This is a genomic window from Mycobacterium sp. URHB0044 (assembly GCF_000620625.1).
Taxonomy (GTDB): Bacteria; Actinomycetota; Actinomycetes; order Mycobacteriales; family Mycobacteriaceae; genus Mycobacterium.
The window spans coordinates 450,336-507,202 of record NZ_JIAW01000002.1 but is presented as its reverse complement, the minus strand read 5'-3'; the positions used below and the strand labels follow the sequence as shown (position 1 = coordinate 507,202).

Genomic DNA, 56,867 nt, shown 5'->3' with positions numbered 1-56,867 from the left:
GGCTGGTGTCCGCACTCGTCGAGATCGGCGAGATCAGCAGAGCCAAGCACCTGTGCGAGCGGCTGCTGTCGTTCGCCAGCCCGCTGCATCTGTACGCCGAGGAGATCGAGCCGCGCACCGGCCGGCACCTCGGCAACTTCCCGCAGGCGTTCACCCACCTGGCGCTCATCAACGCCGTGGTGCACGTCATCCGTGCCGAGGAGGAGGCCGACAGCACCGGCGTGTTCCAGCCGGCCAACGCCCCGACGTAGCCCCTATCTCCTGGCGAGCAGCCACGCCTGCCCGTCGCCCTCGCCCGCGGCAATCGGATCGAGTGCGGCGAACGCCGCGGGAAGCTCACCAGCGACGGCCCGGAACGGCCCTGGCACACCGCCGACTTCGCTGAGCGCGCTGATGGCCAGCAGCCCGCCGGGTGCCAGCCGGTCGATGATCGCGCGGTCCAGCCGCCGGTCGCGGAACCTGTGGCAGAGCACCACGTCCACCACAGGGCCGGGCGGCAACCCGTCGTCGAGGTCCATGGTGTCGAAGCGGCACCGCTGCGCTACCCCTGCGTCGTGTGCCAGGGTGCGGGCCCGTTCGATCGCCACCCCGGATACGTCGACGCCGTGGACGTCGAGACCCCGCAGTGCCAACCAGACGGCTGCCGAACCCGATCCACACGCGATGTCCAGCGCCGTTCCCTCGTGCGGGAACTCCGTTTCGTATGGGGCGAAGACGGCGGGCAGTTCGGGCGCGAGCGCTGGTTCGCGGCTCGCGTACGCGTCATCCCAGCGGATCCGATCCTGCTCGCTCACGTGGGTCACCCTACGAGATCGTGCCCCATTAGTTGCCCTGCCCGCCCCGGCCGAGCGCCGCCAGGTTGGACACCGGATCCTTGCCGTTGATGAGCCAGTCACCGAGGATCCGCGCCTTGTAGACGCGGGGGTTGTGCGACGCCAGGGTGCGGGCGTTGCGCCAATGCCGATCCAGCCCGCGCTGTTCGGACACCCCGGAGGCGCCCAACGCGTCGAAAACGGTTGTCGTGGCGTGTAATGCGGCCGCGATGATGACCAGCTGTGCCTGGGTTACCGCCACCTCGGCGGCGATCAGGCGCCGTTTGGCGTTCTCCTCGTCGCCGGCCACCCGGCCCGCGACGATCCGGTCCAGTGCCGCACCGGCCTGTGACAGCGCCGCTTCCGCACCGAACGCGTCCGCGGAGACCTCCCCGATGACCGCCAGTAGCTGCGCGTCGTCCGACGGCACCGCGGTCAGTCCCTGCGGGTAGTTGCGCTTGCGGCCGACCAAGGCGGCAGAACCGTCGCGCAGCGCGGCACGCGTGATTCCGGTGAGCACCGACAGCATCGCGGTCTGGTAGAAGTGACCTTGGTAGGCAAAGCGATCCGCCGCCGGGAACACGTCACCGCGCCGTGCGCGGGCCCGCTCGTAGCGGGCCGTGCCGCTCCCGGTGGTGCGCTGACCGAAGCCGTCCCAGTCGTCCACCAGCGTGACGCCCGGATCGTCGGCCCGCACCAGCGCGGTCAGCAACTCACCGTCGTCGGCGCGGCCCAGCACGTCGAGCCAATCGGCGTACAGGCTGCCGGTGGCGTAGAACTTCGTGCCGGTCACCCGGAACTGGTCGCCGTCGGCCGTCACGGTGCTGACGAGGTTGGCCAGCGTGACGTTGTTGGCTTCGGTCCATCCGCCACCGACGAACTCCCCGCCGAGGAACCGGTCGATCCAGACGCCGTTGGTGTCGGACACCGGCGCGTTGAGCCGGTCCTCGACGAACGCCAGGTGGTTGCGCCAGATGTGCGAGACGTTGGCGTCCGCCTCGCCCAGATCGGCTAGCAGCAGGAACGTTTGTTGCAGCGAGGCGCCGAAACCTCCGCGCTGCACCGGGATTCGCAGGGTGCCGAAACCGGCCTCGTTGAGCAGTCGCACCTGTTCGTGCGGGAAGGTCCGGGCCCGCTCCCGTTCCAGGTTGGCCTCGGCGATCTTGTCGAAGGCGGGCCGGAACTGAGCCCTCAGGTCGTCGAGGTCGGCGGTGGAATTCGTCAGATACGTCGTCATTGCCCGGTCCCATTCGAGTCGATGCGGTACGCGAACTGATGCTCGACGGCGACGTAACCCAGCCGTTCGTAGAGCAGATGCGCGTTGCTGCGATTGTGGATGTCGGTGCCAAGTGATGCCACGGTGAACCCGCGCCGTAGTGCGGTCAACCAGATCTTCTTCAGCAGGAACTCGCCGATTCCCCGCTTGCGTTGGTCACGCCGTACGCCGATGTAGTCGGTGTGGGCGCTGCGTTCCTCCCCGGGCGACACCCCCGCGGTGTAGGTGGAGCCGAGCACGTAGCCCACCACCTGGTCGTCTTCGGTAACCACGGCGATGCTGAAATCCGGTGTGAACGCGCGACTCTCGATGTGATGCTGCCACGCCTCCGGAGTCTTGGACATGTTGCCGAAGTGCTCGAGGAAGGTGTCGAACTGCAGCTGACGTACCTGCTCCAGGAGTCCTCGGCTGACGACCTCGGGCCACGCCAGCAGGGTGAGGCCGTCGATCGCCTCTGCGTCGAGGGCATCGGCATCCTCGCCGTCCAGTGGCTTGCGGGTGCGGATGAACTGCCCCTCCTGACGCGCACCATGCCGGATCAGCACGTCGATCGCGGGCTGCTGAGCGGTTCCAATGAACGTCCGCAGGAAGGCATCCGGGAGAGATGCCGCTTCCCGGCGGAATCGGGCGACCGTGTCTGCGACGACGTCCTCGACCAGGTGTGCCGGTGCGGTTGGATCGAAGACGAAGTCCGCCAAGATCTCTGGTTGCAGGCCGTGGGGTTCGTACAGCACCGCGTATCCACGGACGCGTCCATCGCGTAGGACGGTCACCCCGCCGGGATAGGCCCCGTCGAGATGTTCGGCGACATCACGGGAATCGGCGGCGAACTTGCGCCCCGCCAGACCGCCGGTGGTCGCCAGGAAGTCGGCGATCAGCGGGTGGTCATGGGTCGTGGCGGACTCGACAGACCAGCTGCCGGTGACGCGCTCCGGTGCCAGTGTCATGGTGCGACCGGCTCCTTCTCGGGCCGTGCCTCCGGGTCGTCCTCGCCAGCCGGCGCCCGGTGATCCAGCTCGTCGAGGATGCCCTCGTCGACCAGCCGTTGCTGCTCGGCCTCCGACAACGTCTGGATGGTGCCGATGCGCCTGGCGATCTCGGGTTTGGTTCGCTTGAGGTACCAGTACCAGGCCAGACCGGCCAACAGGATGCCACCGAAGATCAACGGCAGGATGTTGAACGGGAATTCGGGCACCGGGTAGAAGTTGCTGAAGATCACGTAGCCGAGCACCAGTGTGGCGGCCGTCGAGACGATCAGGCGCAGCGGGGTCAGTGCCTTGATCTTGTACAGCCAGATCGGGGTGGCGATGACCACCAGCAGATAGCTCGTCAGGAACCCCCAGTTGGCGACGTACCCGCCGTACACCTCGAAGACCACGCGGCCCGCCGAGCTGAGCGTCGCGACGACCGAGAAGAGGAACGCCAGCACGCCGATGAACGCGATGCCGACCCACGGGGTCTTGTACTTGGGGTGCACCTTGGTCAGCACCGCCGGGAGTGCGCCCTCGTGGGCGAAGGTGAACAGCGACCGCGCCGCCGCGGTGGTGACGGCGGTGACGAACACGATGAACGCGACCGCCACGGCACCACTGACGACGTAGTTGACCCAGGACACGCCGGTCGATTCGGCGAGCTGCGGCAGGATGGCCTTGTCACCGTCGATGGTGCCGAAGAACAGGATCTGTGGATAGGTGGCGACGAAGTAGAGGACGCCGAGCAGCAGCACGACCCGCAGCAGTGATCGCGCGATGTTGCGGTGTGCGTCTTTGGCTTCCGCGCCCAGTGACGCGACGCTTTCGAAGCCGGCGTAGGCGCCGACGGCGGAGACTGCGGCGATGTAGGTCGCGCTGGTGCCGAGGTGGGCCGGGCTCCACTGCTCCCAATCGACCCGCAAGCCGTAGCCGATGTAGGCCGCGACGATGATCACCAGGATCGATGCGACGGCGATGAGTTCGAAGACGAGTTCGTACTTGGCGGCCAGCGAGACACCACGGAACGGCAGGTAGGTCGCGACGCCGACGATGACTATCACCAGCAACAGCCGGAACCACGTTGCCTGCGAGCCCAATCCGATCGCCTCTAGGAACGAGTCGAGGTAGACCACCCCGCCCAGCGTGCCGGTGGTGGCGAACCCGATGTAGCCCACGAGCAGGCTGAAACCCGCGGCGTAGGCGAAGCCCGGGCCGAGCCCGTTTCCGGTGTAGGTGCCCAGCGAGCCCGACGACACGGTGCGCTTGGCTTGGAAGCTGATGGTCGCCGCGATCAGGACGGTGATGGCCAGGCCGACCAGGACCGCCCACGCCGCGCCCTTGCCGGCGGCCAGGAAGAGGGAGAACGGCACGGATGCCACCGCGACGCTGGGGGCGGCCGCCGCGAGTCCCTGCGCGAACACGCCCCAGAATCCCAACGCGTCGCGTTCCAGCCCATGCCCCTCAGCCGAGGATAGGGCGCGACCGCCCAGTTCCACGCGAGTCGGTGCCGACATGATGCCGCCTTTCTACGCTGTGCGCCGCTGAATCAGTTGGGGCACAGGTGTTTACGATATGTTGATGTGGCTGCCACACTGCCGGAAGAACGCTGTCGGCGTCAGCTATCGAATCGACACGATTCTTTTGCCGGCCGGAAGGCCGCGCCAGGATGGTCGTCCGGCAGCAGCGCGGACTCGGTGCCGAACAGTCGCTGCCGCAGACTGCCCGGGTTACCGGCTTCGCGGGCGCGCCCGCGGCGGCGAAGCTCGGGGATCAGGAATTCGGCGACGTCGGCGAAGCTTCCCGGCGTGATGTGGTAGGTGATATTGAACCCGTCGACACCGCTTCGTTCGGCGTAGGCCTCCAACTCGTCGGCGACGGTGCGCGCAGACCCGACGAACAGCTGCCCACCGAAACCGCCTAGGCCGCCGACGTAGTCGCGCAAGGTGATCCGGTGCCGCGCATCGGAGTCGGTCACGGCGGCCAGGATGGACCGGCTGGCGTCGGTGTCGAACTGCTCGATCGGGCGATCTACCCCGTACTCCGACCAGTCGACGCCGGACAGCGCCGACAACAACACCAGTCCGGCGTCCAGGTCGTGGTACTTCGCCAAGTCGTCGGCCTTGGCCCGGGCGGCGGAATCCGTACTGTCGGTGACCACTTCGACCGACGTGAGGAACTTGATCGATCCGGGCTTGCGGCCGTGTGCCACGGCACGCCGCCGGATGTCGTCGATGTTCGCGCGTAGGACGTCGGGCCGCGGATCGCTCGCAAACACCAGTTCGGCGTTACGGGAGGCGAATTCGCGTCCGGCGGGCGAAGTTCCGGCCTGGAACAGCACTGGCGTGCGCTGGGGAGAGGGCTCCACCAGGTGTGCCCCTGGCACGGTGAAGTAGGTGCCCTGATGGTCGATGGCGTGCACCTTCGACGCGTCGGTGTAGATGCCGCTCTGCCGGTCGCGGACCACGGCGCCAGGCTCCCAGGACCCTTCCCACAGCTTGTAGGTCACCTCGAGGAACTCCTGCGCCATGGCGTACCGCTCGTCGTGCGGGATCTGCCGGTCGCGCCCGATGATGTTGCGCGCCGCGCTGTCCAGCAGCGAGGTGACGATGTTCCAGCCGATCCGCCCTCCGGTGAGGTGGTCGAGTGTGCTGAACTTCCGTGCCAGCAGATAGGGGCTCTCGTAGGTGGTCGACACCGTGATGCCGAAGCCGAGATGTTCGGTGGCCGCCGCCATTGCCGACACCGCCAGCAGAGGGTCGGTGACCGGGGTCTGCACTCCCCTGGTCAGTGCCGCCGCAGCGCCACCACCGTGCACGTCGAGTTGTCCGACCGCGTCGGCAATGAAGAGGGCATCGAAACCGCCGGTGTCGAGCAGTTTGGCCAGTTCCACCCAGTAGCGGATGTCGGTGTAGGAGGACGTCTCGTCATCCGGATGCCGCCACAGCCCGAAGTTGCCGTGGGACGGCGTCGACATGGTGAACGCTGCGAGGACGAACGGCTCACTCATCGCGAAGGCACTTCAAGTCCGAGATGCGAGCGCAACGTGGTGCCCGTGTACTCGTGCCGAAACAGTCCACGCTTGCGAAGCAACGGCACGACCTGCTCGACGAAGTCCTCGAATTGTCCTGGAAGTCCGGGGCCTTGCAGGACGAATCCGTCGGCTGCCCGTGCTTCGAACCACGTCTCGATCTGGTCGGCGATCTGCTCGGGGGTACCGACCACGCTCGCTCCCCATCCGTTGACGGTGCGGTACAGGAACTCCCGCACCGTCGGCGCACCGTCGAAGGCCAGGGCGCGGTAGCCGGCCAGCGCGGTCTGATGCGTCTCGGTGGTCGACGGGAAGGCCGACTCGGGCACCGGCCCGTCCAGATCTGCCCCCGTGACGTCGACGTCGACCTCCAACAGCCAGCCTGCCTGGTATTCCGGGCTGAAGTATTCGTACGCGGTGCGCTCGATACGCCGGACCTCGTCCTCGGTGGATCCGACGATGAAGCGCAGCGATGGGGTGATCAGCGGAGGAACGCTGCGCCCAAGGCGCCGGGCCTCGTCGTGGATACGACGGTAGAACTCCTGCGCCTTTGCGAGGGTGCCCTGGCCCGTGAAGATGACCTCGGCGTGGCGTGCGGCGAAGGCACTCCCGGTCGCCGAGGATCCAGCCTGGAAGATGACGGGCCTGCCCTGCGCCGATCGGGCCGCGCCAAGCGGCCCCTCGACGTCGAAGTAGCGACCGTGGTGGTTGGGCACGCGAATTCGGCTGACGTCGTTGAAGATTCCAGCAGCTCGGTCTTCGACGATCGTGTCGTCACCCCAGGAGTCCCACAACTTCCGTACGACCTCGATGGCCTCCTCCGCCACGCGATAGCGCTCGTCGTGATCGACCACGCCCCTGGCACTGAAGTTGTCGGCCGCGGCGCGCGCGAAACTGGTGACCAGATTCCAGCCCGCCCGGCCACCGCTGAGATGGTCCAATGAAAGCAACTGGCGCGCAAGGTGGTACGGATGCTGCAGCGTCGCAGAACCGGTGACCACCAGACCGATGCGCTCGGTCACCAAGGAGAGTGCGGACGCGGTGGTGAGCGGTTCGAAGTCCTCGGTGGTCTTGTACGCCCACGTGGCGCGCGGACCATAGTTCAGCCCGTCGGCGAAGAACACGCCGTCGAAGGTGCCCGCCTCGGCAATGCGCACGTTGTCGACCAGTCGACGCCGGATGCCCGTCGTGCTGTTGTCGATGTCGGGATGGCGCCACGGGCCAGCAGATCTGGTATTCCCAAAGGCAAGCAGATGGACTTCTCGCGACACGAACTGAAAGCTATTACCTGATAGCCGATTACGTACGCATTAAGTGCGCCGTAAACAAAACTCCCCGGCCATGGCTATCGTACGTCGGCGGGCACCCAGTCGAAGGGCACGGCCTGTGCGCGGTAGATCATCCTGGTGAGCGTGGCGCGGTCCACTCCCTCGACGGTCGGCACCTTCACCTCGGGCTCTCCGGCGACGGCGTAATCCTCGTAGGGCGTGAGATATTCCCACGCCACTTGTCCCGACGGAGTGACTTGGAAGATGCGGCCCTGCATGCCTTCGGTGACGAGTGTGTTCCCGTTCGGCAGGCGTTGAGCGTTGCTGACGAAGGAACTGAAGAAGGTCCACGGTGGTCGGCCGGAATCCTCTGCCGTGTACTGCCACACGATCCGCTCAGTCGACGGATCAATCTCCAACACGCGCGATCCCGCGTAGATGCCGAGCGGCGCGGGCGGAAAGCCTGCACCGCCCTGATTGTCGAATACCAGAAGATTGCCGGCGCCTGGGAGCCCATCGGCGATGAAGTGCGGATTGTGCTGGCCGGAAATCTGATCGAGCGCGCGTGGCAAGGCATGGCCGTTGATCCGCTGATGTTCGGCGCCAGGCTCGGCGTCGAAGTACGGGCCGAGTCGCCACACGATTCGGCCCGTCGCCTTGTCGATCAGAGCGATGACGTTGGCCTTGCGTGCACTGATCAGGATGTTGTCCGGCTGAAAGACCGTCGCCGGGTCGGCGCGGTGCCACCGATTGGGACCAAGTGTCTTGGCGCTGTTGATCTCCAGGTACCCCCAGATGTCGTCTGGCCGGCGTGCGACGGAATCGCGCAGATAGTCGAAGCCATCAGCCGAGAATCCGAATTCGGCGAGGTGGTCACCGGCCATCCATTCCCACACGATCGCCCCATCCGGAGCGACTTCGTAGATTCCCTGGTCGCCGACGACGTGGGGACCGAGATCCGGCACGCTGCGCGGGATCGCGACCAGGACGAGTCGGTTGCCGTTGGGCAGCAGCTCCCAGTCGTGGTTCTGCCGCGCCGCACCGCCCGGTGCCTCGGTCCCCCACTCCCACAGCTTTTCTCCCGTCCACGACAGCTGGCCGATGGTGCGGTTGCCGTAGATGCCGCCGGGCGAGTCTTCCACGTGGGTGAGCTGAACCCCGACGTCGCCGATGCGGCCGCCGTTCAGCGCTGGGTCGATGATCCGGGCGGGGACGCCAGGAAACGGCCACTCGTTGCGGACGACACCGTCGAGATCGATCAGCCGTGTGACGCCGTCGGCGGCGGCGTAGAGCACGTAACTCTCATAGACCTGAGCGGGGTCGTGGTACGTCACGCCGCTGAACTGAATGAACGCCATGTGATAGCCGTACCGGCACAGACTAGAAGGCCGGTGACACGTCGCCACCCGGCCACTTCTTCTCGATGAACTCCCGGGTCTGGTCGCTGTGCAGGAACCCGTTGAGCTTCACGATGGCTGGGTTGTCGTGGTTGTCCGTCCTGGTCACCAAGAAGTTGGCGTACTGGTTACCCTCGAGCGGTTCGACGATCAAGGCGTCCTTGAGGGTGTAGCCCGCGTCGAGGAAGTAATTGCCGTTCAAGATTGCCAGGTCGACGTCGGGAACCGCGCGCGCCTGCAGATCGGGTGCGGCCTCGATGAACTGCAGGTTCTTCGGGTTGCCGACCGTCTTGACGTTCACCGGACCGCTCGTCGGCAGGGTGACGAGGTTCTTCGAGGCCAACAGAGCCAACGCCCGGCTCTGGTTCGAGCCGTCATCGGTGATGCTGATCCGCGCTCCGTCGGGCAGCTGATCCAGCGACTTGTGGCGCGCCGAGAATGCCGCGTACGGCTCGATGTGCACGCCAGGGAATGCGGAGAGCTGGTAACCGAAATCCTTTACCTGCTCCTCGAGATACGGCTCGTGTTGGAAGTAGTTGGCGTCAATGTCCCCCTCCGACAGCCAGCGGTTGCCGAGGGAGTAGTCGTCGAAGACCTTGATGTCGAAGTCCAGTCCGGCGTCCTTCGCCTGGCCGTTCTTGATGAATTCGAGTATCTCGGCGTGCGGCACCTGGGTGGCCGCGACGGTGAGGTGGTGCTTGTCGTCGGAACCGCGCAGCCAGAAGAAGCCGGCCACCGCAATCACGATCACGACGACGACGGCGACCCCCGCGTAGATGGGGGCTTTGCGCCTCGGTGGGCCGTCGGGTGTCTCGGTCATTGATCTTCGTCCATTCTTTGTCTGAGGGGTGCATGAAGGTGAGCGGTAGGCGATTTCGGCTCAGGCCGACAGCCGCTGGAGTCGTTGTCGTCCACGGCCACCTCCTCCGCGGTTGGCTCGGTGGTCTGTTTTGCGGGTGAAGTAGTCGCCGACGAACTGGAAGATCTGCGCGAGCGCGATCAGAAGTAGCACCGTCGACCACAGCACCGGCCCGTCGTAGGAGCGGGCGCCGTATCGAATCGCCAGATCGCCCAGTCCTCCCCCGCCGATCACTCCGGCCAGCGCGGAGAAGCCCAGCAGCGCGATGATGGTGATGGTCAAGCCTGCGATGATTCCGCTGATCGCCTCGGGCAGAAGTGTTTTGGTGATGATTTGCCACCGCGTGGCGCCAACGACGCGGGCTGCGTCGATCTTGCCCGCTTCCACCTCCCGTAGTGCGGCCTCGACCAATCGGGCGACGAATGGGATGGTGCCGATGGTCAGCGGGACCATGGCCGCAACGGTGCCCAGGCTCGACCCCACCAGCAGGCGGCCCAACGGCCACAATGCGATCACCAGGACCAGAAATGGCAACGAACGGGTGACGTTGACGATCACGCCGAGCGTGCTGTTGAGCCATCTGATCGGAGACAGTCCGCTAGGCGCGGTGACGTAGAGAACGACACCGAGCGGGATGCCGAAGACGACGACGAAGGCGAAGGGGATGAACACCAGTTGCAGCGTTTGATTGACCGCGACCGGCAGGGCGTCGGTGCTGAGGAGAAGCGAATCATCGAGCCACGCCTTGACACCGTTCAGGACGCTCACGAGGTGCTCCCCCCGGTCTGGATGACGGCTCGAACGCCGTTGTTGGCAAACCACTTCGAATAGTCGTCGGCTCGGTCCCGCGCCAAATGGTCGAGGCCGGTGATCGCCAGCTGAAACTGCTGGATCGACTGCGGGCCGAGACGAATCACTCCGCCGTCGAGAACGCGTATGTCGGCGTTGAGGTCACGCGACAGTGCACTGATGAACGCCGACGAGGACTCCGTGGGGGCATGCGCGTCGACGATCAGCGCGCGGCCTTCGGATCGCGGCGGCTGGCTCAGCGGTGGCAGCAGACCCGACCGTGGGTGGTCGGCCACTTCGGTCAATGTGCCCTCGGCTACGACGCGCCCTCCGTCGAGCACCGCAACGCGATCGGCGATCTGGCGGACTATCGCGAGATCATGCGTGATGAGCAGGATCGTCACGCCGAGCTCTGACCGCAGGCTAGTGAGCAGTCCGAGAATTTCCTGCGTGGTGGTGGGGTCCAGCGCGCTCGTCGGCTCGTCGGCAAGAATCACACTGGGCTTGGGTGCTAGTGCTCTTGCGATGCCGATGCGTTGGGCTTGACCTCCGGACAGCTGCGCAGGGTAGTCATCCCCGCGTCCCTTTAGACCGACGAGTTCCAGCAGTTCATTGGTCCGGTGCCATCGCCTCTTACGGTCCCACCCCGCGATCTCGAGTGGATATTCGATGTTGGCGCGGGCGGTCCGGTTGTCGAGCAGGTTCGCGGATTGGAACACGTTGCCCAGCCGCCGTCGCGCACTGCGCAATTCCCGTTCGGAGAGCAGGGTCAAGTCCTGCCCGTCGAGCAGCACCCGGCCGCTGGTGGGGCGCTCCAGTAGGGCGATGGTGCGTACCAGCGTGCTCTTGCCTGCGCCGCTACTGCCGACCACGCCGAGGATGTCGCCCTCGTCCACCGAGATCGACACGTCGTCCAACGCCTTGGTGCCCCCGTAGACCTTCGTAAGGCCTTCGGTGGAGATGGACATCGTCCCCTCTCGGTTCTGTGACAGGAAGCCCGCCCGCGTTGACGGCTCCCGACATTAAGTCCGATTCCGCCGCTGTATCGACAGGGTTGTGTTCACGCCGGTTCGAAACGGCGGCGCCGAGTCGTAGAACAACTTTCGTGTATCGACCGGTACGTCCAGAATCATCCTGACCGCAATCATCGGTTCGACCGGGAGCCTCGTTCTATCGTTCGCCTCGACTAGAACGGCTACGTGCTCAGGAGATCACCATGACCACATCGGCATTGCGGTTTGGTGTGTGGGCCCTGGTGTACGGCACTTGGGGAGCCCGACAGCATCCCCTCGAACCCGTCGACGCTTCGTGGGCACGTACCCGCGAGCAAATCCTCGAGGCGGATCGACTCGGTTTCGATGCCACCCTGGTGGCACTACACGAAGTGAATCCATCCGGTGATCAGTACGACCAACTCGAAGCATGGACCACGAGTGCGGCATTGGCTGGACTGACGAACAACATCGAAATCATCACGGCCATCAAGCCGGCGCTCTATCACCCCGTGGTCCTTGCCAAGCAAGCACTGCAGATCGAAGAGATCAGCGGCGGGCGGTTCGGCATCAACGTGGTCAACGCCTGGTTCAAGCCCGAGATCGCCCGCGCAGGCCTGCCGTTCCTGGAGCACGATGACCGGTATGCCTACGGCCGCGAATGGCTCACCATCGTGAACTCACTCATCAGCGGTCAGCGAACTACATTCCACGGCAAGCACTTCGACGTCGACGACTACCAACTCAAGCCCGCAAGCAGACACCGCACCCGGCCTGCAGTCTATGTGGGTGGGGAGTCGGATCCGGCTCGTAACCTGGCCTCCGACTTCGCCGACGTGTGGTTCATCAACGGACAACCCGAGGACAACGTGCGACGGTTGGTAACCGACGTGGCCAAGCGACCCCGTACCGGGAAGCCGGTGCGGTTTGGCCTTGCCGCGTTCGTCATCGGCCGCGAAACCGACCGCGAGGCAGCCGACGAACTCGCCTACGCCTTCGAGTTGGCCAGCCGCGACGTCGCCGAAACCGAGTCGGTCATTTCGAATGCCGACCCGAAGGCCCAGATGTTCAAGACATTCGCCGAGCATCCCCACGTCGGCACGAACGGCGGGACTGCCGCTGGCCTCGTCGGCAGCTATGACACCGTGGCTGAACGGATTCTGCGCTTCGGCAGCATTGGCATCGAGTTGTTCATGCTGCAGTTCCAGCCGTTCGAGTCCGAGATGCGGCGATTCGCCGACGAGATCATCCCCCGTGTGCGGCGGTTGGAAAGGCTTGCCGCGTGACCAGGCCTGACACCGGCCCGGATGAGTTGTGCAAGGCCATGTTTGGTTCACTTGACTCATGAGCGTCGTCGTCGTTGGAAACCCCAAGCCGAACTCACGGACCCGGGCGGCCGCAGAGCTGGTCGCCGAGAAGCTGACCGGCGTTCCGCCCCAACACGTCATCGACGTCGTCGACCTCGGAGCGGGCCTGCTTGGCTGGGGTGATCCGAAGGTCGCCGAGGCCAAGGAGATCGTGAAGTCCGCCGATCTGTTGGTGGTCGCCTCCCCCACCTTCAAGGCCACCTACACCGGCCTGTTGAAACTGTTCCTCGACCAGTTCGGAGCCGGTGAGCTCGGACAGACTCCCACGTTCCCGCTCATGCTCGGCGGTTCCCTTGCACACTCCTTGGCCCCGGAGCTGACATTGCGACCGGTCCTCGTCGAGATCGGCGCGAGCTGCCCGGCGCCGAGCCTGTATCTGCTCGACTCCGAGTACGAGACCTCACCCGAGCTGGAGAAGTGGCTCGAGGTGGCCCGCCGCCACGTTCCCAGAGCGTAATCACCGCTCGAGCACCGGCTCCCGTCGTGCCGCGAACTCCCGTTGGCGGTCCCGCGCCGACATCGCTCCCCACACGCCGTACGTCTCCCGCGCGGACAGCGCGTGGTTGCGGCAGTCGGCGACGACCGGGCACGAGCCGCAGATCCGCTTGGCGTGTTCCTCACGTGCTTGCAGACCGGTTCGGCCGCCGTCCTCTGGGTAGAAGACCTCGGGCGCCAACCGCCGGCAGCTCCCCCGCTCCTGCCAACTCTCCGCCGTGCGGAACACCTCGACTGTCATCATTGGCCTCCGTTCACCGCGATGTTGGTGATGTCGGGGCCGTTGCCAAGCGACTGCCAGGTCCAGTTGGTCACCCGGTTCGACGTCGGAATGGACTTCACCCGCTCGATCAGCGGGAACCACGCGAGATCCCTCGTCGCGATGGTGTTGGCGTCCTTCCAGGCCTGCGTCGAGTCCTCAGCCGAGAAGGCCTGGTTCACAGCGGCATTGAGGGCAGGGTTGTGGTAGGTGACGCCGTTCCACGTACCTCCCGGAGCGAAGTCGGAGTCCAGCCAACCGCCGAGTGTCATTCGGGCGCTGTTGCCCTGCCAGTCCGGCGTCCAGTTGGTGATCGCCAGGTCCCACTGGTCCAGCTTGGACTTGTCGGCGAGGAAGGCGCTGAACGCGCCGAAGCCGTCAGCAGGGATTGGTGTCAACTTCACGGTGATGCCCGACCTGGCTGCGGCGTTCTGCACGGAGGTAGCGATCTTCTCGAACTCAGGAGAGGTACGGAAGGCCACGTTCACCGTCAAGTTCTGCTGACCGGCTTCGGCGAGCAGCGCCTTGGCCTTCTCCGGATCGCCCTTGTCCTCCGTTGTGGGATAGGGGTTCTCATTGGTGAAGCCGGCAATGGTCGACGTGAGGATCTCGTTGCTCGGGATTGCCGAGTCCGGCCCGCCGAGGCCGCGGGCCACGTCATTGCGGTTCAGCGAGTAGTTGAACGCCTGGCGCACACGCAGATCCTTGAACGCCCGCTGCGCGGGGGTCTTCGGGGTGTCCGAGTTGTTCCAGCTGATGAACACCGCCGACCCGCTCGCGGACTTGTGCAGGTGGTCCGGGTCGGTCTGCTTGTACTGGGCGATGACGTTCGCCGGGTAGGCCCGAACGTATAGCCCGATGTCGGCGCTTCCGGTCTGGATCTGCTGGGACGCGGCATCCGCCGATGCCACCGTGGTGTCGAAGACGATCTCGTCGGCGTAGGCGTTGCGCGGGTCGCCATCGGCGTTGTAGTTCTTGACCTTTGCCAACGTCAACTGCTTGCCCTGGTCATACGAGGTGATCGAGTACGGCCCGCTGGAGACGTAGTTCTTGCGGAACTCCAGGCTGTCCGCGAAGTACTTCGACACGACCTCCTCGGGCAGCGGGGTGACGAAGTTCAGTGTGAGGATGTCGAGGATGTCACTGGCCGGCTGGGTAAGCGTGAGCTGGAAGGTCTTGTCGTCCAATGCCTTCACCCCGCTAATGTCGTGGGTATCGATGAACTTCTTCGCCGCGTCCAGATCACCGGTGGGCACCTTCGCGAACTCGGCTGCATACTCCTTGAACCCCGAGAACAACGCGTTGTAGTACGTGATCGCGGCCACCTGCGCGTTGGGGTCGGGGAACCGCTTGATCGCATAGACGAAGTCCTGCGCGGTGATCGGACGCGTGCTGGCCCCGGAGAATGCGATGTTGTCGCGCAAGTGGAACGTGTAGGTCTTGCGATCGGGGCTGATGTCCCAGGTCTTGGCAAGATCCGGAACCACCTTGGTGTCCTGGCCGATGCCGTTGCGATCGCCCGCGTAGGTGACCAACTGTCGTGTGGTGGCCCTGATGACCTGCCACGACTCGGCCGAGTAGGCGATCAGTGGGTCGAGCCCGTCGATGTCCCCAACCGATGCGATCTTCAGCGTGCCGCCATGCAGCTTCGCAGGATCGGTAGACGCCGAGGTTCCGCCCGAGCCACAGGCCGTCAGCGATACCGATACGGCCAGCGTGGTCAGCAGGGCGGCGATCCGCCGGCCCGTCGTGTACTTCATCATTCTCCTTCGTTGCGAAATCTGGCTGTGCTCATTTGGCGCTGCGGGCATGGGTGATGACGTCGACGACGAAGGTGGTGACGACGAAGATCACGGCACCGAGCAGGGTGCAGCCGATCACGACCGGTGCGTCGCCGGACTTGGCTGCGCTCACCGCAAGCCTGCCTACCCCGTCGAGGCCGAAGATCTGCTCGGTGATGATCGCGCCACCGAGGATGGTCGCGAACTCGATACCACCAAGGGTCAGAATCGGATTCAGGGCGGCCGACAGGGCGTGGTCGAAGTACACCCGTTGCGGCCCGAGACCCTTTGCCCGCGCGGTTCTGACGAAGTCCCTGCCCGCGACCTCGAGTACCGAAGCCCGCACCACACGCTGAAAGAGGCCCACCTCGGCGAGCACCAACGTCAGCCACGGGAGCAGCAGATGCTGCGCCCACTGCACCGGCGACTGCGTCAGCGCCACGTATCCGCCGCCGGGAAAGATCCGCACCCCGGCCAGGGACAACTGGAAGTAGAAGACGTAGAGCAGTGCAACGCCCGTGACGAAGGTGGGCAGCGCCAGTGCGGCGTAGGAGATCACGCTCGTGACCGAGTCGAACAATCCTCCCGGCTTGCGGGCCGCATAGACCCCGAACACGATCGAGATCGCCGCCCACAGGAGCAGGGCGCCGACAGCGAGGCTGACGGTGACCGGGACCTTCTCCAGGATGAGCTCGGTGACCGGCCGCTGCGATCGGTACGAATAGCCAAGGCTCGGCGGCCAATTCAGCAGTCCCGTCGGCGTGCCCTTGAGCTCCGGCCCGCGGAAGGCGTAGTGCCACAATTGGACGTACCACGGGTCGTTGAGGTGCAGGCTGTTCGCGATCGACGCCACCGTCTCCTCGGAGGCATTCTCGGGAGCCAACATCCTGGCCGGATTCTGGTAGGCCACCCGCGTCAGCCCGAACGTGATCAGCACGACGACAGCCACGGTGAGCACCATGCGCAGGGATCGCGCCAGCACGAAACGAGTCACGATCCGGCCTCACGCCGCCGTCGGATCGAACCGGCTGCGCAACCGGGTGGCGAGCAGGTTGAATCCGAGCACGGTGACGAACAGTCCGATGGCAGGCGCGATTAGCATCCAGGGTTGCGTCTGGTAGAGCGCCGAATCCTGAGCATTGGCGATCATCGTCCCCCAGCTCGGGGTGGGTGGCCGGATCCCGACTCCGAGATAGGACAGCGACGCCTCGGCAATGATGTTGGTGGGCAGCTGAACTGCCCAATAGATGACGATCGTGGGAATGATCGTCGGCAGGATCTCGCGAAGCAGCACCCTGGCATGCGAGGCGCCGGCGCCCACCGCCGCGAGGACGAAGGGCTTGGCCTTCACCTCGATGACCAGGTTGCGGACCAGGCGTGCGAAGTAGGTCCAGGAGAACAGTGCCACCACACCGATGACGACGACTGCCGGATTGACCAGCGTGCTGCCCGCGGTGCCGCGGTTGAGGGTGACCACGCTGAGCGCAGTGACCAGGAACGGGAAGGCCAGCGCGACGTTGGTCACCTCGGATAGCAGCGCGTCGATGCGGCCGCCGAAGTAGCCACCCGTCAAGCCGACCACGACGCCGGCGATCATCGCGATGGTGGTCGCGGGAATCCCGATCGCCAGCGAAACCCTTGCCCCGTATAGCGTTCGGACCAGAACGTCGCGGCCGCTGCCGTCCGCACCGAGCAGAAAACCGTGTCCGCCGGTGATCGGCAGCCCTGCGGTGTCGAGGGTGTCGTCGGAAAACTGTTCGCTGGGTCCGTGTCCGACCAACGCCGCGAAGACCGGCGCCAGCAGAGCGGCCGCGACGACGAAGGCGATGATGACCGCACCGGCCAGCAAGCCTCGATCGGCGAGGGCCGCACGCCACCGCCGTCGAGGGCTCAACGCCTTCGACGGATCGGAGACCGGGGCTTGTAACAGCAGCTGGCTCACGACGCCCGCGCTCCATCGAGCCGAGGGACGGCACCCAGCAGGCGGCGCGTGTACGCGGACTGAGGGTTACCGAAGACCTCGGCAGTCGTTCCGATCTCCTCCACTCCCTCTGGCCCGAGCACGACGACCCGCTGGGCGATCGACGACACGACCCCGAGGTCGTGGGTGATGAACAGGAAGGCGGTGCGCTTGTCGCGTACCAGATCCTCGATGAGGGAGAGGATTTCGGCCTGCGTGGTGACGTCGAGCGACGACAGCGGCTCGTCGGCGACGATGAGGGCCGGCTCGAGGACCAATGCCCGTGCGATGGCGACGCGCTGCCGCTGTCCGCCAGACAGCTCGGCGGGGTAGCGCGGCAGCAGGTCCGAGTCGACGCGGGCGTCGGCGGCGGCTTGCGCAAACCTCCGTGGGATCTCGGACCGGTCGACGTGCTGCGCGAGCAGTGGCGCAGCCAGCGATGCCTCGACGGTGCGGCGCGGATGCAGACTCGAGTAGGGATCCTGGAAGATCATTTGCACCGTGCGCCTGACCGCGGCGGGCAGCGTAGGAATCCCGTCACCGAGCCCGGTCGGAAACGTGACGTCGGACAGCGTGATCTCACCGGAGTCGGCGTACTGCAGACCGGCGACGATGCGGCCGACCGTCGACTTACCCGACCCGGATTCGCCGACCAGGCCAACGACCTCGCCCGGTTCGATGGTGAAGTCCAGGCCATCGATGACCTGCCTGCGCGCACGTCCGTGCCGCGCACGATAGGACTTCCGCAGCCCACGCACTCGCAGCAGCGGCCCACGTGACGAGTCGGCAGGTGGGCGCGGCGCGGCAAGCCGATCGACGCTGTGCACCCGGGAAGCGACCAACAATTCCCGGGTGTAGGCCTCACGAGGATCGGCGTAGATGCGCTGCCGCGGACCCGATTCCACCACCACACCGTCCTTGACCACGACGACCTCATCGGCGATCTCGGCAACCACGCCCAGATCGTGACTGACGAACACGATGGCGGTGCCGTGCTCGTGCTGCAGCCTGCGCAGTAGAGCGATGATGCCGGCCTGGACGCTGACGTCCAGCGCCGTCGTGGGTTCGTCGGCGATGATCAGCGCCGGGTTCAGCGCGATGGCGATGGCGATCATCACCCGCTGACGCATCCCCCCTGAGAGCTCCGCGGGATAGCTGCGGTAGGCCTGCGCAGGATCGGTGATGCCGACCTCGTCGAGCAGGTTCTCGACCCGCTTGCGCGTCTCTCGTCTGGTCGCGGCCCGGTGGACGCGGAAGACCTCTTCGATCTGCTTCCCGACGGTCTTGAACGGATGCAGGTTGCTCTGCGGGTCCTGGAAGACGAAGCCGATGTCCTTGCCGCGGATGCGACGCAACGCCTTCGGGGACATCCCCAGCAGATCGTGACCGTCGAAGCGAACGCTGCCCGTCACCTCCGCGTCGGTGTTGAGCAGTTGGGTGGCCGCCAGCAGCGACGCGCTCTTGCCAGAACCGGACTCGCCGACGATCGCCAAGGTCTGCCCCCGGTCTACCGAGAAGCTGAACGAGCGCACCGCTGGCACGATCTGCCGTCCACGGGCGCGGTTTCCGGTGTGAATGTTGACGGCGAGATCAGTGACGTCAAACAGTGTCACGGCGATAACTCGATGTCGCCCCCGAACGCCGGAACATGACTACATCCTGGGCGCCGCTCGACGAATCGAGAACGGTTCCGCTCGTGCGGAACTGAAGTGACCCGGGAAGTGAAGTGCTAGAAGTAGATTCCGGCGTGTGGCGCCGGCCACGTACCGAACAACCCGTCGACTTCGGCGACCGCGTCCCGGTCTACGACATCGACCAGGCCAACCGATGCGAGCACACTCCAGGTGAGACCGCCGAGCAGCAGTGCACCGAGGGTTGCCACACCGACGCTCAACTGAGCGGGTGATTCGGTGCGTCGCACTCCCCCGGCCGAGATCTCGAACGTCGCCGAATTATGGGCCAGGATCGGATCGTCGACGGAGACGGTCACGGATCCGGCCCCACTGAACCGGTGGGCTCCGAGCGCTGCCGCCACGTCGATCACCCGCAGCCAGGTCTCGTCTCTGGCACCCGTGACCCGCGCAGCCCGTCGATCGGTCAGCAACCACGGCAACGGGTCGTCGAGAGCAAGCGATGTGAAGACCAGTTTGTCGACGAGGTCGAGTTCGATGAGGAACCGCAGCAGACCGATATACGCCGCGGGGGTCGGCGCATAGAAGTCGTCGACCACGACCGTGCGTTCGGCACTGGTGAACCACGCTTCAGTGCCCACCGGGTGATAGCGCACGAATCCCGTCTCGGATCCAGCGTCACCGTGCAGTGCCACGTAGCGAGGACCCGGATCACCTTCGGCACGCAAACGTTGGTTCTCCCACCACACCGCAGGCCTGCCGATGGCGCCCGGACGCGGTGGCCGGGTCCCGTCGACGATGCGCGGCAACACATCCCACGACTCGGCGGTATCGACGAGCCGCACCGGACCTCCCCTGGGCACCTCGGGGCGGAAGGCGGCGCGCACGGTCAGCACTTCGATGGTTTGCGACGTGGTAGCCACCCCATATCCGAATCGTTCGTAGATGGTCGCCTCGGACGCTCTCAGCGTGGCGACCACCTCGCCACGGGCGTACAGATCCCGCAGTTGATGGGCCATCAGATCGGACGCTATGCCGCGGCGGGTGTACGACGGCCGAACCCCGACGTGGGTGACGGCGGCATGGGGCAGGCGCGTCCCGCCGGGCACCGTCAGCATGCTGGCCGCCGAGTCGGTGGTGGCGACCAGTTCCCCATCGACGAATGCACCAAGAGTACGACCGGGCTCGACCAGCTTGCCGATACGACCCGCGTCCTGTCCGGTCAACGGCCGGAAGCCCACCATCGCCGCACGGAAGACGTTCGCCGCTGCGACGAGATCTGCGTCCTCACTCAGTACCCGGATGTCTGCCGTCATCTGACGACTCGTTCCTCCCGTGCCGCTTGCCGAGTAAGTCGGTAACTTGCGGCGGGGTGATCGTCGGCGACGTGATCGCGGCCATGCAACCGGTTCCGCAGCGTGGCCGCGCCCGTTGGCCGCGACCGAACGCGTCCCCGCCGATCCAGCTCGGGCACCACGAGATCGGCGAAATCGCGGTAGCTGTCCGGGTTCACCACACCGATGAGGTTGATTCCCTGTGTGTCGGTAGCCACGAGCCATGCCTCGATGTCGTCGGCCACTGCGCTTGGAGTCCCGACGAACGTGCGCGAACGCCCCAGTCCGGTCGCGGGAGCCAGCGCGTCCCGCAGCGTCCACGCCTTGTCGGCCGCGGCGAACATCGACAGCAACGAGCGGTTCGACTCGGTGTCGTGATGGCCGATCACACTGTCGAGATCCTCTGCCGAGAAGTCCACTCCGGTGCTGGCCGAATAGTGCGACAGTGCTCCCTCCACGCTGAAGTACGACTGGTAGTCGGCCAGCTTCGCGACCGCTCCGCGCTCGGTGTCGTCGACGACCACGGCTGCGGCACTGACGAAGTCGAGCGATTGGGGATCGCGTCCCTGCTCGGCGGCCAAGGCACGGATGGCAGCAACGTTGCGGCGGATGCCGTCGGCGTCGGCCCCTGCGACGAACACCACCTCGGCATGTGCGGCGGCGAACCGCTGGCCGCGCGGCGAGCCACCCGCCTGCAAGAGCAGCGGAGTGCGTTGCGGGCCCGGCTCGGAGAGGTGAGCATCGGGCACGTGGAAGTACCGACCGTGGTGCGCTATAGCGTGCACCTTGCTCGGGTCCGTGTAGATCCCGGTCGCCGGGTCTCGCACCACGGCGTCGTCTTCCCACGACGCCTCCCACAACTTGAAGACCACGTCGAGGAACTCATCGGCCCGGTCGTAACGCTCGTCGTGCGGAATCTGCCGGTCCAGACCGAGGTTTCGTGCGGCGCTGTCGAGTTGTGAGGTCACCACGTTCCAGGCCACCCGACCTCCGGTGAGGTGGTCGAGGGTGCTGAACTTGCGGGCCAGCAGATAGGGATGCTCGTAGGTGGTCGAGACGGTGACACCGAAGCCAAGGTCAGTGGTGGCTGCGGCCAGGGCGGCGACCAACAGCAGCGGATCGTCGACGGGCGACTGGGTGCCCGTCCTCAGCGACGCGGCCGCTGTGCCACCGTAGGTGTCGAGCAGCCCCAATGCATCGGCCAGGAAGAAGGTATCGAACCGCCCGCGGTCCAGGATCGTGGCCAGTTCCACCCAATAGTCGATGGTCGTGTAGCGGTGGGTTTGGTCGCGAGGATGCCGCCACAGACCGTAGTTCACGTGGGAGACGGAGTTCATGGAGAACCCGTTGAGGATGATCGGTTTGGTGGGTGTCACCTGGGTCGTCAGCTTTGGCCGAGCGCTACGGCACCGATGATCTCGAGGACGGCATCGGTGTTGGGCGGGTGCAGCGATCCGGTGCGCACGTCGCGGTAGAGCCGTTCGAGCTCGTGCCGCCTGGACACCGACGACGCGCCAACCACCTGCACGGCGATGTCGACGACCTCGCGCGCCGTCGTGGTAGCGAATTCCTTTGCTGCCAGGGCACGCAACGGGGACCAGTCCCCCGAGCCGGGTTGTGCTACGGACTCCGCCAGCGCCGCCACGGCTTCCAACTTGATCTCCGCCTGCGCCACCTGCCGTTGCACTGCCGGCTTCTGCGCATGCCGGGAGATGCCGTCGCGCAGCGAGTTCCGCGTCTGCGCACCGAGGATCGCGAGGTCGAGCGCCCGGCGGGCGATGCCGAAGTACACGTTCGACAATAGTGGGAGATACCACGACAGGAGCGTGCCGACGTAGTCGGGATAGACCGGTCCCACCGGGTGCTTGGCGACGACCTTGTGCGCCGCCGCGAGTGCATGATCGAAGACCGTGTCGTGACTGGCCGTGGCGCGAACGCCAAGGGCGTCCCAGGTCTCCTCGATGCGCACACCAGGATCGTCGCGGTGGACGAACGTGTGCACGATCTGCGGATTGCTGGGGTCCGAGTCGTCGCGGGCGTGGATGCCGATCTCGTCCCACACCGGCGACAATGAGGTGAACACCTTGCGCCCGGTGATCCGGTACGAGCCATCCGGCTGGGGAACGGCGCGCACCTGCGAGTCGTCGAGTCCGACGTCGTTACCGCGCTCACCGTGCCCGGCCGCGAAGATCCGGCCCGCAGCGACGTCGGCCAACAGCCACTCGACGTCGGCGAGGCCGCGGGTGGACGCATCGGCGGCGGACCCGGCCCAATACAGGTGCATGTTGACCGCGAGCGCGGTGGCCGGTGCCCAGTAGGCGAGCTGACGCTGTTCACGGGCTAGCTCGGAGAGCGTCAGGGCAGCACCGCCGAGCCGTTCCGGCAGCGGCGCCTTGAGGTAGTCGGCCGCGACGAGTTCGGTGAAATCCTCTACGAAGAAGCTGTTCTCGGCGTCGTAGCGAGGCGCTCGGGCATGGAACCGGCGATAGTCGTCGTCGGTGAAGAAGCGGCTGCGGAAACCATCGGCGAGCGGACTGGTCCCGCTGACGACTGCTGGCGAACTGGGCGTGTCCGTGGGACCCGACAAGGACGAAGGTGGCGCAGTCACAGTCATGGCATCGATGATGCCTATGCGACGTCAGATCTAGAAACCTATAAATCAGAGCGATTTTCGTGGCTGCCATTTGCCAGGAACGTCACTAAAGTCGGCGGCGGTGAACCATGAATCCGCCGACACCTGACCTGTCGCAGCGTGCGATGGAATTGTTCACACGCGAACGTGGTTCGTGGTTGCAGCCACGACTGCGAAACGGAGGACGAGATGGAAGCCTGGGACGCGATTCGCGCCCGACGCAACGTGCGAAACTACCTGCCGGACCGCATTCCCGACGCTGATCTGGACCGCATCGCCGAGGCGGGGTGGCGAGCGCCGTCGGCGTCGAACCGCCAGCACTGGGACTTCGTGATCGTGACGGATCGTGATCAACTGCAAGACCTCTCCACCGTCTGGCGGGGTGCGGGGCACATCGCGTCGGCGCCGGCAGCCATTGCGTTAGTCGTCCCCGAACCGCCCGACGAGCGAACCAAGCTCATCGATCAGTACGACCTTGGGCAAGCGACCACGGCCATGACGATTGCCGCCACCGACCTCGGCATCGGGACGGGACACTCCTCGGTGGGTGACCAGGACAAGGCCCGCGCCATCCTCGGCGTCCCCGACGACCACATCGTCTCCTACCTTCTCGGTATCGGATATCCCGCGGACCGTCCCCTGAAGCCGATCGGCAAACCCGATCGGCGCCCCTTCGACGAGGTCGTACATCGGGGACGCTGGTGAAGGTCCTCGTCCCTGACGATCTGGGCCTCGATACGTCGACGGCTCCGGCGTACATCGAGGTCGTCTCTTACGAGCCCGCGGCGGCGTGGCCAACGGCGCACCTCGACGCGGCCGTGGTCGTGGTGGGCTTCGACAACGCCGCGGCCGTCGGGGCCAGATTCGTCGACTTGCCGGACCTTCGCCTGGTCCAGACCCTCAACGCCGGCTACGAGCAGTGGCTGCCGCACCTGCCCGACGGCGTCCTGTTGTCCAACGGGCGCGGGGCGCACGGCGGCTCGTCGGCCGAATGGGTGGTGGCCGTACTCCTTGCCGTGTACCGAAATCTCCAGTGGTTCAACGAAAACCAATCCAAGGGCATCTGGCGGCACGCGGAGACCGATACGTTGATCGGCAAGCGGGTCGTCGTCCTTGGTGCGGGGGATCTGGCAGTCAATCTCGCGTCGAGGCTCGCGCCGTTCGACACCGAAGTGACTCTGGTCGGACGGCGGGCAAGGCGGGGCGTCGTCGCGTTGAGCGACGTGGCAGGGCTGCTGCCGAACGCCGACATCGTGGTCGCAATGCTGCCCGACGACGAATCAACCCGGCACGTCATCGACGCCGAGTTCCTGGCCAAGCTCCGCGACGGCACGGTGGTCGTCAACGCCGGCCGGGGCGGCGCGGTGGACACCGACGCACTTCTGGCGGAGCTGACCTCCGGGCGGCTGCGCGCCGCCCTGGACGTCACCGACCCGGAGCCACTACCCGCAGGCCATCCGTTGTGGTCCGCGCCCGGCCTGCTGCTCACTCCACACGTGGCCGGGAGCACCTTCGGAGCCGACGCCCGGGCGTGGCAGGTAGCTCTGCAGCAGATCGAGATCTACGCCGGCGGCGGCCAACCGCCGAACCTCGTCGCGGGTCCCGAGCTGGTGCGGGAATGAAGCGGCAATCCACCCGGGTTGTTGACGAGAACGCCACCATGCCGTGAGCGCTCCCGCCGGGACCGATGGAGGACTTCAGGTGATCACGCCGCCCTCTACGATCCGTCCTTGCCCGCCGATGAGATCGGGCCACATCCGTTCGAGAAGCATCTTGGGTGAGTGATCGGTGAAATTCCTGCTGATCACGCTGATCACCCACACACCGGACCCCGTTTCAGGTGAGAAGAAGAGTCCGGCTGAACGGCTCCGTGACGTCGTCGATGCTGCCGTCCTCGCCGAAGAGCTGGGTTTCGACGGCTTCGCCGTTGGCGAGCGTCACGAGGACCCATTCATCTCGTCGTCTCCCCCGGTGGTGCTGAGCAACATCGCGGCCCGTACGTCGCGAATCGGATTGTTCACCGCTGTCACCACGTTGAGCTTGCTCGATCCGGTTCGTGCCTTCGAGGACTACTCGACGCTCGACAACCTGTCCGGCGGGCGGCTGGAACTGATCATCGGCAAGGGCAACGGCGCGGCGCAGGCGGAGCTCTTCCACGTCACCACCGCCGACCAGTGGGAGCGCAACCGCGAGGGCTACGAGCTGTTCCGCTTACTGTGGGAGAGCGACGAAGTCACGTGGTCCGGCCGGTTCCGCCCGTCGCTGGTCAAGGCCAAGGCGCTCCCCCGGCCACTGCAGCAGCGGCTGCGCATCTGGCACGGCAGCGCGACGAGCAAGGACTCCGTCGACCTGGCCGCCCGTTACGGTGACCCGATCTTCTCCGCGAACGTGACCTACCCCATCGAGCCCTACGCCGAGCTGGTGCGGCACTACCGGGAGCGGTGGGCGGCCTACGGCCACGACCCGGAGGATGCCCTCGTCGGCGCTGGCACGGCCGGGTTCCACGTTGCACCGACGTCGCAGCAGGCGCTGGCCGAGTACCGGCTGTCCTTCGAGACCCGGCTGGCATTCGCGCGACGCGTCGGGCTTCCCGTGGTGTTCGACTCGATCGACGACTTCGTCGATCGCAGTTCGGCTTTGGTGGGCAGCCCGCAACAGGTGATCGACAAGGTGGGCCGCTATCACGAGCAGTTCGGTCATGAGGTCATCCATCTCAGTGCCGATGCCGACGGCGTGACCGTCGAACAGAAGCGTCGCAGCTTGGAGTTGTTCCAATCCGACGTTGCTCCGGTACTGCGGGAGCGCATGCCAAGCCGGCCACTCGTCTCGCAGTCGAATCTGAAACAAGTGGGTTAGAAGGGAACTGAGAATCATGACTACCACTGGAGACACAGAAGTCACGACGTTCGAGGCGGCTTGGACGCAATGGCACAGTGAACGGGAGAGCTACTACGGTGATCCCCTCGGATGGGTGAGCATCACCGGTTTGTACTGGCTCACCGAAGAGTTCGAGACCGTCACCGACCTACCGGGTCGCTGGCGGGCGGACGCCGAGGCCGCGTACGTCGAGGGCATCGTTGGAACGGAACGACTCGAGCCGATCGAGGGTGCACCGGGATTGTTCGTCAATGCCGGTGATCGCCGCATCGAGGTCATCCGCCGAACGGGCTCCGTCGCACTGCGCGTTCACGATCCGAAGTCACCGCATCTGCAGCAGTACAACGGCATCCCGGCATACGCACCGGACGAACGGTGGATCGTCACCGGCACGTTCACGCGATACGAGGCGCCGACGACCGTGACGACCGGAGCCGTCGTCGAAGGCCTCGAGCACCACCACACCGCGCTTGGCACGATCGACTTCGAACTGGCAGGTACCCCAGCTCGATTGGTCGCCTTCGGGCGGCCGGACGGTGCGTTGCACGTTCTCTTCACCGATGCCACCAGCGGTGTGACGACCTACCCCGGCGCCAGGTCACTTTCGGTGGCTGCACCGGGCGACGGCGGGGCGGTGACGCTCGACTTCAACCGTGCGTCGAATTTGCCGTGCTCATTCACCGACTACGCGACGTGCCCGGTGGCGCCGACCGAGAACAGGCTGCCCATCGCGGTCGAGGCCGGCGAGAAGAACCCACGCTGAACCAGAGCTGAGTTCACGCGGATCGTAATCATGGTCCGGCGGTTCGCCACCCCGCGACCATGATGGGGCCGGGTGCAAGGGTGATACCTGGCGAGACCCGAACCGGAGGGTGCGCATCGTGGTCAGCCCCAGCAGCGCAATACCGAAACAGACGGGCGTGCGCCCACCTCGGCCCATCGTCGAGGATTGGATGTGGCAGCAGCGCGGCAGGTGCCTCGACCTACCGTCGGACGTCTTCTTCCCCGAGGACGCGACACGGCGGAACCGCCGCGCCCACGAGGAACGCGCCAAACGCATCTGTCTCGACTGCCCCGTGATCACGGAATGCCGCGAACACGCCATGCGTACGCCGGAGGCCTACGGCATCTGGGGTGCGACGACGCCGCGGGAACGCGCCAACGCATGAACCGGCCCTCGAAGCATGGTGCCGTAAGCGGCACTCCGCGCAAGGATTTCGCTCATCGTGCGCGCCATCCGCATGGCGCCCACTCGGTTTGCATTGTGGTGCAGCCTTTCTGACCACTTAAGCATCAGCACGAGCAAGAGGGTCGGGCTAGTACTCCGTGCCCCGTACGGTCAGCTCTCGACATCAGTGAAGGGAGGTGGGAGCAATGACTTCGAACGGGATACCCGATCCCAGCGGCGACGATCGCCGGGTCTTCGATTCGGTGCTCGAGCGCCTCGATACCTACGGCCTCGGTCGGCGCCAGTTCGTGAAACTACTTGCCGGCAGCGCTGCGGCATTGGCGGCCGGCGGTGCGCTAGCGGCAGTGGGCCGCCGCGACGAGGCGCGTGGTGACGCGGTCGCCTACACCGACGGCCAGTTCGCGCTGCTCAATTGGTCGTCGACGGGCGACTACCAGGTGCAGTGGGCGAAGGCGTATCAGCAAGCCGCGAGTCAGCTGGGTTACAAGAGCGTGGTGCTCGACGGAAAGTCCGACGCGGCCGTGCAATCCAACCAGTTCAACCAGCTGCTCACCCAGAAGACCACCGCCATCTTCGTCGGGCTCAACGACGCAGGCGCGCTTCCCACGCTTGCGCATGACGCCAACGACCGCGGGGTGCTCTTCCAGGCCGCCTGGAACTCCCCTGCCTGGTATACGCCGTGGCACAGCGATGCCGACGGCAACAAGTACAACAGCTTCCTCATGCCCGACGAGTACATCGCCGTCGGCAAGGCGGTGGACGTACTGGCCGAGAAGATCGGCAAGGAGGGCACCGTCGTCCGTGTCGGCGGCTACTACCCGTCGATCGATGGTTGCGAGGTGCAGCGCCGCCTCGCGGTGCACGACACCCTGAAGAAGTATCCGAAGATCAAGTTCGCCGGCGAACTGCATGCCAAGTACGACGCGGACCTGTCGCAGCGCGCCGCGTCCTCACTGCTGGCACGCTACCCGGACACCGTCGGCATCGTCGCGGTCAACGACGACGCCGCCACCGGCGTGGTGGCCGGTATCGAAGCGGCAGGAAAGGTGCCCGGCAAGGACGTCTTCGTCGTCGGCGCCAATGGTTCCACCGCCGGTATCGACCGCATCGTCAAGGGCACCCAGTTGGTGACCACCGGGAACGTCCCTGCCTATCCGTCCTTCGTGACCATCGCCCAGTTCCACGACCGGCTCAACGGCTGGAAACCCGAAGCGGCCGAACGCTTCTACAGTTGGCATGCCGAGATCATCACCGCCGACAACGTGCAAGCGTTCAAGGCGCGATACGTCGACGGGCCGATCGCCGAGTCGTTCGACGTCAAGCTGCTGTCCCGCGTCGAGCACCCGGACGACTTCGACCTGCAGTTCGACGGTTTTCCGGTCGAGAACCTCGAGACCATCTGGCCCGGCGTTCCCAAACCGGACGGGTTCCAGTACCCCGAGGCCTACCTCACCGCCCAGCGCAACGGTGACTTCGACCGCATCCGTGCCCTGTACGAGCACCACTACCGCACACCGGTTCTCGCGCCATCCCCTTACCAAAAGGTTTGACATGACCGCACAACCACAACTCCGGCTGCAGGCCACCGGCATCGTCAAGTCGTTCGGCGCCAACCGGGCACTCAAGGGCGTCGACCTGACGGTCGGTGACGGTGAGGTCGTCGGGCTGATCGGCGAGAACGGCGCGGGCAAGAGCACCATCCTCAACATCGTCTCCGGCGTGCTGCCGTATGACTCGGGTTCGCTGCTGCTCGACGGTCGCGAGATCGCACCCAACAGCTACCAGGAGGCGAACAAGCTCGGTATCTTCCGCGTGTTCCAGGATGCCGCGCTGATCGATTCGCTGGCCGTCTACGAGAACGTCTTCTTCGGCTGGGAGCACCTATTCCGCACCCGCGCCGGCGGTTTGGACCGCCGCGCGCTGCGCCGGGCGGCGGTCGACGCACTCAACGAAGCCGGAGTGGACGACGTCGACGTCGGTGCGCCGACGGGCCGGCTGACCCCAGGACAGAAGCAGAGCCTCGACATCGCCAGGGTCACAGCCCTGGCGCAGCTGCTGCAGGTGCAGAGGCCGGTGGTTCTCTTCGACGAACCGACCACCGCGCTGGACTCCGAGCACGAGGACAACTTCCTGCGACTGCTGGAACGGCTGCGCGGCGTCGCCGCCGTAGTGTTCGTCTCGCACCGGCTGCCCGAGATCATCGAATCCACTGACCGCATCACCGTTTTCAAGGACGGCGAATCGGTGGCCGACCGACCGACTGCAGGTGTAGACGAGAACGAACTGCACCGGCTGATGGTGGGCCGGGTGCGCACCGAGAACTATTACCGCCAACACACTCAGCGTGCGATCGCCGCCGACACGCCGCCGCGGCTGGTGCTCGAATCCGTCGGCGGCGCAGGCGTGCTGAAGGAAGCCTCACTGGAGGTCGCGCCAGGCGAGATCATTGGCCTGGCCGGCACCGAGGGATCCGGCAAGCGGGTACTCGGCGAGATCATCGCAGGAGCGGTGCGGCCGTCCCGGGGCCGCGTGCTGGTAAACGGCAAGCCGGTCGGCGGCAGCATCGGCGATCACGTTCGCGCCGGAATCGCCTATGTGCCACCGGACCGCAACGACAAGGGGCTCATCACCACCTCGTCGATCGCCGACAACATCCAACTCGCCTCACTGCATGACCGGTTCGCCACGCGCCGGGTCGGGCTCTGGGCGGTGGGCCGCGCTCGCACGGTGGCCCAGCAGTACGTCAAGGAACTCGGGATCGTCACCGACACCATCGATGCGCCGGTGTCGTCACTCTCGGGCGGGAACGCGCAGAAGGTGCTCATCGCGAAATGGCTTCTGCGCCAGCCGGATGTCCTCGTCCTGGACGAGCCCACCCAGGGTGTGGATACCGGCGCCCGTGAGGGCATCTACGACCTGCTGCGTCAGGTTGCCGCGGCAGGTACCGCCGTGATCCTGGTCAGCGACGACCTGCCCGAGCTGATCGGATTGTCCAACCGGGTCGCGGTGATCACCGACGGCCGGTTGGTGGCGACCGTGGATGCACCTCCGGGCGCCAAACCAGATGAACACGATCTCGTGGCCCTGATGATTCCCGGCGCCACCGCCGTCCCTACCACCATTGGATGAGAAATGACCACTGAAGTAACCCCGGCACTGACCGTCCCCGCCCAAGAGACGGTCGCTCCCACTCCCGTTGCGGTACCGAACAGTTCACCGCCAGGCGCGTTCTCCCGGGTCAATCTGGTCCGGGATGTCCTGCCCCTGGCGGCGCTGCTGGCACTGGTCGCCTTCTTCTCGGTCCGCGCCGAGGCCTTCCTGACCGCAGCGAACCTCACGCTGATCAGCGGGCAGGCGGGCATCCTGCTGCTCGCTTCGCTCGGCGCCACCCTGGTGATCGTGGCGGGCAGCGTGGACCTTTCGGTTGGGTCCATCGCGTTGTTGACCGGCGCCGTGGTGGCGTCACTGATCAACGACGGCTTCAGCAATCCCTTCCTGGTGCTGCTCATCGCGATTGCGGTGGGCGCGGCCATCGGCCTGCTCAACGGTGTGGTGTTCGCCTACGGACGGGTGCCGTCGTTCATCGCCACGCTCGGCACGTTGTCGCTGTTCGCCGGGATCGGCCTGACCGTTCTGCAGGGCAGCACCATCAACTTCACCAACCAGAGCGTCCGTGACCTCGCCATCGGACAGTTCATCCCGAACATCCAGAACGCCGCCCTCATCGCCCTGCTGGCGCTCGCCGTGGTCTGGTTCTTCGCCCGGCGCACCCGGTTCGGACTGTACGTGTACGCCATCGGCGGCAACGAGAAGGTGGTCGAGCTCGCCGGGGTGAAGACCCGCCGGGTCAAGGTGCTCATCCTGGTCGTCTCCGGAATCACGGCGGGGGTGGCCGGCTTGCTGCTGACGGCCCAGCTCGGAGCAGCGGGGCCGACACTGGGTTCGCAGATCCTGCTCGATTCGGTGGCCGCGATCGTCATCGGCGGCACCGCGTTGTCGGGCGGGGTGGGTGGCGTCGGCCGGACCGTGCTCGGCGTGCTGATCCTGACGGTCCTGTCCAACGGCCTCAACCAGATCGGTGCGGCCGACTACACCCAGACCATCATCAAGGGCCTGGTCATCATCGTCGCGGCGGTCTTCACCATGGCCTCCCAGCGCAAGCTCATCGTGAAATGACGGCAAACAATCACGCCGATCCGATAGCTGGCGCAATGTCGGTTCTTCCGGCATCTTGACCTAGCCCTCATCCGCAGACTCACACAAGAGCACCATCCACAACGGCCTGCCACCGCAGGCCGTCGGATCAGCACGATCTTGCATTCCACTGCTCGATCGGGAGTACGCGATGCTCATCGATCGACCGAAAGACCAGCCAACGATGACTGTTTCACGCACCTTCCCGCGAGCGCTCGGCGCGTTCGGCGGGCTCACCCTCCTCGTCACCGGCTTCGTCCTGACGGGATGCGGCGGCTCGAACCAGACCTCGTCCGGAGGCGGTGACGGGAAGCCCGTCAGCGGTGGATCGATCGTGTACGGCGCCGACCGCGAGCCCGTCTGCCTCGACCCACACAACTACGGTGACATGCCCCAGACCTACGTCGCCCGCCAGTTCCTGGACTCCCTCGTCTCCGAACGCCCCGATGGCACCGTCGTGCCCTGGCTCGCCGACTCCTGGACCGTCTCGCCGGACGGGCTGACCTACACGTTCAAGATCAAGCAAGGCGTCAAGTTCCACGACGGTGAAACCCTCGATGCGCCCGCGGTCAAGGCGAACTTCGACCAGATCCTCGATCCGGCAACACAATCGCTGACCGACACCGGCTACCTCAAGCCCTACTACGCGTCTTCTCGCGCGGTCGACCCCGCGACGTTCGAGCTCAAGCTGTCCACCCCGTACTCCGCGCTGCTGCCCGTACTGTCGCAGGCCTTCTTCGGGATCGAATCGCCCAAGGCGATGGCCCGCGGCCTGGACGCCAACTGCCAATCCCCCGTCGGCACCGGCCCGTTCGTCGTCAAGGAATGGGTGCACGGCCAGAGCGTCGAACTCGACCGCAATGCCGCCTACAACTCCGCGCCCGCCGACGCCAAGCACCAGGGTCCGGCATATCTCGAGCACGTCAGCTGGAAGTTCCTCGAAGACGGTTCGGTCCGGTTCGCCGCCGTACAGGGCCAGGGTGCCGACGCCATCTTCAACCCACCGCCGCAGCAGAGCGCGGCCTTGAAGAACGACCCGAACCTGGTGCTTCAGGAGTTCGCCCACACCGGGCTGCCGAACGGGTTGGCGCTCAACACCACCCGCGCGCCGTTCACCGATACCGCCGTGCGCCAGGCGTTCATCCACGGCTCGAATGCCGAAGCCGCCGTGAAGAGCTCCTATCTCGGCGTCTTCGCCTGGGAGCCCGGTCCGCTGTCGTCGACGACGCCGTTCTTCGACAAGGATCTGCGCAGCCACTACGCCAACGATCCGGGCAAGGCGAACCAGCTGCTGGACGCCGCGGGCTGGACGCAGCGCGACGGCGACGGCTACCGCACCAAGGACGGCAAGCAACTGGCCGCCACGCTGATCTACTCGTCGGATCCAGGGGACACACCGCCCGCCGACGTGACGCTGTACCAAGACATTCAGGCGGCGGAGAAGGAGATCGGCTTCAACCTGGTGCTCAAGCCGATTCCGCAGGATCAGTACTTCGCCGCGTTCACCGACAAGGATGCCTATGACGTGCTGGCAGGCGCGTACTGGAACAGCCCGACACCGTTGGTGCTCTCGATCGTCTACTCGACCGACTCACTGAAACTGGCTCCAGGCAACAACATGTCGTGGGTGCAGAACCCGGCCATCGATGCGCCGCTGCACGAAGTGGCTGCCGCAACGGACCCGGAGACACAACAACACCTCTACGACAAGGTGCAGAAGATCGTCGCCGAGAACGCCTACCACCTCGGTCTCTATCCGCAGACCACCAGACTGGTGACCAAGAAGCGTCTCAACGACGTCTGGATCGAGCCATCGGAAGGCGAGCCCGTACTGCACGACGCGTGGCTGGCGCCGTGACCGAGCCGGTCAACCCGGCCCGCCGTGCCCACCTCCGGGCGCGGCGGGCGCTGGGCCGAATCGGGGGCGTCATCGGAGTGCTCTGGGGTGCAGCCACTTTGACGTTCATCGCCCAGCAACTCATGCCGACCGATCCCGCGCAGGCGATCCTCGGAGGTGCGGGTTCCAAGCCGTCGCCGGAGCAGTTGGCCGCCGTCAAGGCTCAGTACGGGCTGGACCGGCCGGTGCTCGTGCAGTACTTCGACTACCTCGGCGGCCTCGTCCGCGGCGACCTCGGCACGTCGTACGTCCGCAAGCAGCCGGTCACGGAGATGATCGGACAGCAGCTGGGCCCCACGCTGACGCTCACGATCTCCGCGCTCGTTGCGGCATGGGTGATCGCCGTCGCGGTGACACTGCTGACCGCACACCGACGGCAGGCGATCGCCGCCATCGGCTCGGGCCTGGAGACGTTCCTGGCTGCGCTACCCCAATACTGGCTCGGAATCGTGCTTCTGGTGTTGTTCGCGTTCCATCTGCACTGGTTGCCCGTGGTCGGTGACGGTGACTTCGAGGGCCTGATCCTGCCCGCGCTCACACTCGCCCTGCCACTCGCAGGCTTCCTCGGGCAGGTGACGCGCGACGAATTCTCCTCAGCCATGGAACAGCCATTCGCCGTCTCGGCCCGCGCACGCGGCATGAGCGACTGGGGCGTCCGCTGGCGGCATGCACTTCGGCATGCCGTCCTGCCCGGCCTGACCTTGTCCGGCTGGGCCCTTGGCTCTCTGTTCTCCACCGCCGTGATCGTCGAGACGGTGTTCGTACGACCCGGGCTGGGCCGTGTCCTCGTCGACGCCGTGACCGCACACGACATGCCCGTCGTGGTGGGTGTGACGCTGTTCGTCGCCGCGATCTACGTGGCGGCGAATCTACTGGTGAACATCGCCTTCGGGCGCATCGACCCACGGTTGCGGAGCGTGGCGCGATGACCATCAACGTCGCCGACGCCCTGATCGGCCACGGCGCCCCCTCCACCCGTCGCGTCCCGAGCGCACGCACCCTGCGCCCGGCCGTCTGGCTCGCCGGACTGTTCCTGGTCGTCGTGTTGGCCTGGGCGGTCGCACCCGGCGCGTTCACCAGTGAGTCGCCGTTCGACACCGATATCGAAGCGGCACTGCAGGGTCCGTCCTTGCAGCACTGGTTCGGCACCGACGCCTCGGGTCGCGACATCTACACGCGGGTGGTGTTCGGCGCCCGCAGTTCACTTCTCATCGGCACCGGTGCCACCGCGCTCGCCTTGGCGGCAGCCGTCGCGTTCGGCTTCGCGGCCGGGCTCGGCGGGCGGTTCACCGATGGGGCGATCAGCCGGTTCCTGGAAGTGGTGTTGGCGATTCCCGGGCTGCTGGTCGCGTTGCTGTTCATCGCGATGTTCGGGCCGGGCGTGGCGACGGAGATCGTCGCGGTCGCCATCGGATCGGCTGCCGGCTACGCGTGGATGGTGCGCGGGCAGGTGATCGCTGTCAAGGACTCCGCGTACGTGCACGCGGCAGTCGCATTGGGGCACAAGCCCTCGCGCATCATCGCCCAGCACGTGTTCCCGAACGCGATGCGGCCCCTCGTCGCACTCGCAACGTTGGGCGTCGGCCAGTCGATCGTGTGGGCCTCGTCGCTGAGCTTCCTCGGTCTCGGCGTCGCCCCACCCGCGCCGGAATGGGGCGCCATGCTCGACGCCGGCCGTGACTTCGTGTCGACGGCGTGGTGGCTCGAACTGTTCCCCGGCCTGGCGATCCTGGGCTGCACCCTGGCCGTCACGGTGCTGGGCCGTCATCTCCAGCAGCGACTCGAAGGACGGCTCTCGTGACCACACCCCTGCTGCGCGTCGAGGATCTCGGCGTCGCCTTCGGCGCCCGGGATCCGCAGCCGGTGGTGCGTGGCGTCAGCTTCGAGGTGGCCGCAGGCGAGTGCTTCGCGATCGTCGGTGAATCCGGGTCCGGCAAGAGTGTCACCGCACGTACCTTGCTCGGATTGGCCGGCGCCACAGCACACGTCAGCGCAACCCGGCTGGAACTACAGGGCAGCTCGCTGCTGGGCAACCGGGATCGTGACTGGCGGCGGATTCGGGGCAGCCAGGTCGGTTTCGTGCTGCAGGACGCGCTGGTGTCGCTGGACCCGCTGCGCACCGTCGGCGCCGAGATCGCCGAAACGCTTCGGCTGCACCGGTTCGGCAACAAAGCCCGGCGCCGCCAACGGGTACTGGAGTTGCTCACCGCCGTCGGCGTGCCCGAACCGGAGCTACGGGCTCTCCAACTCCCGCACGAACTGTCCGGCGGGCAGCGTCAGCGCGCGTTGATCGCATCGGCGATCGCCTTGGACCCGCCACTGCTGATCGCCGACGAACCGACCACCGCCCTCGACGTCACCATCCAAGCGCAGATCCTCGACCTGTTGCAGGGGATGAAGGACCGCGGCACCGGGCTGATCCTCATCAGCCACGACCTGGCCGTGGTCAGCCGACTCGCCGACAGGGTCGCGGTGATGCGCAACGGCTTGTTGGTCGAGCAGGGGCCCGTGGCAGAGGTCCTCGAGCACCCGACCCATCCATACACCCGGACGCTGCTGCAGGCAGTTCCTGCCGCCCACCGCAAGGGCACCCGGCTCTCCGGCGCACCAGCTCGGTCGGCGGGTTCTGCCGTTCGCGCCGACACGCCACCCGACGGCGTGCTACTCGCCGCCGACGGCCTGGTGAAGCGGTTCCGCGGTCCCGACGGCATGGAACGCGTGGCCGTCCAGGATGTCTCGTTCACCATCGGAGTCGGCGAAACGCTCGGCATCGTCGGCGAGTCCGGTTCGGGCAAGACGACGACCGCGCGACTTGCGTTGGCGCTGTTGGAGCCCGACGCCGGGACCGTGCGGCTCGCCGGCGAACCGTGGAGCGAGGCGACGGAGGCGCAGCGCCGGTCGCGGCGGCGGACCGTCTCGGTGGTGTACCAGGACCCACTGGGGTCCTTCGACCCACGGTGGACGGTACGCCGAATCATCGAGGACGCCCTGCCTGCCGACACGTACCCCGACGCCCCATCGCGCCGACGCCGTACCGCCGAACTGCTCAGCGATGTCGGGCTTCCCGACGAGCATCTCGACCGGCGGCCGCTGCTGCTGTCGGGCGGTCAGCGTCAGCGGGTGGCGATCGCCCGCGCGCTGGCACCGGAGCCGGCGCTGATCGTCTGCGACGAGTCGGTTTCTGCGCTGGACGTCACGATCCAGGCGCAGGTGCTAGACCTGCTCACGGACCTGCAAGCGCGCCTTGACCTCTCGTATCTGTTCATCTCCCACGACCTCGGCGTGATCCACCACGTCGCCGACCGCGTGCTCGTGATGCGCGACGGCCGGGTCGTCGAATCGGGAACGGCCGCAGAGATCTTCGATTCACCGCGCGATCCCTACACGCAACAGCTGCTGGCGAGCCTGCCCGCCGCCCCGCAACCCGTCCCAGGAGGCTGACATGACCCGACAGATCCATCTCAACGCATTCGACATGAACTGCGTGACACACATCGTGGCGGGCACGTGGCGCCACCCCGAGTCGCAGGCCGCGCGCTACAAGGATCTGCAGTACTGGCTGGACCTGGCCAAGCTGCTGGAGCGCGGGCTCTTCGACGGCCTCTTCATCGCCGACGTACTCGGCATCTACGACGTGTACGGCGGCGGTCCGGAAGCCGCGCTGCGCTCGGGTGCCCAAGTGCCCGTGAACGATCCGCTGCTCGTCGTGCCCGCCATGGCCACCGTCACCGAACACCTCGGATTCGGGATCACCGCGGCCACCTCGTTCGATCACCCGTACTCGTTCGCCCGGCGGATGTCGACGCTGGATCACCTGACCAAGGGCCGCGTCGGCTGGAACATCGTCACCGGCTACCTGGAGAGCGCGGCCCGCAACCACGGTCTGGACACCATCACACCGCACGCCGAGCGCTACTCCATCGCCGACGAGTACACCGAAGTCCTCTACAAGCTGTGGGAGGGCTCATGGGATGACGACGCCGTCGGCACCGATCCGGCGCGCGCGGAATACGCCGACCCCAGCAAGGTGCACCCAATCGACCACGACGGCAAGTACTTCCGGGTTCCCGGCATCCATCTGTCCGAGCCGTCACCGCAGCGCACGCCGGTGCTGTATCAGGCAGGCGCCTCCGAGCGGGGCCGCCAGTTCGGCGCCGAGAACGCCGAGGTGATCTTCATCGGCGCGCCCACCAAGGAAGCGCTCAAGGAGGCCGTCGCAGACATTCGCGGCAGGGCCGCCGCCGCCGGGCGCGACCCCTACGACGTGAAGATCGTCAACGGCCACGTCGTCGTCACCGGTGCCACCGAGGCCGCGGCACAGGAGCGCTACCAGGAGTTCCGGCGCTACATCGACCCCGAGGGCGCGCTCGCGCTGTGGTCGGGCTGGCTGGGTACCGACCTGTCCCGCTTCGACCTCGATGATCCGGTCGCCGTCACCGACAACGAGTATCTGAAGTCGTCGGTGCAGATGTACGGCCAGGGCCAGTGGACACTGCGGGACTTCATCGACGCCCACGCGATCGACGCCGAAGGCGGGTTCACCGTCGGCTCCCCCACCCAGGTCGCCGACCATCTGCAGGAGTGGGTGGAGGAGACCGACGTCGACGGTTTCAACCTCACCAACGTGATCACGCCCGGTTCGTTCGTCGACTTCGTCGACCACGTGATCCCCGAGTTGCAACGCCGCGGTGCCTACAAGACGTCCTATGCCGAGGGGACCCTGCGCGACAAGCTGTTCGAAAAGGGACCGCGACTACCCGAAACGCACCGTGCCACCCGCTACCGCCGTACCACCCAGGAGGCAACCCGATGACCACGACCTCCACCGAACCGCTGATCTACGGCTCCGATCGGCTCGCCCGTCTCATCGCCGACATCGGCGCAGGCGCGCTCGAGCGGGAACGGACAAATGAACGACCCTATGGCGCAATCGATCTGGTTCGCGCTCAGCGACTCGGAGCGCTGCGGGTACCCCGCGAAGACGGCGGCGGCGGGGCCAGCCTGCGCGAGCTGTTCGCCGTCGTGATCGAGCTCGCCGCGGCCGACGTCAACGTGGCACACATTCTGCGCGGGCACTTCGCTCACGTCGAGGAGCGTCTGCGCCTCGACGACAACGAGCGCAGCCGCGTGATCGAACTGGCACTGAGCGGGACGATCGTCGGCAACGCGTCGACCGAGCTCGGTTCGACGCCTGCAGGCGCCTTCACCTGGAAGACCAAGCTCACCCGCGACGGTGAGGGCTTCCGGCTGAACGGCACGAAGTACTTCACCACCGGAACGCTCTACGCCGACTACGCCGAGGTGCTCGCGAGCGACCCCGACGGCGCGACGGTGATCGCGCTGGTCCCCACCGATCGGGCGGGTGTCACCGTGCTCGACGACTGGGACGGCATGGGCCAGCGTGCCACCGGTACCGGCACCGCGATCTTCGAAGACGTGGCGGTATCTGCCGACGAGACACTGCAATTCGCACCGCCCGCAACCGGAGCCGAGCCGGCGCTGTACCTGTCGGGTGCCTTCTTCCAGCTGTACGTCACCGCACTCGTTGCCGGTGTCCTGCAGGGGCTGCGGGCGGATGCGGTGGCCCACGTCCACCAGCGGTCACGCAGCTTCACCTGGGCGCCGAACCCGTCACCGCCGGACGATCCGCTGCTGCAACGCGAGATCGGCGAGATCGCCAGTGCCGCATACGCGGCCAACGCGACGGTGCTGGCCGCGGCCGACGCACTCGCGATCGCCTACCAGGCGGATGTGGACGGCACCGACCCGAATCTCGAGCTCGCACACGAGGCGTCGCTGCAGGCCGCGTCGGCCAAGGTCGTCGTCGACGCGCTGGGGCAGAAGGCGGCGTCCCAGGTATTCGACGTCGGCGGCGCGTCGGTGGTACGCCAGGCGCACCTACTCGATCGGCACTGGCGCAACATCCGGACACTGGCCTCGCACAACCCGACGTCGTACAAGGCGCAGGCGATCGGCGCCTACCACGTCCGCGGCACCCGGCTGCCCGGCAGCGGATACTTCTGATCAGCCGCCACGACTACCCCACCAGGGGACGGCCCAGTGGCAGGGACCGTCCGCCGGTCTCCTCCCACAGCGAGGCGGCGTAGAAGTACACCACGATGCCGACGAACACGAAGACGAACCAGCCACCCGCATGGGTAGCGACCGCGCTGTCGGCAAGGTTGCCGATCAGGAGCAGCACGAGGGCGACGTCGACCACCAACAGCAGGACCGGATACGTCCACGGCAGCCGCAGCACCAGCACGGTCAGAATACCGATAGTGAACAGCCAACTGCCAAGCCACAATGCCGTCGTCTGCCCGGCATCGGCCGCGGCGATTCCGAACCAGTCGTGAGTCAACCCCAGCGAGAGCGCCGCGTAGCTGCCGTAGAACCCGAAGAAGACGCCGTAGACCGTGGCGTTGACGTTCTGCCCGAGCGCGGCGGCCCAGATGGTCGCCAACAGCAGCCCGACTGCGGTCGCGGACAGCAGGATCGGGACCGCCGCCGCGGCGACGTCGACGATGCCGGTGTTGGTGAAACCCAATCCGAAGCCGCCGGCGATGACGAGTGGGAGTGCCACCAGGCCGGGATTGCCCTCCCGCGGCGCGGCGACCGGTTCCAGGCTCGCGGCTTGCACCGTGGGTTCGGCAAAGGCGAGATCGGTCATCGGCGGCATCCTCTCGGTCGTCGTCGCGCCCGAATCACATTGCGGGGCAGACGGTTACCCGGCGGCAACACTTCCGAAATCTACGGAGCGGACGCCCACCCACCCAGGTTTGCGATCATTCCGACGAAATGGCGGCCGGTCCGCTCGAGCTGACACCGGCATCGGGCGAGAGCAGAATCCCGCCGGTCACGATGATCAGCACGCCGAGCGCGGCGACGACCCATGGCCAGACGTGGCCGACTGGTCGCAACAATGGTTCGACGTCGATCATGTGTGCGGCGCCTCGAAACTCGTCCATCGCGGGAACCCCCTTGCCGCAAAGGCTAGGGCGCGACGGCGTACGACGCGATTGACGCGCCGCGGCAGTTCATCGGTCCGACGCACCTGCCCGATCGGCACAACCGCGTGTTACCTCGGCGTTCCGCGGCATCGATGACCTTCACGGCGCCCGCTGGCAATTCGGATCACGCTGGTTGCAAAGTGTTCAACCGTGATGGTGCGTCGCCGCTTGCTGCGGGGCTTCGACGGGCGCCGGCGCGTCGGGCGGGTGGTGCGACTCTGCGGCAGCAGGTCCGTGGTGGTCGTCCCGCAAGCCAGAAGCAACTCCTACCGCTGCGGCGCTAGTGATTACGGCGCCGAGGCCGAGGAGGACGATCGCGTTGGCGAAGGCTGGAATCGGCGCTGCTCGACGGCCTCGGTACCAGACCCAGCCAGCTCCCATCACGACGTACATCTCGAGCAGAAGAGCGCAGAGGTCGGCGGCTTGGACCAGTTCGGGCAGTCCGGCGTGTGGGCCGAACGGCGCTCCCGCAATCCGGGACAGTGCCCACAGCGCGGCGGCACCCGCATTGCCCAATGTCCCTGCGGCAAGCACGGCCGTGGTCGTCCGAGTCAGCAGCACTCGCGCCCAAATCAGTTGGAACAGAGCAATTGCGATGAAGAACAGCCCCGACGGTACCCACTGGTTCCAGTGCGTCGGTACGACGGCGAAGTGGATGACCGCTGCGCCGAGTGAAGCGGTCGCCGCAAGGCGCAAGGCCAGCCCGCTGTCCGTTTCCGTCGCTGCTCTCGGTGACACTCGAACGATGATGTCAGGTCCGGCCGAAACAGCACTTACGTGACACCACATCTCAACCCGACCGAGACTTCGCCGTCACCCAGCGAGGGCCGCTACTTCTTGGACGCGTACTTGATCATTTCCTGGGCCATCTCGACGGCCTCGTCGTGGATGCCGAACGCGCATGCCCACGTCTCGACCGTCACGTTGGACACCAGGGACATCGCGTGTTGGCACTCCCAGCCGCCGGAGTCCTCCTGAGTCACCACCTGGGCAAGCATGTCGTCCTTGTCCGCCAGGTCGTCGACCTGCCAGATGTAGGTGGATTCGGAGTCTTCGACCTCCACCGAGAACCCCGCGCACTGTTCCCATTTCGACTTGGACCCGTCGAAGAACTTCTGGGCGTCGTCCGCGGCGGGATAGAGCACGGCCGTCTGCTCGACCCAGTGGTCCTTCTCGTCCCCGGGTTCGCGGGCCACCTGGTCGCGGACGGCGGTCCACTGGCTGCCGTCGTAGACCTCCTGCTCGGCGCCGAAGATGACTCCGAGACAGTCGGCGTCGGAGACGGCGTGCGAGTTGTCCGACATCTCCTCCATCTCGCTGACCACTTCCATGTCGGACGAGCCGATGAGGGAGTTGAGTTCGTCGATGCCGAGCATCACGCCGTCGAGTTGCGTTTCCTTCAGCGGTACGACGTCCAGCGGGGCGGCATCCTTGTCGCGCACCGCGCTGCCACTGACCGTGGTCGTGCATCCCGACAGCAACACCGTCATGGCGACGGCAACTGCGACCGCGACTCCACGCTTCATCGAGCCATTGTGACCGACCGGGACACGCAATGCGTCCTTTCGGCCGCCGGAGCCCCTGACGGCGCTGCCCTACTTCTTGGGCTTGTCGCTGGCGGCGTCCGAGGACAGTGCCGCGACGAAGGCCTCCTGCGGAACTTCGACCCGCCCGATGGTCTTCATCCGCTTCTTGCCTTCCTTCTGCTTTTCCAGCAGTTTGCGCTTGCGGGTGATGTCACCGCCGTAGCACTTGCTCAGCACGTCCTTGCGGATGGCCCGGATGTTTTCGCGGGCAATGATTCTCGAACCGATCGCGGCCTGAATCGGCACCTCGAACTGTTGGCGCGGGATGAGTTCCTTGAGCTTGGTGGTCATCTTGTTGCCGTACGCCGCCGCCGAATCCTTGTGCACGATGGCGCTGAACGCGTCAACGGCCTCGCCCTGCAGGAGGATGTCGACCTTCACCAGATCGGATTCCTGCTCGCCCGACTCCTCGTAGTCGAGGCTGGCGTAGCCGCGGGTGCGCGACTTCAGCGAGTCGAAGAAGTCGAAGATGATCTCGCCCAACGGCATCGTGTACCGAAGTTCGACGCGTTCGGGTGACAGGTAGTCCATGCCGCCCAGCTCGCCGCGACGCTGCTGGCACAACTCCATGATCGTGCCGATGAACTCGCTCGGGGCGATCACCGTCGTCTTCACCACGGGTTCGTAGACGGCGCGGACCTTGCCGTCGGGCCAGTCGGAGGGATTCGTGACGACGATCTCGCTACCGTCGTCCTTCTCCACGCGGTACACGACGTTCGGCGAGGTCGAGATCAGGTCGAGGTCGAACTCGCGCTCGAGGCGCTCGCGGGTGATCTCCATGTGCAACAGGCCCAGGAAGCCGCACCGGAACCCGAAGCCGAGCGCCACCGAGGTCTCCGGCTCCCACACCAACGCTGCATCGTTGAGCTGCAACCGTTCCAGCGCGTCGCGCAGGTTCGGGTAGTCCGACCCGTCGACCGGATAGAGGCCCGAATAGACCATCGGCCTGGGTTCGCGGTAGCCGGTCAGCGCCTGGGTGGCGCCGTTGCGCGCCGACGTCACCGTGTCACCGACCTTGGACTGCCGGACGTCCTTCACACCGGTGATGAGGTAGCCCACCTCGCCGACACCGAGGCCCTCGGTGGCCTTCGGCTCGGGTGAGACGATGCCGACCTCCAGCAGTTCGTGCATGGTGCCGGTGGACATCATCTTGATCTTCTCGCGCGGGCGCAGCGTGCCGTCGACGACGCGGACGTAGGTGACGACGCCGCGGTAGATGTCGTAGACCGAATCGAAGATCATGGCCCTGGCCGGCGCGTCGGCGTCGCCGACCGGAGCGGGAACGAGCCGGACGACCTCGTCGAGCAGTTCGGTGACACCCACGCCGGTCTTGCCCGAGACCCGGAGTACCTCGTCGGGCTCGCAGCCGATGATGTGGGCGATCTCGCCGGCATACCGGTCGGGATCGGCGGCCGGCAGATCGATCTTGTTGAGCACCGGGATGATCGTGAGCCCGCGGTCCAAAGCCAGGTACAGGTTGGCCAGCGTCTGCGCCTCGATGCCCTGAGCGGCGTCGACCAGCAGCACCGCACCCTCGCAGGCCTCCAGCGCACGCGACACCTCATAGGTGAAGTCGACGTGGCCGGGCGTGTCGATCAGGTGCAGGACGAATTCCTCGCCGTTGACCTTCCACGGCAGGCGCACGTTCTGGGCCTTGATCGTGATGCCGCGCTCACGCTCGATGTCCATCCGGTCCAGGTACTGGGCCCGCATGTCGCGGTCGGCGACGACGCCGGTCAGGCCCAGCATCCGGTCGGCCAACGTGGACTTGCCGTGATCGATGTGGGCGATGATGCAGAAGTTCCGGATCTGCGCCGGCGCAGTGAACGTCTTGTCGGCGAAACTGCTGATGGGAATCTCCTGGTCGGGCGGGCTCGAGGGAAGACGCGAGCACTACCAGGGTATCGAGCAACCAACGCGACGACACAATCGTGGGTCCCACCTATGCTCGAAATCATGGCGTCGCAGTGGAAGACGTTCCAGCGTTTAGCAGAGCATCTGGTTTTCAACGAGGCACCGAAGCTGATCCGGCAGCTCCCGAAGGCCGACAGCCTGCAGCGGGGCATTCAGCAGGGCATCAGGATGGGCGTCGATGCGGGTCTCAGCGCGCTCGCGGGCGCATCGGGCGAGGCCCAGCCCGCGATTACCGCTGGCCGGCCGGTCACCGACCGCAGCGTCCCGACCGCCCACCGCGCCCGCAAGGTCGTCTACGCACCCGATCTCGATGGCCGGGCGGATCCCGGCGAGATCGTGTGGACCTGGGTCGTCTACGAGGACGATCCGACCCGCGGCAAGGACCGTCCGGTGCTGGTGGTGGGCCGTGACAGCGCCACGCTGCTGGGCCTCATGCTGTCCAGCCAGGACCGCCACCACGGCGATCGCGACTGGGTCGGCATCGGCAGCGGCTCCTGGGACTACGAGGGGCGGGCCAGCTGGGTCCGGCTGGATCGGGTGCTCGACGTGCCCGAGGAGAGCATTCGACGCGAAGGCGCCATTCTCGACCGCGAGACCTTCGAGGTCGTCGCGACCAGGTTGCGGGCCGACTACTCCTGGAGCTGATTTCCACCTCCTCACTTCCCCGCCTCGAGACTGCTGGGAGATCGCGATCTGAGCGATTTTCGCGATCTCCCAGCAGCCTCGGCGAAGAGGGTGGGGGCTGCTGCTAGGCGGCTGCTCAGCGGGGCGGGCGCCACATCGGGATAAGGGTGGGACCGCCGCCCGGCACCTTGATCTCGCCGGTGACGTCAAAGCCGAACCGCTGGTAGTAGGGCACGTTGTCCGGATTGCTCGACTCCAGATAGGCCGGCGCGTGCTCGGCGTCGCAGCGGTCCAGCCGGGACCGCATCAGGACGTTGCCGTAACCCTTGCCCCGCACGTCTGGATCGCTGCCGATGACCGCCAGATACCAGTGCGGCTCCTCGGGGTGAGCCTTCTTCATCAGCTCGGTGACTTCGAGGCCCCGTTGCAGTGACCTGCCGAAGGCCAACAGCAGCCCCGGCATCGCGCGCAGCTCCTCGCCACGCGTCGTCTGCCACCGGCCCGGCGGGTCCCACAAGGAGGCGGCACCGATGCCGTTGCCATTGCCTGCCACTTCGACGCCGCCCCGGGCCAGATGGTGGTGCCGGGTGATCGATGCGAACAAGCGGTGCAGCTTGCTGCGACGAACCTCGGCGTCCGGCAGCATCCAGCGCATCACCGGATCATCGAAGAAGGCCCGGCCCAGGGCCTTGGACAGGGCGCCGACGTCGGCGCGGGTGGCGGGGCGGGCCTCGACGTTGTTCACGGGATCGATACTGCCGGATTCACCCCTGCGTGATGTACGCCTCCAGCTGCTCCTGCTGAGTCTGCAGTTCCTCCATGCGCGTCTTCACCACGTCGCCGATGCTGACGATTCCGGCCAGGCGCCCGTCGTCGATGACGGGCACGTGGCGCACCCGGTTGGTCGTCATCAACGCGCTGAGACTGTCCACCGAGTCGGCCGGCCTACAAGTGATCACCTGGGCCGTCATGATGTCGGAGACCGACCTGTCCAGGAGTTCCCCGCCGAACTCGTGCAACTTCCGTACGACGTCGCGCTCGGAGACGATGCCCACCGGTCCGCTGGGCCCGACGACCACCATCGCGCCGATGTTGCGCGCCACCAGCCCAGCAAGCAGGTCGCGCACCGTCATGTCGGGGGCGACGGTCTGCACCGCCGCGCCCTTGTTCTTCAACACGTCTGCGATCCGCACGTGCACCTCCCAAGTGACGCCGGTCACAATAGGTTAGGCCGGATGACGGCTCGGCGGTAGTCCCCGGCGGAACAGATCGACGGTGTGACGGGTTGCACAGGCCGATGACGAAACGACGAAGGGTGCACACAATGACGGAAACCGTGACGCTCGGCGACGAATTGACGGTTAGCGCAATCGGTTTCGGCGCAATGGCGCTGACACCGGTGTACGGCGAGGTGAACGACGAGGAATCCTTGGCCACGCTGCACAGCTGCATCGACCTCGGTGTCACGTTCATCGACACCGCCAACGTCTACGGCGGCGGCAACAACGAACGCCTCATCGCCCGCCTGCTGGAGAGCCGGCGCGACGAGGTGACGTTGGCGACCAAGTTCGGCATCACCGGCAACCCCGCCGATCGGGCCGCCGGCAGGCCGGGATCCCGCGGCGACGCGGCGTACGTCCGGCAATGCATCGACGAGAGCCTGGCGAGGCTCAACACCGACGTCGTCGACCTCTACTACATGCACCGCCGGGACGTGACGGTGCCGATCGAGGAGACCGTCGGAGCGATGGCCGAGCTGGTGGCCGCGGGCAAGGTGCGCCATCTGGGACTGTCCGAGGTGACGGCCGACGAGTTGCGCGCCGCGGTCGCCGTCCATCCCATCGCCGCGGTGCAGAGCGAATGGTCGATTTGGAGCCGCGACGTCGAACGCAACGTGGTGCCTGCCGCGGCCGAACTCGGTGTCGGCTTCGTCCCGTATTCGCCGCTGGGCCGCGGATTCCTGACGGGCACCGTCCGATCCGCCGCCGACCTCGAATCGGGATCGGACTTCCGGCGCGGCATGCCACGGTTCTCCGAAGGTGCCCTGGAGGCCAACCAGGCGGTCGTCGACGTCATCCGCGACGTCGCCGACGAGCGTGAGGCCACCGCGGCGCAGGTCGCGCTGGCCTGGTTGCGTTACCGCGCCGACGAGCTCGGGGTGGCGTCCGCGCCGATTCCGGGGACACGCCGCGCGGCGCGCGTCGAGGAGAACCTGGGCTCGCTGGACGTCGCGCTCACCGATGACCAGTTGGAGCGGCTCGACGCGGCGGGAGCGGCCGTCTCGGGACATCGGTTCGCCGACCTGTCGTGGGTTTCAGCCGGTCGGGAGAACTGAACTAGTCCGGCGGTCGATTCACCTGTAACGCCATCGCGGCATCGTCGAAAGACCCTGCCTGCGCACTGATTCGGGTGATCTCGCTGGGCCTCTTCAGCAGTCCGCGTATCGCGATGGTCGCGACCAGTTCACCGACGCGGATGGCTTCCTCCACGCGGTCACCCGGATCGGTGTGCAGCCGGGTGCGCTTCTGTGCGCCCTCGTCGAAGTTGAGGAGGAGCCCGGCGGTCTCGTCCCTGTCGCAGTCGATGAACCTGCCTTCACTGACCGCCGCGCCGATCAGGTCGACGACCCACTGCCGCAGCCGTTCGTAGTCGGTCCAGAACTGGTGGAATTCATCGCGTTGATCGTGGGCGATGCGCTGGATCTCGTTGAAGTCGATGGGCGACATCGCCAGTTGCATGGTGTCGAACCGCAGGAGTCGGTACAGCTTCACCGCCGGTGAGCCCGAACCCGCACCGACCTCCGCGATGAACTTCAGCGGCGCCCGGTTGACGAGCAGCGTCTCCTGCAACAGCTGTTCCTTGTTGCGGAACCAGTAGTACAGCGACGACTGCTGCAGCCCGGCCGCGCGCGCGATGTCGCTCATCGTCGTCTGCGCGTAACCCTTCTCCGAGAAGAGCTTCGTCGCGGCGTTGACGATCCCCGCCCTCGGCGAGGTCGTGGGCGCGGCGTCGGCGTCGATGCGCGGTCGGCCGATGGCGCGGACCTGCGCGCGATGCTCTCCAGTCGGCACCTCGCGGATCTTACGGTGCGGGTGCACGTTCGCTAGCTCAATGGCGCGCGCTCCCGATGCGCGCGTTCGACGACCTCGCGCGCCGCGGCCACCACGTCGCGCCACAGCTCGAGCCCGGAAGCCTTGGACGCCTGGGACGGTAGTCCGGTCACGCCGTTCGTCGACACCTGCGCGACGGCGTAGCGGAAGACGACACCGGCCGTGCGGTCGGGATCGTCGGCCTCCGCGAGCTTGTCGACGTCGACCAACTCCGGTCGCAGCGCGAGCATCAGCGACGTCTCGGCGGCGTTGGCGTGCCAGTCCACCGCGTCGGCCGTCGCACGTCGAGCGATGTCGGGAGTCAAATCCCACCACTGCATGACACCGACGCGCCCGTCAGGGAACTCGCGGCGGAATTCGTCGCAGGCGATCCACAACGGCGCCGCGTTGCCGACGTGGCCGTTGACGAACAGCACCCGCTTCACTCCCGAATCGGTGCACGCCCGCGCGACGCGGTACGCCGCAGCGGCGGTGTCCGCGCCAGAGAAGGCGACGGTGCCCGCGAGGTCGGTGCCGTGAAAGTAGCTGGCGCCGAAGGCAAGAGCGGGCAGCACGATCGCCTCGTCTCCCGCCGCGGCGTCGGCGAGCGCCTCGGCGACGATCGTGTCGGTGCCCACCGGCAGGTGCGGGCCGTGCTGTTCGGTCGCGCCGACGGGGATGAGCGCCACGAGGTCGGGATCGGCCGCCACCCGCGAGGCCAGCTGGGTGGACGTCAGCTCACTCCACCGGCTGATCACCAGAACCTCAGGTAGCGGTCGGACTCCCACGACGACACGTGCGCGGTGAAGGAGTCCCACTCGGCGCGCTTCTCCGTCACGTACGACTCGAACATGACGTCGCCGAACACGCTGCGCGCCAGCGGGTCTGCCTCGAGCGCATCGATCGCGTCACCGAGGGACCGGGGTAGCCAGCCGATGTCGCGCTGCAGCAGATCGGCCTCCGAGAGGTTGTAGAGGTTGTCGCGGTTGGGGTCACCGGGGTCGAGTCCTTCCCGGATGCCCTCCAGCCCCGCTGCAAGCATGAGGGCCGCACCGAGGTACGGGTTGTTGGCGCTGTCGGCGGCACGGCACTCCACGCGTCCGCCGCCCCTGGGGATGCGGAGCATGTTGGTCCGATTGTTGTCGCCGTAGCAGGCGAAGATCGGTGCCCAGGTGAGCCCGGACATGCTGCCCTGCTTCACCAGTCGCTTGTAGCTGTTCACCGTCGGGGCGATCACCGCGCAAATCGCCGACGCATGGCGCAGCACTCCGGCGATGAACTGGTAACCGAGCGCCGACAGGTCGCAGCCGCGCGGATCGTCGCTCTCCTCGAACAGGTTCGCACCCGACGCGTCAGCCAGTGACATGTTGTAATGGGCGCCGCTGCCGGTCCTGTCGGCGAACGGTTTGGGCATCCACGACGCGAACAGTCCATGCTTGCGGGCGATCTCGCCCACCATCATGCGGAAGAACACCAGCCGGTCCGACATCGACACCGCGTCGGTGTAGGTGAAGTCGGTCTCGAACTGGCCGTTGCCGTCTTCGTGATCGAACGAGTAGACGTCCCAACCGAGTTCGTTCATGGCCGAGACGATCTCGTCGACCACCGGGTAGTTGTGCAGCATGCCGCGCAGGTCGTAGCACGGCTTGTCGAGGTCGTCGTCGAGACTGGCAGGCGCGGGTGTTCCGGTCCGGTCGTCGGTGAGCAGGAAGAACTCGGTCTCGATGCCCAGGTTGAAGGTGTAGCCCAGCGTCGCGGCGTCCGCCGTGACGCGCTTGAGGATCTGCCGGCTGCACGCCTCGAAGGGCGTCTCGCCGATCCAGAGATCGCCGGGGAACCAGGCGATTTCGCGGTTGAACGGCGCGATGATGCCGGCGTCCAGATCGGGGTGTGGTGCCACCTCGTCGTCGTTGACGTCCTGCGGCACTCCGTCGAGGGCGGCGCCGGTGAACATCTCCGAGCCACGCGACGCCTGATCGAGGTGATTGAGCGGGACCATCTTGGCCTTGGGCTTGCCGTGCATGTCGACGAAGCTGATCGCCGCGTACTTCACCCCGGCCGCCGTCAACCGTTCGGCGACTTCACTGACCTCCGTTTTGGTTTGGGTGCCCGATGTCTGTCCGTTCAGGGTGCTGGTCATGTGTTGCCTATCCTGCCGATGCGAGGGTTGATGCCGGGTTGACGATGCCGAGTTCGCGGCCGAGGTAGCGGTAGAACTCCCACAGCTGCCGCTCGAGATGCGACAGTCGACCGGTGCTCGTCACGCCGGACTTGACGGCGCGCTGCACCGCGGCGCACACGTCGAGATCCTCGCGGTGAATGTCGCAGATCATCTTGACCAGCTGGCTTCGACGTTCCTCCAGTCCGGGAGCGGCGAGCGCGGCGGGCGACATGCAGATGTCGAGCTGGAGCTCGATCTTGCCTGCTCCGAGCGGAAGGGTCTTGAGCCAGTACATGTAGCCGGGGCCCATCGCCACCTGCAGCAGCGGGTACGCGATGAAGATCAGTGATTTGTGGAAGTGCTCCGGGCTCAGCGTGGGCGCGCCCGGCGCGAGGAACGGGGCCTCGGCGGGGTAGCCGGGCGCCTGCTCCGACCACATCGTGGTGAAGTAGTCGCCGACCTCGCCGGTGTAACTCAACGCGGCCGGGAACTCCGTCTCCAACGATCCGCGGTGCGGTCCCATGTGGTGGTAGCACTCCATGAAGTTGTCCACCATGATCTTCCAGTCCCAGTCGCACACACCCCAGTCGGTTTGTTCGACGGTCTGATAATTCTCGAAGTCATAGGGATCCACGATCGGATCCAGGGCGGCCATCTGGGTCGCCAGTGGCTCGGCCTGGCCGTCGAAGTTGACGAAGACGAAGCCCTTCCACACGTCGTGCCGGAACTTCTTGAGCGGGTGGTCTTTTCGATCAAATCCGGCCGACTTCTTCATCTCCGGCGCCCCGGCGAGGTGCCCGTCCAGCCCGAACGACCACAGGTGGTAGGGACACTGCAGCACGTTGGCCTCGCCGGCGCCACTACACACCTCCATCCAGCGGTGGCTGCAGTTGCGCGACAAGATCCGGATTTCCGAGTGCCGGTCACGGGTCACCACCAGCGGTGTGCCGAGAATGTCGATGCTGTAATAGCTCCCCGGGGTCGCCACCTGCTCGGTGCGGCACAACGGGATCCAGCCACGTTTGAAGACCTTGTCCACCTCGGCCGCGTAGAGCTCGTCGCTGCCGTACGCCTCTGGCGGCAGGGTGATCGCGTGCTCGGGCGACTCGACGGCACAGCTCGCGACGAGCCTCGAGTAGTCGAATGTCATGGGTTGCTCCTCACTGGCAGATGAGGTCGACGCTAAGCGGCGTCTATTGCTGATCTGTTTCGCAGCAGTAAATGACTCATTGAAAGATTGCGCCGGTACCACCCGGCATCAAAGCGCAACAACAGGCGCTTTTCAGCGATGCGTCGATAGCCTATTGAAACTCCGAGGCCTGGCATCACGGTGCGCCGGTCGGGAATGTGTCCGTTCCGACGCACGCGCGCGCGTCACCAGGTAGGTATGTGCACATGATCGAAGTCACCTTGCTGGGCACCGGGAGTCCCATGGTGGATCCCAACCGCGCTGGACCATCGACGTTGGTGCGGGCGGGCGATCAGACGTTCCTGGTGGACTGCGGTCGCGGGGTGCTGATGCGGGCCGCGGCAGTGGGCGTCGGCGCTGCGAACGTCACCGCACTACTTCTGACGCACCTGCACAGCGACCACATCACCGACCTGTCGGACGTCATCACGACACGATGGGTCACCACCTTCACCCGCACTCCCCTGCCCGTGATAGGTCCGCCAGGCACCGCGGCCGTGGTCGAAGCGACGCTGGCCGCATTGGCCCCCGACATCAGCTACCGGATCGCCCACCACGCCGACATCACCGAACCACCCGTCGTCGAGGTGCACGAGTACACCGACGGTTCGGTGTGGGACGCCGTCGAGGCGAGCGAAGCGACGGGGAAATCGGTCGAGGCGAGCGAAGCGACGGGGAAATCGGTCGAGGCGAGCGGAGCGACGGGGAATCAACACGGCGCCGTCCACATCCGGGTGGCGCCCACCGATCACCGGCCCGTGGAGCCCACGATCGCGTTCCGGATCGAGTACGCCGGCGCATCGGTCGTGCTTGCCGGGGACTCGGTGCCCTGCGCGAGCCTCGACGAACTCGCCGAAGGCGCAGGCGCACTGGTGCACACCGTCATTCGCAAGGACCTCGTCGAGCAAGTTCCGCAGCAGCGACTGAAGGACATCCTCGACTACCATTCCTCCGTCGAGGAAGCGGCAGCCACCGCGACTCGCGCCGGCGTGGGAACCCTGATCCTCACCCATTACGTGCCTCCGCTCGCACCCGGTCAGGAGGACGAGTGGCGCGCACGTGCCGCCTCGGCGTTCGACCGCCAGGTCGAACTCGGCGACGACCTGCACCGCGTGGAAGTTCACCCAGGGGTATGCACCAGACCGCCCAACTGATCCACGACTTGACCGTCTTCGCCGCGCAAGCCGATGCCGGGCGCAGCGCGGACGACCTCGCGGCAGCCCTCGTGCGGCTGGCAGTGACCGGCTCGAGCCCCGACGAGGCACTGCGGACGCTGGCGACCCTGCGCCCGGGCACCTGGGTTCGGCTCGACGCCAGGCTGAGGCAATGGCCGTGGTTGGCTGCCGCAGACGATCAGCGGCTGCAGATCACCGACCCCGCCCGGGCCGCGTCCGATCCGCTGGCACTTCTACTCACCGCGTGCGTGTACGACGGGCATCTGCGGCAGCGCGCCGTGAACACGCCGCTGATGCGCCGCGATCAACGACTGCTCCCCGTACTACTGATCCGCACGACCGATTGGGCACCGCCCGTGCGGGACGACGCCAGAGCCGCGCTCGACGAGGCGCTCGGCGCGGCCGATACGGCGGGGCTGGTGCGGGCGGCCGGCGTGGCGATGGCCCTACGTGCTTGGCGCCGAGGCGATTACGCCGCCACAGCGGTGACTGAGGCAATGCGCACGCGCTCGGACGAAACACTCGACGCGGCAAGGGCGAGCGCGGACCGTCAGGTACGGCGGCTCGGCTACCGGCTATGGCTGGAGTCGAGCCGCACCGACTCGGAGGCGTTGGTGCGGACGGCGCTGACCGAGCGAGACATCGTCTGTCAGCGGCTGTGCGCCGAGGCGGTCGTCCGCGCCGCCGTGCGAGACCGGCGGCGGGATACGTTGGACCGCCTGCTCGCCGCCCGCTTCGCGCGCGTACGGGCCGAAGCGCTCGACGGACTGGTCCAATTGGGACGGCCGGAGGCAGCGGAAGCGCTCTTGTCGGACCGGTCGGCGGTGGTGCGGTCTACCGCACAGTGGGCGATGCGCCGCGCCGGCCGCGACGCGGCCGAGCACTACCGGGCCATGCTCGTGGCGGGTGACGGCGTGACGCTGCGTGGAGCGGTGGCAGGACTCGGTGAGTGCGGCACGGCCGACGACGCGAGATTGGTCGCCGACTACCTGCGGCACGACCGCCCGCGGGTGCGGGCCGAGGCGGTGCGCGCGGTCCGCCGCCTGGGCGGCCCTCTCGGCCAGATCGCCGACATGCTCACCGATCCGGCACCGATCGTCGTCCGCGCCGCCACGGCGACGTTGCGCGGCCAGCCCGATCTGGTGCGCATCGACCGCCTGTGGGAGCTGCTCGGCACGGACCAGCCCGCGCATGCACGGCGCGCCGCGTTCAGGCTCTTGATCGCCCGGGACACGTGGACACGGATCGAGGCAGATCTCGTACTCGTCGCCGACGACCAGCTAGGTGCCCGAGCGAGGTCGGACCTTTCCAGCTGGCTGCAGCGCGGCGCTGCGACGGCGTACGAGATACTGCCCACGTCCACCCGCGACCGAATTGGTCGGCTCCTCGACGCCGCCGAACCGGACATCGGCGCCGAGAAGGCCCGCCTACTGCGCTGGCACCTCGGCCTTTGGCGATGAGCTGGCGAGCTGATCCGCCGCCGCCGCAACACAATTGAGGTCGGCGTCGCTCAGCGGCCGGCCCCGCGCGATCACCACGACGTGATCGATTCCAAACTCGCCGAGGACACTGCACCTTTCGGTCAGCTGGTCGGCGGATTCGTCCGGTTGCAGCGCAGTGGTAACGGTGCGTTCGATCTCGTCGGCCGGGCGGTCGACGTCCGCGCAGTGACGGTCCAGCACGGCAAGCTGTCGGCGGATCGCGGCACCGCCGTCGGGCACGTCGAAGAGATTGCACGCGTCGCCGTACTCGGCGACCAGCCGCAGCGTGCGACGTTCGCCGGTGCCGCCGATCAGCACCGGCGGGCCGGGCGTCGTGACCGGGCGCGGGCGACAGACCGGGTGCTCGAGAGTGGAATACGTGCCATGGAAGGGGCTTTCGTCGCCGGCCCACATCTGACGGGCCAGCCGCAGCAGCTCCGCCATCCGGGCGAACCGCTCGGCGGTGTCGGGCAGGAACAGGCCCATCGCGCGGGCTTCGTCGGCGTTGTAGCCCGCGCCGATTCCCAGCCATGCGCGGCCACGCGAGAGCACGTCGAGAGTGGTCACTGCCTTGATCAACAGCGCAGGGGCGCGGAACGTCGCCGCCGTGACCATGGTCCCGAGCCGGATCCGAAACGTCGCCGCGGCGAGGAATCCCAATGTGGTGTAGGCCTCGAGCATCGGTTCATCGAGTGAGCTGGCGGGATCGGCCTGCAGCAGATGATCGGGGACCCACAAGGTGTCGACCGCACTGTCGTCGAGCGCATGGGCGATCGCCGCGAGCCGATCGGCCGTCTCGTCCGGCCACGAGTAACTCGTCACGCTCACAGACAGTTTCACGGTGCACCCACCCCCGCCCGCACCTCCTGCTTGTTGCGCCGGCGTAGCGGCAACAGCGCTCCGGCGACGATCAGCCAGATCAGTCCGGTGAACCGCGCGACCGGCAACAGGGGCGACAGTCCCGGCCAGATCAGCACCAGCGTGGTCAGTTCCGCGATCCCCGCGATGACCAGCCCCGCCCATGCGACTGGCCTGGGGAGCAACCCGACGATGAGGCCGGGCACCGCGATACCGGCTATCAACAGACCCAGCGTGACCACGTGCCACGGGCCGCCTGTCAAGAACGTCAGGTAGTACAGCGCGCGCACCAGTTCGGCGTCGGAGGTGACCTCGGGCCGGGACAGGGTCCACGCCGTCAGGCCCGACAACGCGAGTCCTGCCGATGCGAGCAGTCCGCCGGCGAGCGCAATCGTCGCCCCTGGCGCGGTGATGCCCAGTTGGCGAAGACGTGCGCTCGCCGTGGCAGCGTAGATGGCCAGCGGTACCGACGACCCGAAGGTGCCGACCGCGATGGCGACGGCCGCCTCGTGATGGCCGGCCACGTAGTCCAATATCGCCGAGCTGTAAGGCAGTGGCATGACACCGCCGAGCGCGATTCCGACAGCCAAGCCGGCGAGCAGCAACCCCAGCGAGATGGCCGCCAGCAGGGGTAGCGGTGGGCCACCCTGCACGGGGCGGCCCGTAGCCCTATTCGTATCCATTTGTGAATCATTCATGCAATGAACGATATTCCTGCAGCCGCCGACAGGCAAGGGCTAGGATGGTTTTCCTGGCGAATCGTTCGCCGGTGATACGATCGCCGCATGTCAGCAGGTTCTCAGCACGGTGATGGCGTGGCGTTTCTGCTGTCGCAGCTCGGCCATCACTCCGCCTCGGTGTTCGTCGATCTCATTGCGTCGGTCGACTTGTCGCCGGCGCATGCGGGCATCCTTCGGGCGGTCGCAGCCGAGCCGGGACGCAGTCAGCAGGCGCTCAGCGGCCAACTCGGCCTCCTACCCAGTCGGGTAGTCGCGTACGTCGACGAGTTGGAGGATCGCGGCTACGTCGAACGGCGCCGGAATCCAGATGACCGGCGATTGCATGCGATCCATCTGACCGCGTCCGGCAAGAAGCTGATGGGCAAGATCGCCGATGTCGCCAGGCAACACGACCGTCTGCTGACTGCGGGGCTGGACGCGCAGCAGCGCGAAACGCTGCGCGAACTGCTGGCGACGGTTGCCGAGCAGCAGGGACTGACGCCGCACGTTCACCCGGGTTACCGCAATATGGGCGTTGCCAACTCGCGCGCTACGCGGTAGCCAGCATCGTCCTGGCCGGCCCGATCAATGCGAGCAGGCGGCGCCGAGGGACGCCGTCGCGTGCCTGTACGGACAACCCGTGAGGGACGGCAGCGAAGGCATCGCCGACCGCTTGTACGTCGGCGCCCTGCCTCAATTCGCCTGCCGCGACAGCGCTTCGCAGACGTGCGCCGATGGAGGCAGTGCGCTGCTTGCGGTGTTGCTCCAGCCACTCGCGCACCGCATCGTTGTCGGCGGAGCTATTGGTGGCCGCGCTGACCACCATGCAGCCACGGGGTTCGGGGCCCGGTGTACACCGCAACGGCGTCGCGGAGCATTCGCTCGAGGGCTTGGCGCACCGTCGGCTCCTCGGCCAGGGCACGATCGGCGAAGCCGCCTTCTCGTCGTTCGTAACGCTCGATCGCAGCGCGAAACATCGCCTCCTTCGGGCCGAATGCTGCGTAGAGGCGGACGGATGCGAGGCCGGTGGCCTGCACCGGATCGGCCATCGACGTGCCCTTGTAGCCGTGTGCCCAAAACTCCGTCTGGATCAGACTCAGCGCTTGGTCTCGGTCGAATTCCCCTGGTCGCCCGGCCAATCCAACACTCCTCAAAATCGGTCGATGGCCACGACACCGAGCGTGCCGAACGATTCCATCGACTCCAGTACGCCACTCGCTTCCGCAAGGCTGACCGTGCGGGAGACGAGTTTGCCTGGATTCAGACGGCCGGCCTCGATCATGGCCAGCATCGTGCCGAACCGTTGGCCCGCCCTGCAGGTGTGCTGTTGGCCGCTAGGCCAGCCGGGTGATCTCCACGACGACGTCGAGGTCCGTGGACCCCTCCCCCGAGTAGATTCCCTTCAGCGGCGTGACATCCGCGTAGTCCCGGCCCACGCCGACGCTGACGTACTGCTCGTTGATCTCGGTGTCGTTGGTGGGGTCGTAGTTCCACCAACCGCCCGTCCACGCCTGCACCCAGGCGTGACTTTGTCCGTCGATGGTATCGCCGATCGCCGCCTTTTTCTGCGGATGCAGGTAGCCCGACACGTACCTCGACGGAATCCCCATGCTGCGCAAAAGGATCAAGGTCAGATGCGCAAAGTCCTGGCAGACGCCTTGGCCCTCGCGCAGCGCGTCGAGGCCGGAAGAATGCACGCCGGTGGTGCCGGGCACGTATTCGAGTTCGCTGTGTACCCATTTGGCCGCTGCGGTGACGGCGTCCTGTGGAGCGTGCTCCTTGGCGATCTTTTGGCCGACGCGCACCAATCGCTTGCTCGCGGGGGTGTAGTTCGTGGAAGTGAGTACCTCGTCGAACCGATCGATGACGAGCTCGGACTGCAATTCCTCCCAGGTCACCGTGTCCTCCGGCAACTCACTCACGTCGGTCTCGACGACCGATGACGCGGTCACCTCAAGCTCGGTGTGCGGCGCGTGCAGATCGAACGCGGTAACCGCCGTGCCCCAATAGTCGACGTACCGGTACGACCTGGTGGCAGGCACGGTTTCGACTC

57 protein-coding genes (2 of these 57 cut by a window edge) are annotated in these 56,867 nt (G+C 66.5%); 22 read left to right on the top strand and 35 right to left on the bottom strand.

Going from position 1 to position 56,867, the window contains the following annotated elements; all coding sequences use genetic code 11:
- Positions 1-251 carry the 3' end of a glycoside hydrolase family 15 protein gene (locus N536_RS0106540; protein WP_029112881.1) on the top strand. It extends 1,762 nt beyond the left edge of the window, so the window shows 251 of its 2,013 coding nt (coding positions 1,763-2,013); the start codon falls outside the window, past its left edge; it ends in the stop codon at positions 249-251.
- Positions 252-254: 3 nt separating this feature from the next.
- Here the strand turns inward: N536_RS0106540 and N536_RS0106535 are convergent, their stop codons facing one another.
- The 10 genes from N536_RS0106535 to N536_RS0106490 form a co-directional block, all read right to left on the bottom strand.
- Positions 255-794 (bottom strand): bifunctional 2-polyprenyl-6-hydroxyphenol methylase/3-demethylubiquinol 3-O-methyltransferase UbiG, encoded by a 540-nt coding sequence (locus tag N536_RS0106535; RefSeq protein ID WP_029112880.1) that lies wholly within the window; start codon positions 792-794, stop codon positions 255-257.
- Positions 795-822: 28 nt separating this feature from the next.
- A complete protein-coding gene (locus N536_RS0106530; protein WP_029112879.1) occupies positions 823-2,049 on the bottom strand; it encodes an acyl-CoA dehydrogenase family protein in 1,227 nt (408 codons plus the stop codon).
- Positions 2,046-3,035 carry a GNAT family N-acetyltransferase gene (locus tag N536_RS0106525; RefSeq protein WP_029112878.1) on the bottom strand — a complete coding sequence of 330 codons (990 nt, stop codon included), beginning with the start codon at positions 3,033-3,035 and terminating at the stop codon, positions 2,046-2,048. Before N536_RS0106525 ends, N536_RS0106530 begins: the two co-directional genes overlap by 4 nt.
- On the bottom strand, positions 3,032-4,573 hold the full coding sequence (locus N536_RS0106520; RefSeq protein ID WP_029112877.1) for an APC family permease: 1,542 nt from the start codon (positions 4,571-4,573) through the stop codon (positions 3,032-3,034). The genes N536_RS0106525 and N536_RS0106520 overlap by 4 nt, the downstream gene beginning before the upstream one ends.
- A gap of 101 nt (positions 4,574-4,674) precedes the next feature.
- Entirely contained in the window at positions 4,675-6,066 is a 1,392-nt protein-coding gene (locus N536_RS0106515; protein WP_029112876.1) for an LLM class flavin-dependent oxidoreductase, read from the bottom strand.
- Positions 6,063-7,358, bottom strand: coding sequence for an NtaA/DmoA family FMN-dependent monooxygenase (locus N536_RS0106510; RefSeq protein WP_029112875.1), 1,296 nt, complete (start codon positions 7,356-7,358; stop codon positions 6,063-6,065). Before N536_RS0106510 ends, N536_RS0106515 begins: the two co-directional genes overlap by 4 nt.
- A gap of 74 nt (positions 7,359-7,432) precedes the next feature.
- Positions 7,433-8,713 carry an aryl-sulfate sulfotransferase gene (locus N536_RS37595; protein ID WP_036435574.1) on the bottom strand — a complete coding sequence of 427 codons (1,281 nt, stop codon included), beginning with the start codon at positions 8,711-8,713 and terminating at the stop codon, positions 7,433-7,435.
- Positions 8,714-8,735: 22 nt separating this feature from the next.
- Positions 8,736-9,572, bottom strand: a complete 837-nt coding sequence (locus tag N536_RS0106500; RefSeq protein ID WP_029112874.1) for a MetQ/NlpA family ABC transporter substrate-binding protein — start codon at positions 9,570-9,572, stop codon at positions 8,736-8,738.
- Between the two features lie 60 nt (positions 9,573-9,632).
- Entirely contained in the window at positions 9,633-10,370 is a 738-nt protein-coding gene (locus N536_RS0106495; protein ID WP_029112873.1) for a methionine ABC transporter permease, read from the bottom strand.
- 5 nt (positions 10,371-10,375) lie between these two features.
- Positions 10,376-11,368, bottom strand: coding sequence for a methionine ABC transporter ATP-binding protein (locus N536_RS0106490; RefSeq protein ID WP_029112872.1), 993 nt, complete (start codon positions 11,366-11,368; stop codon positions 10,376-10,378).
- Between the two features lie 248 nt (positions 11,369-11,616).
- Here N536_RS0106490 and N536_RS0106480 point away from each other — a divergent pair, with 248 nt between their 5' ends.
- Positions 11,617-12,678, top strand: coding sequence for an LLM class flavin-dependent oxidoreductase (locus N536_RS0106480; protein ID WP_029112871.1), 1,062 nt, complete (start codon positions 11,617-11,619; stop codon positions 12,676-12,678).
- Between the two features lie 58 nt (positions 12,679-12,736).
- Positions 12,737-13,216: an NADPH-dependent FMN reductase gene (locus tag N536_RS0106475; RefSeq protein WP_029112870.1), complete on the top strand. Its 480-nt coding sequence runs from the start codon at positions 12,737-12,739 to the stop codon at positions 13,214-13,216.
- Here N536_RS0106475 and N536_RS0106470 read toward each other — a convergent pair whose 3' ends face one another.
- The 8 genes from N536_RS0106470 to N536_RS0106435 all read right to left on the bottom strand — a co-directional run bounded on the left by N536_RS0106470 (position 13,217) and on the right by N536_RS0106435 (position 22,833).
- A complete protein-coding gene (locus tag N536_RS0106470; protein ID WP_029112869.1) occupies positions 13,217-13,495 on the bottom strand; it encodes a WhiB family transcriptional regulator in 279 nt (92 codons plus the stop codon). It abuts the gene before it with no gap.
- Positions 13,495-15,273: an ABC transporter substrate-binding protein gene (locus N536_RS0106465; protein WP_029112868.1), complete on the bottom strand. Its 1,779-nt coding sequence runs from the start codon at positions 15,271-15,273 to the stop codon at positions 13,495-13,497. Before N536_RS0106465 ends, N536_RS0106470 begins: the two co-directional genes overlap by 1 nt.
- Before the next feature lie 31 nt (positions 15,274-15,304).
- Entirely contained in the window at positions 15,305-16,288 is a 984-nt protein-coding gene (locus N536_RS0106460) for an ABC transporter permease (protein WP_029112867.1), read from the bottom strand.
- Between the two features lie 9 nt (positions 16,289-16,297).
- Positions 16,298-17,236 (bottom strand): ABC transporter permease, encoded by a 939-nt coding sequence (locus tag N536_RS0106455; protein WP_029112866.1) that lies wholly within the window; start codon positions 17,234-17,236, stop codon positions 16,298-16,300.
- Entirely contained in the window at positions 17,233-18,867 is a 1,635-nt protein-coding gene (locus N536_RS0106450; RefSeq protein ID WP_029112865.1) for an ABC transporter ATP-binding protein, read from the bottom strand. The genes N536_RS0106455 and N536_RS0106450 overlap by 4 nt, the downstream gene beginning before the upstream one ends.
- A 116-nt stretch (positions 18,868-18,983) precedes the next feature.
- On the bottom strand, positions 18,984-20,201 hold the full coding sequence (locus N536_RS0106445; RefSeq protein ID WP_029112864.1) for a GNAT family N-acetyltransferase: 1,218 nt from the start codon (positions 20,199-20,201) through the stop codon (positions 18,984-18,986).
- The gene (locus tag N536_RS37590; RefSeq protein WP_036435572.1) at positions 20,198-21,595 is read right to left on the bottom strand and encodes an NtaA/DmoA family FMN-dependent monooxygenase; all 1,398 of its coding nucleotides are present in this window, start codon (positions 21,593-21,595) and stop codon (positions 20,198-20,200) included. Before N536_RS37590 ends, N536_RS0106445 begins: the two co-directional genes overlap by 4 nt.
- A gap of 8 nt (positions 21,596-21,603) precedes the next feature.
- The gene (locus tag N536_RS0106435; RefSeq protein WP_029112863.1) at positions 21,604-22,833 is read right to left on the bottom strand and encodes an acyl-CoA dehydrogenase family protein; all 1,230 of its coding nucleotides are present in this window, start codon (positions 22,831-22,833) and stop codon (positions 21,604-21,606) included.
- Between the two features lie 207 nt (positions 22,834-23,040).
- Here N536_RS0106435 and N536_RS0106430 point away from each other — a divergent pair, with 207 nt between their 5' ends.
- The 14 genes from N536_RS0106430 to N536_RS0106365 all read left to right on the top strand — a co-directional run bounded on the left by N536_RS0106430 (position 23,041) and on the right by N536_RS0106365 (position 39,032).
- Positions 23,041-23,556, top strand: coding sequence for a nitroreductase family protein (locus N536_RS0106430; RefSeq protein ID WP_029112862.1), 516 nt, complete (start codon positions 23,041-23,043; stop codon positions 23,554-23,556).
- Positions 23,553-24,473 (top strand): NAD(P)-dependent oxidoreductase, encoded by a 921-nt coding sequence (locus tag N536_RS0106425; protein WP_029112861.1) that lies wholly within the window; start codon positions 23,553-23,555, stop codon positions 24,471-24,473. The genes N536_RS0106430 and N536_RS0106425 overlap by 4 nt, the downstream gene beginning before the upstream one ends.
- A 166-nt stretch (positions 24,474-24,639) precedes the next feature.
- Positions 24,640-25,707 (top strand): LLM class flavin-dependent oxidoreductase, encoded by a 1,068-nt coding sequence (locus tag N536_RS0106420; protein ID WP_029112860.1) that lies wholly within the window; start codon positions 24,640-24,642, stop codon positions 25,705-25,707.
- Between the two features lie 16 nt (positions 25,708-25,723).
- Positions 25,724-26,491 (top strand): DUF1684 domain-containing protein, encoded by a 768-nt coding sequence (locus N536_RS0106415; protein ID WP_029112859.1) that lies wholly within the window; start codon positions 25,724-25,726, stop codon positions 26,489-26,491.
- A 118-nt stretch (positions 26,492-26,609) separates the two neighbouring features.
- On the top strand, positions 26,610-26,897 hold the full coding sequence (locus tag N536_RS0106410; protein WP_051574295.1) for a WhiB family transcriptional regulator: 288 nt from the start codon (positions 26,610-26,612) through the stop codon (positions 26,895-26,897).
- Between the two features lie 205 nt (positions 26,898-27,102).
- Positions 27,103-28,467 (top strand): sugar ABC transporter substrate-binding protein, encoded by a 1,365-nt coding sequence (locus tag N536_RS0106405; protein ID WP_029112857.1) that lies wholly within the window; start codon positions 27,103-27,105, stop codon positions 28,465-28,467.
- Between the two features lies 1 nt (position 28,468).
- Positions 28,469-30,046: a sugar ABC transporter ATP-binding protein gene (locus N536_RS0106400; RefSeq protein WP_029112856.1), complete on the top strand. Its 1,578-nt coding sequence runs from the start codon at positions 28,469-28,471 to the stop codon at positions 30,044-30,046.
- A 3-nt stretch (positions 30,047-30,049) separates the two neighbouring features.
- A complete protein-coding gene (locus N536_RS0106395; protein WP_029112855.1) occupies positions 30,050-31,093 on the top strand; it encodes an ABC transporter permease in 1,044 nt (347 codons plus the stop codon).
- Between the two features lie 202 nt (positions 31,094-31,295).
- The gene (locus tag N536_RS0106390; RefSeq protein WP_231514428.1) at positions 31,296-32,969 is read left to right on the top strand and encodes an ABC transporter substrate-binding protein; all 1,674 of its coding nucleotides are present in this window, start codon (positions 31,296-31,298) and stop codon (positions 32,967-32,969) included.
- Entirely contained in the window at positions 32,954-33,937 is a 984-nt protein-coding gene (locus tag N536_RS0106385) for an ABC transporter permease (protein ID WP_029112853.1), read from the top strand. Before N536_RS0106390 ends, N536_RS0106385 begins: the two co-directional genes overlap by 16 nt.
- The gene (locus tag N536_RS0106380) at positions 33,934-34,809 is read left to right on the top strand and encodes an ABC transporter permease (RefSeq protein ID WP_051574278.1); all 876 of its coding nucleotides are present in this window, start codon (positions 33,934-33,936) and stop codon (positions 34,807-34,809) included. Before N536_RS0106385 ends, N536_RS0106380 begins: the two co-directional genes overlap by 4 nt.
- The gene (locus N536_RS0106375) at positions 34,806-36,449 is read left to right on the top strand and encodes an ABC transporter ATP-binding protein (RefSeq protein ID WP_029112851.1); all 1,644 of its coding nucleotides are present in this window, start codon (positions 34,806-34,808) and stop codon (positions 36,447-36,449) included. Before N536_RS0106380 ends, N536_RS0106375 begins: the two co-directional genes overlap by 4 nt.
- A 1-nt stretch (position 36,450) precedes the next feature.
- Entirely contained in the window at positions 36,451-37,821 is a 1,371-nt protein-coding gene (locus N536_RS0106370; protein ID WP_029112850.1) for an LLM class flavin-dependent oxidoreductase, read from the top strand.
- Complete coding sequence (locus tag N536_RS0106365; RefSeq protein WP_029112849.1) at positions 37,818-39,032, top strand: acyl-CoA dehydrogenase family protein; 1,215 nt, start codon at positions 37,818-37,820, stop codon at positions 39,030-39,032. Before N536_RS0106370 ends, N536_RS0106365 begins: the two co-directional genes overlap by 4 nt.
- 13 nt (positions 39,033-39,045) lie before the next feature.
- On the opposite strand, the gene N536_RS0106360 is transcribed toward N536_RS0106365, so the two are convergent.
- The 5 genes from N536_RS0106360 to lepA all read right to left on the bottom strand — a co-directional run bounded on the left by N536_RS0106360 (position 39,046) and on the right by lepA (position 43,461).
- A complete protein-coding gene (locus tag N536_RS0106360; protein ID WP_029112848.1) occupies positions 39,046-39,678 on the bottom strand; it encodes a GPR1/FUN34/YaaH family transporter in 633 nt (210 codons plus the stop codon).
- A gap of 115 nt (positions 39,679-39,793) precedes the next feature.
- Entirely contained in the window at positions 39,794-39,976 is a 183-nt protein-coding gene (locus tag N536_RS0106355) for a hypothetical protein (RefSeq protein WP_029112847.1), read from the bottom strand.
- A gap of 186 nt (positions 39,977-40,162) precedes the next feature.
- Entirely contained in the window at positions 40,163-40,807 is a 645-nt protein-coding gene (locus N536_RS37585; protein ID WP_369798385.1) for a hypothetical protein, read from the bottom strand.
- A gap of 41 nt (positions 40,808-40,848) precedes the next feature.
- Entirely contained in the window at positions 40,849-41,544 is a 696-nt protein-coding gene (locus tag N536_RS0106345; RefSeq protein WP_029112846.1) for a sensor domain-containing protein, read from the bottom strand.
- Between the two features lie 69 nt (positions 41,545-41,613).
- Positions 41,614-43,461, bottom strand: coding sequence for a translation elongation factor 4 (gene lepA / locus N536_RS0106340; protein ID WP_036435569.1), 1,848 nt, complete (start codon positions 43,459-43,461; stop codon positions 41,614-41,616).
- Positions 43,462-43,560: 99 nt separating this feature from the next.
- Between lepA and N536_RS0106335 the strand changes: the two genes are divergently transcribed.
- A complete protein-coding gene (locus N536_RS0106335) occupies positions 43,561-44,163 on the top strand; it encodes a type II toxin-antitoxin system PemK/MazF family toxin (protein WP_155948446.1) in 603 nt (200 codons plus the stop codon).
- A gap of 115 nt (positions 44,164-44,278) precedes the next feature.
- Here N536_RS0106335 and N536_RS0106330 read toward each other — a convergent pair whose 3' ends face one another.
- Together N536_RS0106330 and N536_RS0106325 are read right to left on the bottom strand one after the other, a co-directional pair.
- Complete coding sequence (locus tag N536_RS0106330; protein WP_029112843.1) at positions 44,279-44,887, bottom strand: GNAT family N-acetyltransferase; 609 nt, start codon at positions 44,885-44,887, stop codon at positions 44,279-44,281.
- Positions 44,888-44,906: 19 nt separating this feature from the next.
- A complete protein-coding gene (locus N536_RS0106325) occupies positions 44,907-45,335 on the bottom strand; it encodes a CBS domain-containing protein (protein ID WP_029112842.1) in 429 nt (142 codons plus the stop codon).
- A gap of 131 nt (positions 45,336-45,466) precedes the next feature.
- Between N536_RS0106325 and N536_RS0106320 the strand changes: the two genes are divergently transcribed.
- Complete coding sequence (locus N536_RS0106320; protein WP_029112841.1) at positions 45,467-46,477, top strand: aldo/keto reductase; 1,011 nt, start codon at positions 45,467-45,469, stop codon at positions 46,475-46,477.
- Position 46,478: 1 nt separating this feature from the next.
- Here N536_RS0106320 and N536_RS0106315 read toward each other — a convergent pair whose 3' ends face one another.
- The 4 genes from N536_RS0106315 to N536_RS0106300 are packed head-to-tail and all read right to left on the bottom strand — an operon-like array spanning position 46,479 to position 50,542.
- Positions 46,479-47,213, bottom strand: a complete 735-nt coding sequence (locus tag N536_RS0106315; RefSeq protein ID WP_231514427.1) for a TetR/AcrR family transcriptional regulator — start codon at positions 47,211-47,213, stop codon at positions 46,479-46,481.
- 32 nt (positions 47,214-47,245) lie between these two features.
- Positions 47,246-47,989 carry a creatininase family protein gene (locus N536_RS0106310; protein ID WP_029112839.1) on the bottom strand — a complete coding sequence of 248 codons (744 nt, stop codon included), beginning with the start codon at positions 47,987-47,989 and terminating at the stop codon, positions 47,246-47,248.
- Positions 47,986-49,371, bottom strand: coding sequence for a type III glutamate--ammonia ligase (gene glnT, locus N536_RS0106305; RefSeq protein WP_029112838.1), 1,386 nt, complete (start codon positions 49,369-49,371; stop codon positions 47,986-47,988). The genes N536_RS0106310 and glnT overlap by 4 nt, the downstream gene beginning before the upstream one ends.
- A gap of 7 nt (positions 49,372-49,378) precedes the next feature.
- Positions 49,379-50,542 (bottom strand): aromatic ring-hydroxylating dioxygenase subunit alpha, encoded by a 1,164-nt coding sequence (locus tag N536_RS0106300; protein ID WP_029112837.1) that lies wholly within the window; start codon positions 50,540-50,542, stop codon positions 49,379-49,381.
- 245 nt (positions 50,543-50,787) lie between these two features.
- Between N536_RS0106300 and N536_RS0106295 the strand changes: the two genes are divergently transcribed.
- Together N536_RS0106295 and N536_RS0106290 are read left to right on the top strand one after the other, a co-directional pair.
- Positions 50,788-51,735, top strand: coding sequence for a ribonuclease Z (locus N536_RS0106295; RefSeq protein ID WP_029112836.1), 948 nt, complete (start codon positions 50,788-50,790; stop codon positions 51,733-51,735).
- Positions 51,714-53,216 (top strand): hypothetical protein, encoded by a 1,503-nt coding sequence (locus tag N536_RS0106290; RefSeq protein WP_029112835.1) that lies wholly within the window; start codon positions 51,714-51,716, stop codon positions 53,214-53,216. The genes N536_RS0106295 and N536_RS0106290 overlap by 22 nt, the downstream gene beginning before the upstream one ends.
- On the opposite strand, the gene N536_RS0106285 is transcribed toward N536_RS0106290, so the two are convergent.
- Together N536_RS0106285 and N536_RS37580 are read right to left on the bottom strand one after the other, a co-directional pair.
- Positions 53,184-54,077 carry a TIGR03560 family F420-dependent LLM class oxidoreductase gene (locus tag N536_RS0106285; RefSeq protein WP_029112834.1) on the bottom strand — a complete coding sequence of 298 codons (894 nt, stop codon included), beginning with the start codon at positions 54,075-54,077 and terminating at the stop codon, positions 53,184-53,186. The genes N536_RS0106290 and N536_RS0106285 overlap by 33 nt on opposite strands.
- The gene (locus N536_RS37580; protein WP_029112833.1) at positions 54,074-54,793 is read right to left on the bottom strand and encodes a hypothetical protein; all 720 of its coding nucleotides are present in this window, start codon (positions 54,791-54,793) and stop codon (positions 54,074-54,076) included. The genes N536_RS0106285 and N536_RS37580 overlap by 4 nt, the downstream gene beginning before the upstream one ends.
- An 87-nt stretch (positions 54,794-54,880) precedes the next feature.
- Here N536_RS37580 and N536_RS0106275 point away from each other — a divergent pair, with 87 nt between their 5' ends.
- Positions 54,881-55,375 carry a MarR family winged helix-turn-helix transcriptional regulator gene (locus N536_RS0106275; protein ID WP_029112832.1) on the top strand — a complete coding sequence of 165 codons (495 nt, stop codon included), beginning with the start codon at positions 54,881-54,883 and terminating at the stop codon, positions 55,373-55,375.
- On the opposite strand, the gene N536_RS42530 is transcribed toward N536_RS0106275, so the two are convergent.
- The 4 genes in view from N536_RS42530 to N536_RS0106260 are tightly spaced (at most 52 nt apart) and all read right to left on the bottom strand, a layout consistent with a single transcriptional unit that may run on beyond the window.
- Positions 55,365-55,640, bottom strand: a complete 276-nt coding sequence (locus tag N536_RS42530) for a hypothetical protein (RefSeq protein WP_197040073.1) — start codon at positions 55,638-55,640, stop codon at positions 55,365-55,367. The two genes, N536_RS0106275 and N536_RS42530, sit on opposite strands and share 11 nt — an antisense overlap.
- Positions 55,615-55,953 carry a TetR/AcrR family transcriptional regulator gene (locus N536_RS42525; protein ID WP_197040072.1) on the bottom strand — a complete coding sequence of 113 codons (339 nt, stop codon included), beginning with the start codon at positions 55,951-55,953 and terminating at the stop codon, positions 55,615-55,617. Before N536_RS42525 ends, N536_RS42530 begins: the two co-directional genes overlap by 26 nt.
- An 11-nt stretch (positions 55,954-55,964) precedes the next feature.
- Positions 55,965-56,096 (bottom strand): hypothetical protein, encoded by a 132-nt coding sequence (locus N536_RS43310; RefSeq protein WP_255358406.1) that lies wholly within the window; start codon positions 56,094-56,096, stop codon positions 55,965-55,967.
- 52 nt (positions 56,097-56,148) lie between these two features.
- Positions 56,149-56,867, bottom strand: partial view of a transglutaminase family protein gene (locus tag N536_RS0106260; RefSeq protein ID WP_029112831.1) — the 3' portion only. 121 nt of this gene lie beyond the right edge of the window; the window shows 719 of its 840 coding nt (coding positions 122-840); its start codon lies off the right edge, out of view — the gene reads right to left on this strand; its stop codon occupies positions 56,149-56,151.

What these genes read in the sequence shown, in the direction of transcription:
- N536_RS0106275 (WP_029112832.1), top strand. Translation starts at nt 54,881, where the DNA reads ATGTCAGCAGGTTCTCAGCACGGTGATGGCGTGGCGTTTCTGCTGTCG.
- N536_RS0106320 (WP_029112841.1), top strand. Translation starts at nt 45,467, where the DNA reads ATGACGGAAACCGTGACGCTCGGCGACGAATTGACGGTTAGCGCAATC.
- N536_RS0106490 (WP_029112872.1), bottom strand. Translation starts at nt 11,368, where the DNA reads ATGTCCATCTCCACCGAAGGCCTTACGAAGGTCTACGGGGGCACCAAG.
- N536_RS0106290 (WP_029112835.1), top strand. Translation starts at nt 51,714, where the DNA reads ATGCACCAGACCGCCCAACTGATCCACGACTTGACCGTCTTCGCCGCG.
- N536_RS0106475 (WP_029112870.1), top strand. Translation starts at nt 12,737, where the DNA reads ATGAGCGTCGTCGTCGTTGGAAACCCCAAGCCGAACTCACGGACCCGG.
- N536_RS0106370 (WP_029112850.1), top strand. Translation starts at nt 36,451, where the DNA reads ATGACCCGACAGATCCATCTCAACGCATTCGACATGAACTGCGTGACA.
- N536_RS0106470 (WP_029112869.1), bottom strand. Translation starts at nt 13,495, where the DNA reads ATGACAGTCGAGGTGTTCCGCACGGCGGAGAGTTGGCAGGAGCGGGGG.
- N536_RS0106405 (WP_029112857.1), top strand. Translation starts at nt 27,103, where the DNA reads ATGACTTCGAACGGGATACCCGATCCCAGCGGCGACGATCGCCGGGTC.
- N536_RS0106345 (WP_029112846.1), bottom strand. Translation starts at nt 41,544, where the DNA reads ATGAAGCGTGGAGTCGCGGTCGCAGTTGCCGTCGCCATGACGGTGTTG.
- N536_RS0106530 (WP_029112879.1), bottom strand. Translation starts at nt 2,049, where the DNA reads ATGACGACGTATCTGACGAATTCCACCGCCGACCTCGACGACCTGAGG.
- N536_RS0106355 (WP_029112847.1), bottom strand. Translation starts at nt 39,976, where the DNA reads ATGGACGAGTTTCGAGGCGCCGCACACATGATCGACGTCGAACCATTG.
- N536_RS0106295 (WP_029112836.1), top strand. Translation starts at nt 50,788, where the DNA reads ATGATCGAAGTCACCTTGCTGGGCACCGGGAGTCCCATGGTGGATCCC.
- N536_RS42530 (WP_197040073.1), bottom strand. Translation starts at nt 55,640, where the DNA reads ATGGTGGTCAGCGCGGCCACCAATAGCTCCGCCGACAACGATGCGGTG.
- N536_RS0106300 (WP_029112837.1), bottom strand. Translation starts at nt 50,542, where the DNA reads ATGACATTCGACTACTCGAGGCTCGTCGCGAGCTGTGCCGTCGAGTCG.
- N536_RS0106335 (WP_155948446.1), top strand. Translation starts at nt 43,561, where the DNA reads ATGGCGTCGCAGTGGAAGACGTTCCAGCGTTTAGCAGAGCATCTGGTT.
- N536_RS0106365 (WP_029112849.1), top strand. Translation starts at nt 37,818, where the DNA reads ATGACCACGACCTCCACCGAACCGCTGATCTACGGCTCCGATCGGCTC.
- N536_RS0106415 (WP_029112859.1), top strand. Translation starts at nt 25,724, where the DNA reads ATGACTACCACTGGAGACACAGAAGTCACGACGTTCGAGGCGGCTTGG.
- N536_RS37580 (WP_029112833.1), bottom strand. Translation starts at nt 54,793, where the DNA reads ATGAATGATTCACAAATGGATACGAATAGGGCTACGGGCCGCCCCGTG.
- N536_RS0106480 (WP_029112871.1), top strand. Translation starts at nt 11,617, where the DNA reads ATGACCACATCGGCATTGCGGTTTGGTGTGTGGGCCCTGGTGTACGGC.
- N536_RS37585 (WP_369798385.1), bottom strand. Translation starts at nt 40,807, where the DNA reads ATGTGGTGTCACGTAAGTGCTGTTTCGGCCGGACCTGACATCATCGTT.
- N536_RS0106395 (WP_029112855.1), top strand. Translation starts at nt 30,050, where the DNA reads ATGACCACTGAAGTAACCCCGGCACTGACCGTCCCCGCCCAAGAGACG.
- N536_RS0106465 (WP_029112868.1), bottom strand. Translation starts at nt 15,273, where the DNA reads ATGAAGTACACGACGGGCCGGCGGATCGCCGCCCTGCTGACCACGCTG.
- N536_RS0106500 (WP_029112874.1), bottom strand. Translation starts at nt 9,572, where the DNA reads ATGACCGAGACACCCGACGGCCCACCGAGGCGCAAAGCCCCCATCTAC.
- N536_RS0106515 (WP_029112876.1), bottom strand. Translation starts at nt 6,066, where the DNA reads ATGAGTGAGCCGTTCGTCCTCGCAGCGTTCACCATGTCGACGCCGTCC.
- N536_RS0106380 (WP_051574278.1), top strand. Translation starts at nt 33,934, where the DNA reads ATGACCATCAACGTCGCCGACGCCCTGATCGGCCACGGCGCCCCCTCC.
- N536_RS0106400 (WP_029112856.1), top strand. Translation starts at nt 28,469, where the DNA reads ATGACCGCACAACCACAACTCCGGCTGCAGGCCACCGGCATCGTCAAG.
- N536_RS0106525 (WP_029112878.1), bottom strand. Translation starts at nt 3,035, where the DNA reads ATGACACTGGCACCGGAGCGCGTCACCGGCAGCTGGTCTGTCGAGTCC.
- N536_RS43310 (WP_255358406.1), bottom strand. Translation starts at nt 56,096, where the DNA reads ATGATCGAGGCCGGCCGTCTGAATCCAGGCAAACTCGTCTCCCGCACG.
- N536_RS37595 (WP_036435574.1), bottom strand. Translation starts at nt 8,713, where the DNA reads ATGGCGTTCATTCAGTTCAGCGGCGTGACGTACCACGACCCCGCTCAG.
- N536_RS0106435 (WP_029112863.1), bottom strand. Translation starts at nt 22,833, where the DNA reads ATGACTGTGACTGCGCCACCTTCGTCCTTGTCGGGTCCCACGGACACG.
- N536_RS0106520 (WP_029112877.1), bottom strand. Translation starts at nt 4,573, where the DNA reads ATGTCGGCACCGACTCGCGTGGAACTGGGCGGTCGCGCCCTATCCTCG.
- N536_RS0106445 (WP_029112864.1), bottom strand. Translation starts at nt 20,201, where the DNA reads ATGACGGCAGACATCCGGGTACTGAGTGAGGACGCAGATCTCGTCGCA.
- glnT (WP_029112838.1), bottom strand. Translation starts at nt 49,371, where the DNA reads ATGACCAGCACCCTGAACGGACAGACATCGGGCACCCAAACCAAAACG.
- N536_RS0106390 (WP_231514428.1), top strand. Translation starts at nt 31,296, where the DNA reads ATGACTGTTTCACGCACCTTCCCGCGAGCGCTCGGCGCGTTCGGCGGG.
- N536_RS0106360 (WP_029112848.1), bottom strand. Translation starts at nt 39,678, where the DNA reads ATGACCGATCTCGCCTTTGCCGAACCCACGGTGCAAGCCGCGAGCCTG.
- N536_RS0106430 (WP_029112862.1), top strand. Translation starts at nt 23,041, where the DNA reads ATGGAAGCCTGGGACGCGATTCGCGCCCGACGCAACGTGCGAAACTAC.